At 47.6% G+C, this 57,671-nt stretch carries 53 protein-coding genes and 1 tRNA gene (2 of these 54 cut by a window edge); 40 read left to right on the top strand and 14 right to left on the bottom strand.

The window, feature by feature from the left end; all coding sequences use genetic code 11:
- The 3 genes from nudC to JK130_RS08420 form a co-directional block, all read left to right on the top strand.
- On the top strand, positions 1-374 hold the 3' portion of the coding sequence (gene nudC / locus JK130_RS08410; RefSeq protein ID WP_218353871.1) for an NAD(+) diphosphatase. The gene continues 454 nt to the left of window position 1, outside the view; the window shows 374 of its 828 coding nt (coding positions 455-828); the start codon falls outside the window, past its left edge; it ends in the stop codon at positions 372-374.
- A gap of 136 nt (positions 375-510) precedes the next feature.
- Positions 511-1,599, top strand: coding sequence for a uroporphyrinogen decarboxylase (hemE, locus tag JK130_RS08415; RefSeq protein WP_218353872.1), 1,089 nt, complete (start codon positions 511-513; stop codon positions 1,597-1,599).
- Positions 1,600-1,617: 18 nt separating this feature from the next.
- Positions 1,618-2,103, top strand: a complete 486-nt coding sequence (locus JK130_RS08420) for a hypothetical protein (protein ID WP_218353873.1) — start codon at positions 1,618-1,620, stop codon at positions 2,101-2,103.
- Positions 2,104-2,111: 8 nt separating this feature from the next.
- On the opposite strand, the gene queG is transcribed toward JK130_RS08420, so the two are convergent.
- On the bottom strand, positions 2,112-3,257 hold the full coding sequence (gene queG, locus JK130_RS08425) for a tRNA epoxyqueuosine(34) reductase QueG (protein WP_218353874.1): 1,146 nt from the start codon (positions 3,255-3,257) through the stop codon (positions 2,112-2,114).
- A gap of 6 nt (positions 3,258-3,263) precedes the next feature.
- On the opposite strand from queG, the gene JK130_RS08430 reads away from it, so the two are divergent.
- The 14 genes from JK130_RS08430 to JK130_RS08495 all read left to right on the top strand — a co-directional run bounded on the left by JK130_RS08430 (position 3,264) and on the right by JK130_RS08495 (position 20,063).
- Positions 3,264-4,763 carry an NAD(P)H-hydrate dehydratase gene (locus tag JK130_RS08430; protein WP_218353875.1) on the top strand — a complete coding sequence of 500 codons (1,500 nt, stop codon included), beginning with the start codon at positions 3,264-3,266 and terminating at the stop codon, positions 4,761-4,763.
- 73 nt (positions 4,764-4,836) lie between these two features.
- A complete protein-coding gene (gene tsaE / locus JK130_RS08435; protein ID WP_218353876.1) occupies positions 4,837-5,340 on the top strand; it encodes a tRNA (adenosine(37)-N6)-threonylcarbamoyltransferase complex ATPase subunit type 1 TsaE in 504 nt (167 codons plus the stop codon).
- Between the two features lie 41 nt (positions 5,341-5,381).
- Complete coding sequence (locus JK130_RS08440) at positions 5,382-6,716, top strand: N-acetylmuramoyl-L-alanine amidase (RefSeq protein WP_218353877.1); 1,335 nt, start codon at positions 5,382-5,384, stop codon at positions 6,714-6,716.
- A gap of 27 nt (positions 6,717-6,743) precedes the next feature.
- Positions 6,744-8,558 carry a DNA mismatch repair endonuclease MutL gene (gene mutL / locus JK130_RS08445; RefSeq protein ID WP_218353878.1) on the top strand — a complete coding sequence of 605 codons (1,815 nt, stop codon included), beginning with the start codon at positions 6,744-6,746 and terminating at the stop codon, positions 8,556-8,558.
- Positions 8,551-9,486: a tRNA (adenosine(37)-N6)-dimethylallyltransferase MiaA gene (gene miaA, locus JK130_RS08450; RefSeq protein ID WP_218353879.1), complete on the top strand. Its 936-nt coding sequence runs from the start codon at positions 8,551-8,553 to the stop codon at positions 9,484-9,486. Before mutL ends, miaA begins: the two co-directional genes overlap by 8 nt.
- Before the next feature lie 78 nt (positions 9,487-9,564).
- Positions 9,565-9,819, top strand: coding sequence for an RNA chaperone Hfq (gene hfq, locus JK130_RS08455; protein ID WP_218353880.1), 255 nt, complete (start codon positions 9,565-9,567; stop codon positions 9,817-9,819).
- Positions 9,820-9,836: 17 nt separating this feature from the next.
- The gene (hflX, locus tag JK130_RS08460; protein WP_218353881.1) at positions 9,837-11,126 is read left to right on the top strand and encodes a ribosome rescue GTPase HflX; all 1,290 of its coding nucleotides are present in this window, start codon (positions 9,837-9,839) and stop codon (positions 11,124-11,126) included.
- A 74-nt stretch (positions 11,127-11,200) separates the two neighbouring features.
- Entirely contained in the window at positions 11,201-12,358 is a 1,158-nt protein-coding gene (hflK, locus tag JK130_RS08465) for an FtsH protease activity modulator HflK (RefSeq protein WP_218353882.1), read from the top strand.
- Positions 12,359-12,361: 3 nt separating this feature from the next.
- Positions 12,362-13,252, top strand: coding sequence for a protease modulator HflC (gene hflC / locus JK130_RS08470; protein ID WP_218353883.1), 891 nt, complete (start codon positions 12,362-12,364; stop codon positions 13,250-13,252).
- A 286-nt stretch (positions 13,253-13,538) separates the two neighbouring features.
- The gene (locus tag JK130_RS08475) at positions 13,539-15,137 is read left to right on the top strand and encodes an AbgT family transporter (RefSeq protein ID WP_218353884.1); all 1,599 of its coding nucleotides are present in this window, start codon (positions 13,539-13,541) and stop codon (positions 15,135-15,137) included.
- Between the two features lie 192 nt (positions 15,138-15,329).
- On the top strand, positions 15,330-16,409 hold the full coding sequence (gene hemH / locus JK130_RS08480; RefSeq protein WP_218353885.1) for a ferrochelatase: 1,080 nt from the start codon (positions 15,330-15,332) through the stop codon (positions 16,407-16,409).
- Positions 16,406-16,825, top strand: coding sequence for a DUF4112 domain-containing protein (locus JK130_RS08485; RefSeq protein WP_343210989.1), 420 nt, complete (start codon positions 16,406-16,408; stop codon positions 16,823-16,825). The genes hemH and JK130_RS08485 overlap by 4 nt, the downstream gene beginning before the upstream one ends.
- A gap of 157 nt (positions 16,826-16,982) precedes the next feature.
- Positions 16,983-18,623 carry an acetolactate synthase large subunit gene (locus JK130_RS08490; RefSeq protein ID WP_218353886.1) on the top strand — a complete coding sequence of 547 codons (1,641 nt, stop codon included), beginning with the start codon at positions 16,983-16,985 and terminating at the stop codon, positions 18,621-18,623.
- Positions 18,624-18,635: 12 nt separating this feature from the next.
- Positions 18,636-20,063 carry an aldehyde dehydrogenase family protein gene (locus tag JK130_RS08495; RefSeq protein WP_218353887.1) on the top strand — a complete coding sequence of 476 codons (1,428 nt, stop codon included), beginning with the start codon at positions 18,636-18,638 and terminating at the stop codon, positions 20,061-20,063.
- Here JK130_RS08495 and JK130_RS08500 read toward each other — a convergent pair.
- Positions 20,060-20,425 carry a DUF2237 family protein gene (locus tag JK130_RS08500; protein ID WP_218353888.1) on the bottom strand — a complete coding sequence of 122 codons (366 nt, stop codon included), beginning with the start codon at positions 20,423-20,425 and terminating at the stop codon, positions 20,060-20,062. The two genes, JK130_RS08495 and JK130_RS08500, sit on opposite strands and share 4 nt — an antisense overlap.
- Before the next feature lie 103 nt (positions 20,426-20,528).
- Here JK130_RS08500 and ubiG point away from each other — a divergent pair, with 103 nt between their 5' ends.
- The 3 genes from ubiG (at position 20,529) to JK130_RS08515 (ending at position 22,634) form a co-directional block, all read left to right on the top strand.
- The gene (gene ubiG / locus JK130_RS08505) at positions 20,529-21,296 is read left to right on the top strand and encodes a bifunctional 2-polyprenyl-6-hydroxyphenol methylase/3-demethylubiquinol 3-O-methyltransferase UbiG (RefSeq protein ID WP_218353889.1); all 768 of its coding nucleotides are present in this window, start codon (positions 20,529-20,531) and stop codon (positions 21,294-21,296) included.
- A 79-nt stretch (positions 21,297-21,375) separates the two neighbouring features.
- On the top strand, positions 21,376-21,984 hold the full coding sequence (locus tag JK130_RS08510; protein WP_218353890.1) for a glutathione S-transferase family protein: 609 nt from the start codon (positions 21,376-21,378) through the stop codon (positions 21,982-21,984).
- Positions 21,984-22,634 carry a glutathione S-transferase family protein gene (locus JK130_RS08515; protein ID WP_218353891.1) on the top strand — a complete coding sequence of 217 codons (651 nt, stop codon included), beginning with the start codon at positions 21,984-21,986 and terminating at the stop codon, positions 22,632-22,634. The genes JK130_RS08510 and JK130_RS08515 overlap by 1 nt, the downstream gene beginning before the upstream one ends.
- 26 nt (positions 22,635-22,660) lie before the next feature.
- Here the strand turns inward: JK130_RS08515 and JK130_RS08520 are convergent, their stop codons facing one another.
- Positions 22,661-24,238, bottom strand: coding sequence for a cisplatin damage response ATP-dependent DNA ligase (locus tag JK130_RS08520; RefSeq protein WP_218353892.1), 1,578 nt, complete (start codon positions 24,236-24,238; stop codon positions 22,661-22,663).
- Entirely contained in the window at positions 24,239-25,246 is a 1,008-nt protein-coding gene (locus JK130_RS08525) for a ligase-associated DNA damage response exonuclease (RefSeq protein WP_425514598.1), read from the bottom strand.
- A 206-nt stretch (positions 25,247-25,452) separates the two neighbouring features.
- On the opposite strand from JK130_RS08525, the gene JK130_RS08530 reads away from it, so the two are divergent.
- Both JK130_RS08530 and pdeM read left to right on the top strand, forming a co-directional pair.
- Positions 25,453-27,828, top strand: coding sequence for a ligase-associated DNA damage response DEXH box helicase (locus JK130_RS08530; RefSeq protein ID WP_425514599.1), 2,376 nt, complete (start codon positions 25,453-25,455; stop codon positions 27,826-27,828).
- 42 nt (positions 27,829-27,870) lie between these two features.
- A complete protein-coding gene (gene pdeM, locus JK130_RS08535) occupies positions 27,871-28,584 on the top strand; it encodes a ligase-associated DNA damage response endonuclease PdeM (RefSeq protein ID WP_218353894.1) in 714 nt (237 codons plus the stop codon).
- A gap of 62 nt (positions 28,585-28,646) precedes the next feature.
- Here the strand turns inward: pdeM and JK130_RS08540 are convergent, their stop codons facing one another.
- Positions 28,647-29,540, bottom strand: a complete 894-nt coding sequence (locus JK130_RS08540; RefSeq protein ID WP_218353895.1) for a carbon-nitrogen hydrolase — start codon at positions 29,538-29,540, stop codon at positions 28,647-28,649.
- Positions 29,530-30,588, bottom strand: a complete 1,059-nt coding sequence (locus JK130_RS08545) for an agmatine deiminase family protein (protein WP_218353896.1) — start codon at positions 30,586-30,588, stop codon at positions 29,530-29,532. Before JK130_RS08545 ends, JK130_RS08540 begins: the two co-directional genes overlap by 11 nt.
- Before the next feature lie 510 nt (positions 30,589-31,098).
- Here JK130_RS08545 and folE point away from each other — a divergent pair.
- Positions 31,099-31,785 (top strand): GTP cyclohydrolase I FolE, encoded by a 687-nt coding sequence (folE, locus tag JK130_RS08550; RefSeq protein ID WP_218353897.1) that lies wholly within the window; start codon positions 31,099-31,101, stop codon positions 31,783-31,785.
- 17 nt (positions 31,786-31,802) lie between these two features.
- Here folE and JK130_RS08555 read toward each other — a convergent pair whose 3' ends face one another.
- Complete coding sequence (locus tag JK130_RS08555) at positions 31,803-32,105, bottom strand: hypothetical protein (RefSeq protein ID WP_343210990.1); 303 nt, start codon at positions 32,103-32,105, stop codon at positions 31,803-31,805.
- Positions 32,106-32,301: 196 nt separating this feature from the next.
- Complete coding sequence (locus JK130_RS08560) at positions 32,302-34,251, bottom strand: amylosucrase (protein ID WP_218353898.1); 1,950 nt, start codon at positions 34,249-34,251, stop codon at positions 32,302-32,304.
- A 303-nt stretch (positions 34,252-34,554) separates the two neighbouring features.
- Here JK130_RS08560 and JK130_RS08565 point away from each other — a divergent pair, with 303 nt between their 5' ends.
- A complete protein-coding gene (locus tag JK130_RS08565; RefSeq protein WP_218353928.1) occupies positions 34,555-35,784 on the top strand; it encodes an MFS transporter in 1,230 nt (409 codons plus the stop codon).
- 19 nt (positions 35,785-35,803) lie between these two features.
- Here JK130_RS08565 and gloA2 read toward each other — a convergent pair whose 3' ends face one another.
- Positions 35,804-36,196 (bottom strand): SMU1112c/YaeR family gloxylase I-like metalloprotein, encoded by a 393-nt coding sequence (gene gloA2 / locus JK130_RS08570; protein WP_218353899.1) that lies wholly within the window; start codon positions 36,194-36,196, stop codon positions 35,804-35,806.
- A gap of 203 nt (positions 36,197-36,399) precedes the next feature.
- Between gloA2 and JK130_RS08575 the strand changes: the two genes are divergently transcribed.
- From JK130_RS08575 to JK130_RS08600, 6 genes are all read left to right on the top strand, one after another.
- A complete protein-coding gene (locus JK130_RS08575; RefSeq protein WP_218353900.1) occupies positions 36,400-37,065 on the top strand; it encodes a cupin domain-containing protein in 666 nt (221 codons plus the stop codon).
- Positions 37,062-37,607, top strand: coding sequence for a lipocalin family protein (locus tag JK130_RS08580; protein ID WP_218353901.1), 546 nt, complete (start codon positions 37,062-37,064; stop codon positions 37,605-37,607). Before JK130_RS08575 ends, JK130_RS08580 begins: the two co-directional genes overlap by 4 nt.
- A 40-nt stretch (positions 37,608-37,647) precedes the next feature.
- On the top strand, positions 37,648-38,211 hold the full coding sequence (locus tag JK130_RS08585; RefSeq protein WP_218353902.1) for a PhnA domain-containing protein: 564 nt from the start codon (positions 37,648-37,650) through the stop codon (positions 38,209-38,211).
- Positions 38,212-38,301: 90 nt separating this feature from the next.
- The gene (pyrC, locus tag JK130_RS08590; protein WP_218353903.1) at positions 38,302-39,342 is read left to right on the top strand and encodes a dihydroorotase; all 1,041 of its coding nucleotides are present in this window, start codon (positions 38,302-38,304) and stop codon (positions 39,340-39,342) included.
- A gap of 276 nt (positions 39,343-39,618) precedes the next feature.
- A complete protein-coding gene (gene dbpA / locus JK130_RS08595; RefSeq protein ID WP_218353904.1) occupies positions 39,619-40,998 on the top strand; it encodes an ATP-dependent RNA helicase DbpA in 1,380 nt (459 codons plus the stop codon).
- Positions 40,991-41,434: an ACT domain-containing protein gene (locus JK130_RS08600; RefSeq protein WP_246587737.1), complete on the top strand. Its 444-nt coding sequence runs from the start codon at positions 40,991-40,993 to the stop codon at positions 41,432-41,434. Before dbpA ends, JK130_RS08600 begins: the two co-directional genes overlap by 8 nt.
- Before the next feature lie 87 nt (positions 41,435-41,521).
- Here JK130_RS08600 and JK130_RS08605 read toward each other — a convergent pair whose 3' ends face one another.
- Positions 41,522-43,579, bottom strand: a complete 2,058-nt coding sequence (locus JK130_RS08605; RefSeq protein WP_218353905.1) for a M13 family metallopeptidase — start codon at positions 43,577-43,579, stop codon at positions 41,522-41,524.
- Between the two features lie 373 nt (positions 43,580-43,952).
- On the opposite strand from JK130_RS08605, the gene JK130_RS08610 reads away from it, so the two are divergent.
- From JK130_RS08610 to nusG, 5 genes are all read left to right on the top strand, one after another.
- Positions 43,953-45,794, top strand: coding sequence for an ABC transporter ATP-binding protein (locus tag JK130_RS08610; protein WP_218353906.1), 1,842 nt, complete (start codon positions 43,953-43,955; stop codon positions 45,792-45,794).
- A 42-nt stretch (positions 45,795-45,836) separates the two neighbouring features.
- Complete coding sequence (locus tag JK130_RS08615) at positions 45,837-47,015, top strand: tetratricopeptide repeat protein (RefSeq protein ID WP_218353907.1); 1,179 nt, start codon at positions 45,837-45,839, stop codon at positions 47,013-47,015.
- Between the two features lie 180 nt (positions 47,016-47,195).
- A tRNA-Trp gene (locus JK130_RS08620) sits at positions 47,196-47,272 on the top strand.
- Positions 47,273-47,331: 59 nt separating this feature from the next.
- Positions 47,332-47,709, top strand: a complete 378-nt coding sequence (gene secE / locus JK130_RS08625) for a preprotein translocase subunit SecE (protein WP_218353908.1) — start codon at positions 47,332-47,334, stop codon at positions 47,707-47,709.
- Between the two features lie 3 nt (positions 47,710-47,712).
- Positions 47,713-48,258 carry a transcription termination/antitermination protein NusG gene (gene nusG / locus JK130_RS08630; protein ID WP_218353909.1) on the top strand — a complete coding sequence of 182 codons (546 nt, stop codon included), beginning with the start codon at positions 47,713-47,715 and terminating at the stop codon, positions 48,256-48,258.
- A gap of 127 nt (positions 48,259-48,385) precedes the next feature.
- Here the strand turns inward: nusG and JK130_RS08635 are convergent, their stop codons facing one another.
- From JK130_RS08635 to JK130_RS08650, 4 genes are read right to left on the bottom strand one after another with little or no spacing between them, the layout of a single operon-like run.
- Complete coding sequence (locus tag JK130_RS08635) at positions 48,386-49,414, bottom strand: ABC transporter ATP-binding protein (protein ID WP_218353910.1); 1,029 nt, start codon at positions 49,412-49,414, stop codon at positions 48,386-48,388.
- Between the two features lie 8 nt (positions 49,415-49,422).
- The gene (locus JK130_RS08640) at positions 49,423-50,934 is read right to left on the bottom strand and encodes an ABC transporter permease (protein ID WP_218353911.1); all 1,512 of its coding nucleotides are present in this window, start codon (positions 50,932-50,934) and stop codon (positions 49,423-49,425) included.
- Complete coding sequence (locus JK130_RS08645) at positions 50,931-51,968, bottom strand: extracellular solute-binding protein (protein ID WP_218353912.1); 1,038 nt, start codon at positions 51,966-51,968, stop codon at positions 50,931-50,933. Before JK130_RS08645 ends, JK130_RS08640 begins: the two co-directional genes overlap by 4 nt.
- A 10-nt stretch (positions 51,969-51,978) precedes the next feature.
- Positions 51,979-52,785 carry a hypothetical protein gene (locus JK130_RS08650; protein WP_218353913.1) on the bottom strand — a complete coding sequence of 269 codons (807 nt, stop codon included), beginning with the start codon at positions 52,783-52,785 and terminating at the stop codon, positions 51,979-51,981.
- Between the two features lie 384 nt (positions 52,786-53,169).
- On the opposite strand from JK130_RS08650, the gene rplK reads away from it, so the two are divergent.
- From rplK to rpoB, 5 genes are all read left to right on the top strand, one after another.
- Entirely contained in the window at positions 53,170-53,598 is a 429-nt protein-coding gene (rplK, locus tag JK130_RS08655) for a 50S ribosomal protein L11 (protein ID WP_218353914.1), read from the top strand.
- 4 nt (positions 53,599-53,602) lie between these two features.
- Entirely contained in the window at positions 53,603-54,298 is a 696-nt protein-coding gene (gene rplA / locus JK130_RS08660) for a 50S ribosomal protein L1 (RefSeq protein ID WP_218353915.1), read from the top strand.
- 296 nt (positions 54,299-54,594) lie between these two features.
- A complete protein-coding gene (gene rplJ / locus JK130_RS08665; protein ID WP_218353916.1) occupies positions 54,595-55,113 on the top strand; it encodes a 50S ribosomal protein L10 in 519 nt (172 codons plus the stop codon).
- A 56-nt stretch (positions 55,114-55,169) separates the two neighbouring features.
- Positions 55,170-55,544, top strand: a complete 375-nt coding sequence (gene rplL, locus JK130_RS08670) for a 50S ribosomal protein L7/L12 (RefSeq protein ID WP_218353917.1) — start codon at positions 55,170-55,172, stop codon at positions 55,542-55,544.
- A gap of 282 nt (positions 55,545-55,826) precedes the next feature.
- On the top strand, positions 55,827-57,671 hold the beginning of the coding sequence (rpoB, locus tag JK130_RS08675; RefSeq protein WP_218353918.1) for a DNA-directed RNA polymerase subunit beta. It continues 2,184 nt past the right edge of the window; 1,845 of the gene's 4,029 nt are visible here — the first part of the coding sequence; its start codon is at positions 55,827-55,829; its stop codon lies beyond the right edge, outside the window.

The following is a 57,671-nucleotide window of genomic DNA, read 5'->3' on the forward strand; positions in this document are numbered from 1 at the left end:
TTATCGTTGCAATTAGCCATGGCAATAAAATGTTGTTAGCCCGTGGGGTACGACATAAAGATCCCGATATGTATTCAACTTTGGCAGGGTTTGTCGAAAGTGGAGAAACACTGGAGCAGGCTGTGCATCGGGAGGTATTCGAAGAGGTTGGCATCACGGTGAAGAACATTCGGTATTTTGACAGCCAGCCCTGGCCCTTCCCGCATTCGCTGATGGTGGGGTTTGTGGCAGAGTACGCGGCCGGCGATATCTGTATTGATGAACGTGAAATTGTGGATGCTCAGTGGTTTGAATTTACCCGGCTACCCAAAACGCCCCCTAAAGAATCTATTGCCGGACGCCTTATTGATGCGGCTTTAGCCGATGCTCGATAATTTAAGGTAACTCATACGGGCGGACCCTGAATAGACGATTTGATGCGGGTACAAAAATGCTACCTGCAATAGCAAAAGTTGTTATACTTCGGGCCTTTCAGGTGCGCCACTGACCATCAAGAATTTAGAGGAAGTTATGTCACAGCAGTCCGATAAGCCAGTTTCAGAGCTGAAAAATGACCGTTATCTACGGGCTTTAATGAAGCAACCTGTCGATATGACTCCGGTATGGATGATGCGTCAGGCCGGACGCTATTTACCCGAATACAAAGCAACCCGGGCACAAGCCGGCGATTTTATGTCGCTGTGCCGAAATGCCGATCTGGCTTGCGAAGTGACAATGCAGCCATTACGTCGCTTCGAACTAGACGCGGCGATCTTGTTTTCAGACATACTGACCATTCCTGATGCCATGGGTCTGGGACTTTATTTTGAGCCCGGTGAAGGCCCAAAGTTTAGCCGCCCGTTAACCTGTGCGGCCGATGTGCGTAAAATCGGCATCCCCGACCCTGAAGGCGAACTGCAATATGTGATGAATGCAGTTCGTACTATTCGCCGCGAGCTGCGTGGGGAGGTGCCGCTTATCGGGTTCTCTGGAAGCCCCTGGACTTTGGCCACTTATATGATTGAAGGGGGAGCCAGTAAGGCATTCACCAAAATCAAAAAAATGGCCTTTGCCGAACCGGCCACGTTGCACGCGTTATTAGAAAAACTGGCCGACTCAGTCACCTCTTATCTCAATGCCCAAATTGCTGCGGGTGCTCAGTCGGTCATGATTTTTGACACCTGGGGCGGCGTATTATCGCCCCGTGATTACAACGATTTTTCGTTGCAATATATGGCTCGAATTGTAGAGGGTCTTACCCGTGAAAACGACGGGCGTAAAGTGCCGGTTACCTTGTTTACTAAAAATGGCGGGATGTGGCTTGAAGCCATTGCTGCCACCGGTTGTGATGCGGTAGGCCTTGACTGGACCATTAATATTGATGAAGCCCGCGCCCGTATTGGCGATAAAGTGGCTTTACAGGGAAATATGGACCCCTCTATGCTTTATGCTGCCCCTGAACGCATTGAGCAGGAAGTGTCACAAATTCTGGCCAGCTATGGCAAAGGGTCTGGGCATGTATTTAATTTGGGTCATGGTATTCATCTTGATGTACCCCCCGAAAATGCAGGCGTCTTTATTGATGCGGTGCATCGTTTAAGTCGCTCATATCATGAATAAAAAAGGCATAGTTACGGTATGAAAAGCTGGATCTATCTGCTCTTGTTAGGCTTTGCTGCCATAGCTGCTTATAAATTTGGCTATTATCAGGAGCAACTAGCAGATAGCGATGAAGACAAGCAGCGAATCATGGCGCGCCTGGATCATAAGCCTGCGCTTCTGGCCACGACCCTGGAGTCTTCGATAGCCCCACAAGGCGAGTCGTTTATCAGCAGCGCCCCCGATTTTGAGGATATGTTCGACAGTGAGTCAGCAAGCCGGATAAAAGATTTTTTTACGTTGCATCCCCGGGCCGGTGAATTATTGCTGCATTCGGTAAAGTGCTCACTTAAAAGCTGCGAGCTAACCGGCGAATTCCGTGGCACTGCAGCTGATCTTAATTTAATGGTTGAACAGCTTGAGCACCAGGACTGGTGGCGTTATGGTAAAGCCATTCAAAACAGTACACTACAGGGCGATACGCACCATTTTACGTTGCGTTATCGGCCCGATATTACCTCCTAAAAAAAGCCTCAGGCGTCGCGGGGCAAGCCTTTTTCTATGACGCGGGTTAGCCTTGCGGTTTTTCGACTGGCAGGTTCAGAACTATCCATTAATTTAGTTTGCTGTTGTTCAATGGCCCAATTCACGTGCGGTTTTAGTAACGGCGAAGCATCGGGCAGGCATTGCTGTAATACCTTCAGTATTATGGTGTCAGCGCGGGCATTACCTAGCGCGATAGCAATGTTACGCCGCCACTTGTCATAACCAATACGACGAATAGGCGACCCTTCGGTGTTGCTTAAAAAAGTACTCTCATCCCACTGAAAAAGCGTTAGCAGCGATTGACCATGCAATGTCTGGCGCGGATGAAAATCTGTCTCTTCAGTAAGCGCTGCGTAGCGATTCCAGGGACACACCAACTGACAGTCATCACACCCGTAAATACGATTGCCCATAAGCGGGCGCAAGTGCTCTGGAATAATTCCGTCATATTCTATGGTCAGATAAGAAATACATTTTCGGGCATCTACCTGGTAAGGCGCAACGATGGCCCCGGTAGGGCACATGGTCATACAGGCGGTACAACTGCCACACCCTTCGGCAACCGGTTCATCTACCGGCAGTGGCAAATTAATAAACAGCTCACCTAAAAAAAACCATGAGCCAGCTTCCCGGCTTAAGGTCAAAGAATGCTTACCCGTCCAGCCTAAGCCGGCTTTTTCGGCGATGGCATGCTCAAGCACCGGCGCCGAGTCAACAAAGGGTCTGAACTCAGTGTCTGATAACTCAAGGGTGATTTTTTCTCCCAACTGCTTAAGCCGCTTACGTAATACCTTGTGGTAATCGCGGCCCAGCGCATAGCGACTGATGTACGCAATATGGCTGTCTTTAAGATGGTGTGCAAAAGAGGCATCAGGGGGTAAGTAGTCCATCCGAACACTGATCACCCTAACGGTACCGGGTACCAGTTCTTCGGGGCGGGCCCGTTTCATGCCATGCTTTTGCATGTAATCCATTTCGCCGTGATAGCCGTTGTTTAACCACTGCCGCAAAGCGTCTTCATGTTGCTGCAAATTAATGTCACTGATACCAACTTGCTGAAAGCCTAGCGCCCGGCCCCAAGCCTTGATATCGTGAGTCAACTGGATTAAATCTACTGTACTGATTCTGGACATGGACATATGCTGGATACACAATTGAGCTCAAGTTTATCACACAAACTGTTTCGCGCCGATGCAGTGCGCGACAATGAACAGCAAGCGGCCAGCGAAAGCTCGGTCACATTACTTACCTTGATGGAACGCGCAGGCGAGGCTATTTTCAGGCAGTGCGATAGCGCCTACCCAAAAGCCACGCAAATATTGGTTTTAGTCGGGCAGGGCAATAATGCCGGTGACGGATATATTGCCGCACTTTGTGCCCAACAGGCGGGACGCAAGGTAACTGTTTGTGCGGTCGAACCTGAGCGTCAGTTAGAAGGCGATGCAGGAGAGGCGCAACAGCGGTGGACAAAAGCGGGTAATTCGGTCTGTGGCTTCAGCGATACCGTGCTACAAAACGCTGATTTGGTGATAGATGCATTACTAGGTACCGGCATTAATACTTATATTCGCAACGAGTTTGCGCAAATTATTGATGCACTTAATCATCATGACGTACCGGTAGTCAGTGTGGATGTGCCTTCAGGCATTGATGCTAATACTGGACACGCACTGGGTGGCTGTGTTCAGGCAGACATGACGGTGACGCTGGTCGGCATTAAACCCGGCCTGACCACCGGCGTCGGTAAGCAGTCTTGTGGCCAGCTGGTTTATGATGACTTGGGCGTAGGCGAAGCCTTTGCCAAACTGGCCAGGCCCTATGCGACCTGGTTGGATATACGTCAGTTCAGTAGCCTGGGGCCGCGTGATGTACATAGTCATAAAGGCTCATATGGGCGGTTACTGTGTGTCGGTGGCAACAAAGGCACAGCAGGCGCTATCAGGTTATCTGGTGAAGCAGCACTGCGCAGTGGCGCTGGGATGGTCCGGGCTTACGTTCACGAAAAATCGATTATTCAGGTAAGTGCCGGGCGTCCCGAGCTAATGGTGACCAGTGAAGGGTTGAGCGATGCGTTGCAGTGGGCAAGTTGTGTGGTTATTGGCCCGGGGTTAGGGCAAGATGAATGGGCGCAGCAAACCTTTACTCAGGTTCTCAAACATTGTCAAAGCGAAGATAAACCGATTGTGCTGGATGCCGATGCATTAAATTTATTAGGTCAGCAAGCCAGTGCGTATACTCTGGAACACAGTATCTTAACGCCGCACGCAGGCGAGGCTGCCAGGCTGCTTGGCGTATCAGTAGACGATGTAGAAAGCGACCGTTTTAATTATGCGAAACAGTGCGCACAGCGTTATCATGCCACGTGTGTATTGAAAGGCGCTGGGACCATTATTGACGATGAAGACTCGGTCGCGGTATGTCGTCATGGTAACCCGGGTATGGCAACCGCCGGTAGCGGTGATGTGTTAAGTGGTATACTTGGTGCTTTACTTGCACAGGGAATGAGTCTCGATATTGCCAGCCGTTATGGGGTAACCTTACACGCCAAGGCAGGGGATGATTTGGCGGGGCTTTATGGGCAACGCGGTATGTTGGCCAGCGATTTGTTTGACGCTGTGCGGGCATTGATTAATCAGTAATATAGTAGTGTATTGGTCAGCCGCGCAAACTGCTGGCCAATATCAGACAATAGCAACAGGCAGTAGCGCATTCATGTCACAGTTTTTATCACAGACACCTCTTAAGGTATCAATATCAAATGAACAACAAACCTGTGAGTTGGCTCAGCAACTGGCTGTACAGGCGCGCAGTTTTGCCCAACCAGGGTTGGTAATTTATCTTGAAGGTGATTTGGGCGCAGGCAAAACAACCTTTAGCCGTTACTTTATCCAGGCCCTGGGGCATTCAGGCAATGTGAAAAGTCCAACTTATACGCTCGTTGAACCCTATGAGTTAGAGGGGCTCGATGTGTATCATTTTGACTTGTACCGGCTAGGCGATCCTGAAGAGCTCGAATTTATGGGAATTCGTGACTACTTTGCTAAAAATACATTATGCGTAATTGAGTGGCCGGGGCAGGGTGAAGGCTGGCTCTCCCCTGCGGATTTGCATATCTCAATTGAATTGCACCGTGAAAATCGGTTATTTATATTGCACGGCGAATCATTAGCTGGCAAAGCGCTAATTAATAAGTTAAACCAGCCCCAAGACAGCTAATTTAACAACAATAACGACGATTCATCAGGCAAGGGCGAAGTATGGTGCGCTTTTTTTTATTTCTTACAGTGGTATGGCTGATAGCCACGCCCCTGCATGCGGCGCAAAGTCGTATTCAAAATGTGCGGGTGGCACCTGCGCCCGACAAAACACGGGTAGTGCTGGATTTACCCAGTGCGCCGCAATTTACGTATTTTACGTTAGCAAACCCGCATCGCGTGGTAATAGACTTAGCCAGTACCAGTGACGAGACAGCGCTGAGCATAGACGGAAAAACCGGCTCTTTGCTTAAAAGGGTCCGTTATTCAACGCCTAAAAATCCGCAATCGGCCAGGCTGGTATTAGATTTAACCCGAAAGACTGATCCTACGCTTTTTGCCGTGGCTCCTGACGGTGCTTCTGGCCATAGGTTGGTTATTGATTTACCTGATGACAACGCAAACACATCAACACGCCCATCCAATGCTGTGCGCATTGACAGTAGCAGTAACACGCGCGACCGCGACATTATTGTCGCAATTGATGCCGGGCACGGTGGTAAAGACCCGGGCTCAGTGGGCCCCTCAGGTACGTATGAAAAAAATATTACCCTGAGCATTGCAAAAAAACTGGCAGCCTTAATTGACGCTGAGCCCGGTATGCGATCCGTAATGACCCGTAGTGGTGATTACTATGTGTATCCCACCAAGCGACCAGAAATAGCCCGAGACAAAAAAGCAGATTTGCTTATCTCAATTCATGCCGATGCATTTAGTCAACCCGAGCCGCGTGGCGGTTCAGTGTGGGTGTTATCAATGCGTCGTGCCGACTCTGAGCTGGGCCGCTGGCTTGAGAAAACCGAGCGTCATTCAGAGCTACTTGGCGGTGCTGCCGAAGTAATATCAGACAATGCCAGCGAACGTTATTTAGCAGAAACCATCATTGGTTTGTCAATGGACCATTCTATGTCAGCCAGCTATGACCTGAGCAAAAAGGTCATTGGCGAGATGAAGCAAATTACCCGTTTGCACAAACGCCAGCCCCAGGCAGCCAGTTTTGCAGTACTGACCGCGCCAGATATCCCTTCCATTTTGGTTGAGGTAGGGTTTATTTCAAATCCGCAGGAAGAAAAAAACCTGTTGTGGGAAACCTTTCGGGAACGTTTGGCCCGATCAATGTTCAATGCTACTAAAGATTATTTTAAAGAGGTCCCGCCCGACGGAACCTTATGGGCGGCAAACAAAGAGCGCAACCGCACCCATAAAGTTCGAAGTGGGGAGTCACTTTCTTTATTAGCGCAACGTTACAATGTAAAAATAAGCAGCATTCGCGAAGCCAATAACTTACGCACTGATGTTGTACAGGTTGGTCAGGTTCTGACTATCCCAAGTACCTGAGATACTCGAAAAAACGGATATTCTATTTTGCCTATACAATTGCTGCCACCACAACTGGCGAACCAGATTGCCGCGGGAGAGGTGGTCGAACGCCCAGCCTCGGTCGTTAAAGAGCTGGTAGAAAACAGTCTGGATGCCGGCGCTACGCGAATTGAGCTGGAAATTGAGCGCGGCGGGCATAAGCGCATCAAATTGAAAGACAATGGAAATGGCATTGCCAAAGATGAGCTACAGTTGGCGTTAAGTCGCCACGCCACCAGCAAAATTGCCACGTTGGACGATCTTGAGAAAATTCTATCATTAGGGTTTCGGGGCGAAGCTCTGGCCAGTATCAGCTCGGTAAGCCGGCTGACCCTAACCTCTAAGCCTAAAGCCCAGCCTGAAGCGTGGCAGGCGTGTTGTGAAGGACGTGAAATGCAGGTGTCGGTCACCCCGGCCGCGCACCCCGATGGTACCACCATTGATGTTGCCGATTTGTTTTACAATACCCCCGCGCGGCGCAAATTTTTACGAACCGAAAAAACCGAATTTCAACATATCGAGGATGTATTACGGCGTATTGCGTTAAGTCATCCAACCGTGAGTTTTACGCTAAAGCACAATGGTAAAACCATAAAACGCTATACAGTGTCAGGTCACCAACCGCACCGTCAGCGTATCGCCCAGGTGGTAGGGCAAAAATTTGTGGATAACGCCATCCATGTTGAGCTTGATTACCAGGGAATGGCGGTTGAAGCCTATCTGGGGAACGACCAGGTAATGCGCAGCAGTAACGACTGTCAGTTTTCGTTTGTTAACGGCCGGGGCATGCGTGACAAGCTAATTTTACATGCTATTCGACAGGCTTATGAAACGGTTTATGCGTCTCATGAACAACCTGCTTTTGTGTTTTATCTTACGGTTGAGCCCAAGGAGGTCGATGTTAATGTGCATCCGGCAAAACATGAGGTCCGCTTTCAGCAAAGTCGGTTAGTTCATGACTTTATCGTGAAAACGGTAGCCGATGCATTGATGCCTTCCGAGCAGGGCCATTATAGCGAAGAGCCTGAGCATGATTATATTCGGCCTTTATCTTCAACGGCCAATGAACCGTCTTTTCGCCGCGACACTTTCACCGAACCACATACGGCAGCGCAGCCCGAACCGTCTAATTTCGGGTCACGTGACTTTAAAGTGGGACATAACCCCGGGGCGGGTAGCGGGTTGTCGGGTTCTTTTGGCCGAAGTAGGGGCGCTGGAAGGATGTCATCACGTAAGCCGGCGGTTAGCGAAACCTATCAGGCTCAGTATAACCAGTTGATGAATACGCCCAATGCTGATGAGAATGACCCGTCGTTTCAGTTTTCTATGCTTTCAGTGTCCCCACACCATCGACTGATTAGCCAGTGTGAGCAGGTCTGGCTGTTAAGTGTCGATGATCTTTTAATGCCATGGTGGCAATCTCTGCTAAACGTTGAAAGCACTTCACAACCGTTACTTATGCCGGTCGCCATCGAAAACAGGCAGGTTTTCGAGTCTACGATTAGCTTGCTTAACGAACTTGGGTTTGTGATTAACCGGGCGGCGGGCAAAGTACGGTTACAGCAGGTACCGGCGGGTAGCCGTCATTTGCCCTGGGTGGCGTTGTTTCCGGCAATAATGTCAGTCGATGCTACCCAAAAAGAAGCCTTAGCCCGAAAGTTGGCTAACCTGTCGATAGATTGGCCCGCGTCTGTTTTTGAATTAATCTGGCAATGGTTTGATGTTCAGGCGCAGGCAAAACGCTGGGCTTGGATTCAGGAGTTTGGTAAAGTGCGCACGCTGGAAAGTTTGGTACAACAGTGGGACAACCCTGATGTCTGAGAACAACACACAAGCTTTGCCCGTGGTGGCCATTATGGGGCCAACAGCGTCAGGTAAAACCGGGCTGGCTTTAGAGCTTGCAGCCGCAAGACCCTGTGAAATTATCAGTGTCGATTCGGCGTTAGTCTATACTGGTATGAATATCGGAACCGCTAAGCCTACAAAAGCCGAGCAAGCTATCGCGAAGCATTGGCTTATTGATATACTTGACCCGACCCAAAGCTATTCTGTTGCCCAGTTTTGTCGCGATACGATTGTACTTATTGAACAAATTCATCAACGCGGTCACATACCCATTTTGGTGGGTGGCACAATGATGTATTTTAATGCCTTGATAAACGGAATTTCGCCCTTACCTAAGTCTGACGAAACAATTCGGGCCGATATAGCACAACAGGCACAGACTCACGGGTGGGAAGCATTGCACAGGGAGTTGTCAGACATTGACCCCGTTAGTGCAAAGCGCATTCATCCTAATGATCCACAGCGTCTTAGCCGGGCCCTTGAAGTGTATCGTAGCTCGGGTAAATCACTGACTGACTGGCAGCAGCAAAAGGGTCCGGCATGTCCGTATGCGATAACCCAGTTTGCTATTGCGCCGGCCGAACGTTCGCAATTACACGCCCGTATCGCCGAGCGTTTCGATATTATGCTAAAAAATGGTCTTGTAAGCGAAGTAGAAAAATTGCATAAGCGAGGTGATCTTCATGAAGATTTACCCGCTATACGATCAGTAGGATACCGACAAGTTTGGCAGTATCTGGAAGGCGAGTTGTCTTTTGCGCAAATGCGCGAAAAAGGCATTATTGCAACCCGACAGCTGGCCAAACGTCAAATGACCTGGCTTAGAGGTTGGCCAGAAGTTATTTGGCTAGACACATTTGCTAACGATAATTTGGCCAAAATATTGGCAAAAATCACACCCTGATTAAGGAGTGTGGTATACATTAAGCATAGTGACCGTATTATGCGTGTCACATCAATAATAAAAAATTAAGGATTTCAGATGGCTAAAGGGCAATCTCTACAAGACCCGTTTTTGAATGCGTTACGTAAAGAACGTATTCCGGTATCAATTTATCTGGTTAATGGTATTAAGCTTCAGGGCCAGGTTGAGTCATTTGACCAGTTCGTGATTTTACTTAAAAACACCGTGAGCCAGATGGTATACAAACATGCTATTTCAACCGTAGTACCGGCACGGGCCATTACTATGCCTAGTGCAACCCAAGGAGATGCAGACAATACTAACACTGACTAATTTAAAAGGTAATTCGCTTGTTTGACCGTTATGAAGCCGGTGAACGGGCTGTCCTTGTTCATATCAATTTTACTGACGAGAATACCAAAGAAGAACTTGCAGAACTTGAACTGTTGGTAAATTCTGCAGGTGTGGATGCGGTTGAAGTCCTTACCACATCTCGGAATTCTCCCCATGCAAAATACTTTGTGGGTTCAGGAAAAGCCGAAGAAATTGCTGCTGCAGTCAATGCGCACGAAGCGAATGTGGTTATCTTTAATCATTCGCTGTCACCGTCGCAAGAGCGCAATTTAGAGGCAATCTGCAAGTGCCGGGTGCTAGACAGAACCGGCCTGATACTGGATATTTTTGCGCAGCGCGCCCGTACCCATGAAGGGAAACTACAGGTAGAGCTAGCGCAGCTTCGTCACATTTCAACCCGACTTATCCGGGGCTGGACTCACCTTGAGCGCCAAAAAGGCGGCATAGGCCTGCGTGGGCCGGGTGAAACACAACTAGAAACTGACCGTCGTTTGTTGCGCGGACGCATCAAAACAATATTAAAACGGTTAGAAAAAGTTCAGAAACAGCGTGAGCAGGGTCGCCGGTCACGCAAACGTGCTGAGATTCCTACGGTTTCGCTGGTGGGGTATACCAATGCGGGTAAGTCGACCTTATTTAACCAAATTACCGACTCGCATGTATACGCTGCTGACCAGTTGTTTGCTACCCTGGACCCAACATTGCGAAAAATAGAATTGCAAGATGTAGGCGAAGCTATTTTAGCCGACACGGTTGGGTTTATACGACACCTTCCACACGACCTGGTGGCGGCATTTAAGGCAACACTTCAGGAAACTCAGGAAGCAGATATTTTGCTACATGTTGTCGATGTATCAGACGCTCGTTACCGTGAAACGATGGATGAGGTCAACGATGTGCTTGATGAGATTGATGCGAGTGATATTCCTCAGTTAATCATCTGTAATAAGATAGATAATCTTGAGGGTGTTGAACCTCGTATTGAACGCAATGACGAAGGACGGCCGTTACGGGTTTGGCTTTCTGCGCATACCGGGCAGGGCGCTGAATTACTTAGTGAGGCACTGACCGATTGTCTGGCAAAAAATATGGTAAGTTATACTTTGCGCATTCCTCCCGCGCAAAGTCAGCTTCGTGGTGTATTATTTGACCTTAATTGCATCTCACAAGAATCGTATGCTGAAGATGGCGATTGGGTGGTAGATGTAAAAATGCCGGCAGCCGACTGGAATCGTCTTGAAAAACGACTCGATAATGGTCTATCTGAATTTGTAGTGCACCACTGAACTTGTGGTACAAGGTAGTTCAGCACGCAAATTTTAAGTACACTAAATTAATAACCACTTTACGGAGTATTAGCATGGCTTGGAATGAGCCGGGTGGCAACAAGAACGATGACCCCTGGAAAAACCGTGACAAACGTGACCAGGGACCACCTGATCTGGACGATGTGTTTAAAAACCTGTTCGGCAAATTCAGTAAGATGGGCGGCGGCAATGGCGGCGGCTCAGGAAAAAGCATGGGCAAACTGGGCGTAGGCCTGCTGGTTGGCTTATTGGTTGTTATCTGGTTTGTTAGCGGATTTTATACAATTAAAGAAGCAGAACGTGGCGTGGTATTACGCTTTGGTGAACTTTATACCGAGGTTGACCCTGGTTTGCGCTGGAAGCCCACTTTTATTGATACGGTAATCCCGGTCGATGTTCAGTCTATTCGCGACCTGGACACCTCGGGCTCAATGCTGACCGAAGACGAAAATGTGGTGCGGGTGCAAATGGAGATGCAGTATCGCGTCTTTGACCCATATCGCTGGAATTTTTCGGTGATTAATCCTGAGTCAACGTTAAGCCAGGCCTTAGACAGCGCGATACGTTATGTTGTTGGCCATTCAGAAATGGATGATGTGCTAACAGACGGTCGTGAAGTCACCCGACAACGTGTATGGGAAGAGCTTCAATCTATTTTAGAACCTTACGACATGGGCGTATCTATTATTGATATGAACTTTCGTGATGCGCGTCCTCCTGAGGAAGTTAAAGATGCGTTTGATGATGCCATTTCTGCTCAGGAAGATGAACAGCGTTTTATTCGTGAAGCTGAAGCCTATGCGCGAGAAATTGAACCCCGTGCCCGAGGCCGTGCAAATCGTCTGAACGAAGAAGCCCAGGCGTATAAAGAGCAGGTAATTCTGGAAGCACAGGGTGAAATTGCCCGCTTTGAAGAATTATTACCTCAATATGAAAGTGCACCTGAGGTTACCCGCGACCGAATCTATATTGAAACCATGGAAACTGTATTTGGTAATACCAGTAAAATTCTGGTGGATACCAAAAATGGTAACAACATGATGTATCTGCCGCTGGATAAAATTATGGAGCGCCGTAATTCGTCAACGCGTAACGCAAAAGATATGTTGCCTGATTTACGTTCACTTGACTCTTCAAACAATCAACAAAATTCAAACACCGGTAATAACCCTAGGGTTCGTGATAGCCGCTTTAACAATGGAGGACAATAACGCATGAAGAATTTGCTGGTAATTGTGCTTATTCTAATCGTCGCGCTAGCGTCAGGTTCGTTGTTTGTAGTGCGCGAAGGCGAACGTTCGATTGTTATTCAGTTTGGTAAAGTGCAGCGTGATGATGCGACGGGCGATACCAAAGTATTTGAACCTGGCTTACATTTTAAACTGCCTTTTATCGACTCGGTAAAAACGTTGGATGCACGCATTCAAACTTTAGATGATGCGCCAGATCGGTTTGTAACCTCTGAGAAAAAAGACTTAATTGTTGATTCTTATGTGAAGTGGAAAATTGATGATTTTGCCCGTTACTATCTTTCTACAGGTGGTAATAAAATGCAGGCCGAGGCGCTGCTTAAGCAAAAAGTTAATAATGGATTACGGTCTGAGTTTGGTACCCGTACTATACGTCAAATTGTTTCGGGTGAGCGTTCTGCGCTTATGAATCAGGCCATGGAACAAGCTTCAACGTCGTCTGATGAGTTGGGTATTGAGATTGTTGATGTACGCGTTAAACAGATCAATCTTCCAACTGAGGTGAGTAACTCTATTTTCCAACGGATGCGCGCAGAACGTGCCGCAGTGGCACGTGAACACCGCTCTGAGGGTCAGGAACAAGCTGAGGTTATTCGCGCCGATATTGATGCAAAGGTCACAGTAATGCTGGCCGATGCTAAGCGTAATGCGCGTCAGGTACGCGGTGAAGGGGATGCATCGGCAGCTCAGATTTATGCCTCTGCTTACTCTCAAAACGCAGATTTTTATCGCTTCTTACGCAGTATGGATGCTTATCGGACAAGCTTCGATAGCAAACAAGACATATTGGTGGTAGAACCCGATTCTGAGTTCTTCCGTTATATGAACGATAAAACAGGCAATAGTGGTAATTAAACAACTATAGCGTGTTGCATAAGCCAGCCTACGGGCTGGCTTTTTTATGCCTTTAAAAGATAAAACGCAGTGATGCTCAAGGTGGAGCTTGTCCGAATAAACCCAATAACGTACGGCTTTATGCCGCTACCTGGTTGAAAAGTAATCGTTTGATAACGTTTTATTCACAATGTGTGCGTTAAGGACCGGCTTAGGCTACAATCGCTGCCGTTAAAAGATCAACTTAGCTAGGCAAAAGCTGCATTCAGGCTGCCAGCATTATGAATTATTAGTTAGAGGTATTAGTTTGTCTTCCAATCAATCTCCAAGCCAGACGTCGTATGAAGACCAGGCTCAAACCGGAATTTTTGCCAGATTTCTGGCTACTGTAGAGTGGCTTGGTAATCTTTTGCCACACCCGGTTACGTTATTTGCTCTGCTTTCTTTGTTTATTGTGTTGCTCAGCGGAATTCTTGGCTACTTTGATATATCGGTTATGGACCCGCGGCCAGAGGGAGCGAGTGGACGTAGCGCCGATGGCGTTATTAGCGTCATATCGTTGATGAGCGCCGAAGGGTTACAAAGAATTGTCACCGGCCTGGTGACCAACTTTACCGGCTTTGCCCCATTGGGTACCGTGTTGGTGGCACTTTTGGGGGTAGCTGTAGCTGAACATTCAGGCCTGCTGTCAGCGGCAATGCGCGGACTGGTTATGAATGCACCAAAGCAGGTGGTCACTTTTGCCATTGTATTTGCGGGCATTATATCTAACACCGCTTCAGAGCTTGGCTATGTTGTTCTTATTCCCCTTGCCGCGATGATTTTTCACTCGTTAGGACGTCATCCACTGGCGGGCTTGGCCGCTGCCTTTGCAGGTGTATCGGCCGGGTACAGCGCGAATTTACTTTTAGGTACTGTTGATCCACTGCTTTCGGGCATTACCGAAGCGGCCGCACAAATGATTGACCCCGGTTATTCGGTAGGGCCGGAGGTCAATTGGTACTTCATGTTCATCAGCACTTTTGTGATTGCGATTATGGGCGCGGTGGTTACTGAAAAAATCGTTGAACCCCGACTAGGCCAGTTTGACGAAACTCAGGCCCCTGAAGGTCTTGAAAAACAGCAGATGAATGCACCCACAGCTCAAGAGAAAAAAGCCCTGAAATGGGCAGGCGTTTCTTTTGCTTTAACTTGCGCTGTGCTGGCTCTGACTATCGTACCTGACTGGGGTATTTTGCGTCATCCAGAAACCGGTGAAGTAGTCGGTAGTCCATTTTTAAAAGGTATTGTCGCTTTTATCTTTATCACCTTTGCAATTCCGGGGTTTGTGTACGGCAAAGTAGTGGGCACCATGAAAAATGATAAAGACGTCATTGATGCCATGGCTAAAAGCATGGGGTCAATGGGTCTGTACATTACGCTGGTGTTTTTTGCCGCGCAGTTTGTAGCATTCTTCAAATGGACAAATTTGGGCACGGTGTTGGCGATTAAAGGCGCCGCCATGCTGCAGTCTGTGGGTTTAGATGGGCCGTCAGTGTTTATTTTATTTATCATGATGTGCGGCCTGGTGAATCTGTCTTTAGGCAGCGCCTCTGCACAATGGGCAGTTACCGCACCCATATTTGTGCCTATGCTAATGTTGGTGGGTTATGCTCCAGAGGTTATTCAGGCAGCGTACCGGGTAGGCGACTCGGTGACTAATGTTATCTCACCCATGATGAGCTATTTTGGCTTGATATTGGCCATGGCCGCCCGCTATCGAAAAGACATCGGAATGGGCACGCTCATCGCGATGATGTTGCCATACTCAATGATTTTCTTTGTCGGCTGGACCGTGCTGTTCTTTATCTGGGTTTTTGTGCTGGGAATGCCGGTGGGGCCTGGCGCCGCTACCTATTATCAGTAGCCAGACCTAAACTAAAAAGGCAGTTTTTCAACTGCCTTTTTTTATGGGGTATTGTTATTGAGTAAACTACCTTAAAAGGTATATTCGATTACCTCAATCAAATTTTCATTACGTTGTTTTAAACGATCGAATCTTCATATCATTTGGTATACATAGTAAAGTTTCTTTACACACCTCACTGGAACACGGTTAATGAAGTTTAAAGGCACAAAGGATTATTCACATCGTCAACAAGACAGGCTGGGAGTACTGATCACCAATCTGGGCACCCCGCAAAGCCCGACGGCCGCTGCGCTTAAGCCTTACCTTAAACAATTTTTGTCGGATCCCAGGGTGGTTGAAGTTCCACGCTTTATCTGGTGGTTTGTGCTAAATGGTGTGATTTTGAATATTCGGCCTAAGCGCTCTGCAAAAGCTTATGCTTCGGTATGGACCGAAGACGGGTCGCCCCTTATGGCCATAACTAAACAGCAACACGCGGCGCTTGAAAAACGATGTCAGGACCATTACGGCGATGATGTAGTGGTCGATTTTGCCATGCGCTACGGAGACCCTTCTATTAGCAGCGCGCTTGACCGGCTGAACGCGAAGGGAGTTCGAAAAATTGTGGTATTACCGTTGTATCCGCAATATTGCGCCTCTACAACCGCCTCGACTTTTGACGCGGTGGCCGAAGATTTTCGTACGCGTCGCTGGATTCCTGAATTACGCTTTGTAACGCAATATCATGACAAACCGGCATACATAGAAGCATTAGCCAATAAAATCCGGGCCCACTGGAAACAACATGGCCGCGCCGATAAATTATTAATGTCTTATCACGGTATCCCTAAGCGGTATCTGCTAAACGGCGATCCGTATCACTGCCAGTGCTATAAAACCTCGCGTCTGTTGGCTGAAGCATTACAACTTACTGATAACGAGTATATGACTACCTTTCAATCCCGCTTTGGCCGTGAAGAATGGCTTAAGCCGTACACCGACGAAACCATGAAGCGTTTACCCGGTGAGGGAGTTAAGTCGTTGCAGGTGGTGTGTCCGGGCTTTTCGTCTGATTGCCTGGAAACAATTGAAGAAATTGGTGAAGAAAACAAAGAATATTTTATGGAAGCCGGAGGACAACGCTATGAATACATCGAAGCGTTGAACGCAGATAAAGCGCATATTGATGTTTTATTTGAACTGGTAGAAAACAATTTACACGGTTGGCGGTTAGAGCATGATAATGATGCTCGCGCACGTCGTGCCCAGGCATTAGGAGCAAGTCAGTGAGTGTAGATATACCCCGCGCACCAAAGTCATTAGCCGAAGCTCAAAAATTGGCGAACTTAATGGATACCGCATTTCGTATCCCGATCATTGGTTATCGTATTGGTTTAGATGGCCTGTTAGGGTTTATCCCTGTGGTTGGTGACGTAATTTCTCTGGTACTGGCGGCACGTATTGTAAGGCTGGCCAAAAAAATGGGTGTGCCCGAAGATATGCAAAAAAAGATGGTAAAGAATGTGGCTCTTGATTTTGTCATAGGTCTTGTTCCTTTTATCGGCGATGTGGCCGACTTCTTTTTTAAAGCAAATAAAGCGAATGTGAAAATGATGGAAAAATGGTGGCTGGCTCAGCATGACCATGACATTAAACAGGCGACCAAGGAAAATCTGACCCGGTGGGCTTCAGAACCTTCGTCTTAACATCATACCCAGGGGGGCCAAACAAGCGCTTTCTTTATTTGCATCCTCCTGTTTCTGCTTAACACCAACATTGATTATTAATCGCTTTCATCCTTGTCTGCGTAGCCATTAACACCCTGGTATAAACGCACTTTCAATAAAGGAGCAACAACACCGGATGAAAGCCTCTGACCTATTTGTGAAAGCCTTGGAAGCTGAGGGTGTTGAATACATCTTTGGCATTCCCGGTGAAGAAAACCTCGATCTTCTCGAATCCCTTAGAACGTCAAGTATTAAACTGGTATTAACCCGTCACGAACAAGGCGCGGGCTTTATGGCAGCAACTTATGGACGTCTGACCGGTAAAGTGGGTGTATGTCTATCTACCCTGGGCCCCGGGGCAACGAATCTGATGACCCCTGCAGCTTATGCACAGTTAGGTGCAATGCCAATGTTGATGATCACCGGACAAAAGCCAATCAAAACCTCTAAGCAAGGCCGGTTTCAGGTTATTGATGTGGTCGATATGCTTCGCTCGGTAACTAAATATACTACGCAGGTAGTCAGCGGTGAACGCATTCCCTCGATAGTGCGTGAAGCGTTCAGGGTGGCGCATGAAGAACGTCCCGGCGCGGTACATATTGAGTTGCCTGAGGATATTGCCGCCGAAAATACCGAAGCTCCGCTATTAAAACCCAGTATGACCCGCCGTCCTATCGCTGAATATAAAGCCATCGCCCATGCGGTAGAGATGATTGAGCAGGCGACCTCTCCGTTACTATTGATTGGCGCGGGAGCGAATCGTAAATTAACGGCTAAGATGTTACGTGAGTTTGTAGATGCCACAGGTATTCCTTTTGTCACGACGCAAATGGGCAAAGGTGTACTTAATGAAAGCGATCCGTTATTTGCAGGAAATACGGCGTTGTCAGATGGCGACTTTGTTCATCGAGCCATAGAGCGTGCAGACCTAATCATCAATGTGGGCCATGACGTAGTCGAAAAACCGCCCTTTTTTATGCATCACGATGGTCAGCAGGTTATTCACATAAACTTTGATTCGGCGACCGTAGACCCGGTCTATTTTCCGCAACTTGAAGTTGTGGGCGACATTGCCAATAGTATCTGGCAGATAAAACAAGATCTGACGCCGCAAGACAGTTGGAAACTCAACTTTTACAAAGACGTCCACGAAGCTTACGTGCAGCATCGGGGAGAAGCCGAAGGCGATGAGCGCTTTCCGGTATTACCTGAACGCTTTGTACGCGATGTCAGAAAAGTCATGCCTGAAAATGGCATTGTGACACTGGATAACGGGGTCTACAAAATCTGGTTTGCCCGAAATTATCCCGCATACGGCCCCAATACATTATTGCTGGATAATGCGCTGGCCAGCATGGGCGCGGGGTTACCTTCAGCGATTGGCGCTAAGTTGGTACATCCGGAGGTACCGGTAGTAAGCGTCTGTGGTGATGGCGGTTTTATGATGAACAGCCAGGAGCTGGAAACGGCGGTTCGTCTGAAATTAGATTTGGTGGTCATTGTGCTGCGCGACGATGCCTACGGCATGATCAAGTGGAAACAATCTCATATGAACCTGGGCAACTTCGGTCTTGATTACGGCAATCCTGATTTAGTTAAGTATGCCGAAAGCTACGGCGCTAAAGGCTGGCGTATTCATAATACTGCCGAAATCGCCACGACCCTGCAACAGTGTCTTGATACACCTGGGGTGCATGTTATTGATTGTCCGGTAGATTACAGTCTTAATGATGAAACACTTAACCGTACCATTAAAAAACTCAGTCAGAAACTTTAAGGAGCCACCGCCATGTTAAACAACAGCTATCCCTATTATCTGGCAAGCGAACCCGTATTTGCCAACGAAGACCTTGAAGTAACCAATAAATACACCGGCGAGGTGGCGACCAAAGTTGCCAAAGCCGATGCTGCAACAATTGATAAGGCGATTGCCGCCGCGCAAGATGCGCAACCCGCTATGACTAAAATGGCCCCGTATCAGCGCAAAGCCGTATTAGATCATTGTGTAAAACGGTTTGAAGAACGTTTTGATGAGCTTGCTCAGGCTTTGTGTATAGAAGCAGGAAAGCCTATTAAAGATTCAAAGGGCGAAGTAACCCGTCTTATCGATACCTTTCGAATTGCGGCGGAAGAAAGTGTACGTATTAATGGTGAAGTCATTAACCTTGAGATCTCTGAGCGCACACAGGGTTATCAGGGAATGACCAAAAAAGTACCTATTGGTCCTTGCTCGTTTATTTCACCGTTTAATTTTCCATTAAATTTAGCGGCGCACAAAGTCGCGCCTGCCATTGCCGCAGGTTGTACATTTGTTCTCAAGCCTGCCTCGCGTACCCCCATCGGCGCGCTTATTATTGGTGAGGTACTGGCCGAAACAGACTTACCCAAAGGCGCATTTTCAATTTTGCCATGCAGTCGCGATGGAGCAGAGCTATTTACCACCGACGAACGATTAAAATTGTTAAGCTTTACCGGCTCGCCAGATGTGGGCTGGGCCCTGAAAGCCAAGGCCGGTAAAAAGCCGGTGGTGCTTGAATTGGGCGGCAATGCAGCGTGTATTGTCGATGAGGACGCCGACCTTGAAGACGCCATCAATCGTATTATAGTGGGGGCTTATTATCAGTCGGGCCAGAGCTGTATAAGTGTGCAGCGTTTACTCGTTCATGAACGTATTTACGATGAATTCAAAGAACGTTACGTGGCCCGGGTAAAAGATTTGGTAAGTGGTGACCCTAGTGACGAAGATACCTTCATTGGCCCTATGATCGCCGATTCCGAGGCCGAGCGTCTTGAAAACTGGATAAATGCAGCAAAAGACAGTGGCGCCAGTATTTTGTGCGGGGGTTCGCGTCAGGGCCCCATGCTTGAAGCAACCGTACTGGAAAATGTACCTAAAGACTGTGATGTCAGTGCCGAAGAAGCATTTGGCCCTGTTTCTGTATTAGAAAAATTCTCGAGCTACGAGGAGGCGCTGAAAGAGGCGAACAACAGCCGTTACGGGCTTCAGGCTGGGGTTTTCACCCGGGATATTTATAAAATTCAGCAAGCCTGGGATGAACTTGAGGTAGGCGGCGTTATTATTGGTGATGTACCAAGTTGGAGAGTCGACAATATGCCCTATGGGGGCGTTAAAGATTCGGGTCTGGGTCGCGAAGGCTTACGCTATGCCATCGAAGATATGACCGAAACCCGATTGCTGGTCATTCGTCGGCCCTAAGCCGGCTCGCTGGTAAACATTTCTAAAATGGGCAGTGGAATAATCTCCAGTGCCCGAATATTGGTGGCGTTCAAATTTACTTTGGGCGCGACCCCTGCTTTATAGGCTTCTAGCCAGCGCGAAGCACAAAGACACCAACGATCGCCTGGCTTTAAACCCGAAAACGACAGGTCGGGTCGTGGAGTCATTAAATCGTTACCGTATGAGGCCGTGAATTCTAAAAATTCACGATCAACAATGGCGCATACGCTGTGGTTTCCCTTATCTGCTATCGGAGTGTAGCAAAACCCTTCGCGCGTAAAACCCGTATTGCCACAACACAGCTGTAAGGGTTTGCCATACACATTCTTTGCATTTCCCACAGGCCTTTTCCCTTGTCCTGAACACTATTGTTACGATCAGAGTATTAAATAGCCAGTTCAATAGCAATACGTTGCCCTACAAATAAGGTAGTGAGAATCTAATATGTTAGATAAGAGTGAACTTAGTAACTCAGTAAAAAACGACAATATGTCCGACGAAGAAGTGGCACGTTTTGATAAAATGGCCGAAGCCTGGTGGGACCCCAACGGCGCCTATAAGACAGCGCTGGCCTTTAATGCAGCCCGGGTAAAGGTAATGCAACAACAAATTTGTGCCACCCTTAACTGTGATGAACAAAGTCACCAGCCGCTGGCCGATATTAGGTTATTAGATGTTGGGTGTGGTGGTGGTCTTATCAGTGAATATATGGCAAAAGCGGGTGCTCAGGTGACCGGCATTGATGCCAGTGCGACCAGCATTGAAGTAGCAAAGCGACATGCGCAACAATCTGGGGTAAAGATTAACTATCAGCATATGTTGTCATCGCAGCTTGATAGCGAGCAACGTTACGATGTAGTGATTAATGCTGAGGTGGTAGAGCATGTTCCCGATCAAGCCGCGCTTATTAAAGATTGCGCCCGATTAGTTAAGCCCGGTGGAGTATTAATTCTGGCTACGCTGAATCGTACGGTGCTTAGTTACCTGATTGCGATAGTAGGGGCCGAGTATGTGATGAGGTACCTGCCCAAAGGGACGCACAGCTGGCGAAAATTTGTAAAGCCTGATGAGCTTGACCATTGGACCGGACCTGCGTTTACGCGTACTTATGCTACCGGTATGCGGTTAAATCCACTTAGCCAGCAATGGAAAACAACAAGCAGCCTGGCGGTTAATTATGTGTTGGTTTATCAACGTCATTCATCAAACTAATAGCTCAGGCTATGCGAAGATAATTTGACAGAAAAAGTTACCCGGGTAGGCTAAAGCAATAACACCAGGAGGCCCTGCTATGAAAATATACGAAACCAAGTCAGCACCGAATCCACGCCGTGTCAGAATGTTTTTAGCAGAAAAAAATATAGAGATGGATTTTGTGCAGCTTGATCTGCAAAAAGGTGAGAATCTTACTGCTGAAATGCGCGCTAAAAATCCGTTGGGCAAAGTACCGGTTTTGGAGCTGGATGATGGCACCTGTATTGCCGAAACCGACGCTATTTGTACCTATTTTGAAAACACACACCCTGAACCCCCGCTAATGGGCGTAGATGCCAAAGATAAAGCGGTGGTGGCAATGTGGCAGCGCCAGGTAGAGCTGGCTTTAATGATGCAGGTAGGGATGTGTTTTCAGCATACTACCGGCTATTTTAAAGACCGTATGGTACCGGTGGCCGAATTTGGACACGAAGCCGGAATTAATGCCAGCAAGTATCTGAATATTCTTGAACATCGACTTGAAAACAATGCCTACATTGCAGGCGAACGGTTTACTATTGCTGATATTACAGCCGTCTGCGCTATAGATTTTGCCCGGGTGGTCAAAATTCGTCTAGCCGATAAACACAAAAATTTACAGGCCTGGTACGAACGTATTAGCGCACGCGATAGCGCTAAAGCCTGATGATTACCCTCTACACTGCGGCCACCCCAAACGGCTGGAAGGCATCGGTTGCTTTGGAAGAGATGCAGCTGCCCTACGAGGTTCATAATGTTGATCTGCGCGGGGGCGAGCAGCATACCGAGGCGTTTCGAAAGTTAAACCCTAACGGACGCATTCCGGTTATTGTCGATCACGACGCTGCTCATACGGTCTTTGAGTCTGGGGCTATTATGCATTATCTGGCCGAAAAAACCGGGCTGTTTTTACCTCAGCATGCGCTTAAACGAAGTCAGGTGATGCAGTGGCTAATGTTTCAAATGGGGGGAGTCGGTCCTATGATGGGCCAGGCTAACGTATTTTACCGTTATTTGGACGAGACCATTCCTGTTGCCATAAAGCGGTATCAGAGCGAAGCCAGACGCTTATTTGAAGTATTAGACACACATTTGGCCAGCCATGAATATCTGGTCGATGAGTATAGCATTGCAGATATGGCAAACTGGTGCTGGGTACGAACCTACAAATGGTCGGGCGTGTCTATTGACGGCCTTGAGCATTTACGCCGCTGGAAAAACAGCATTGAAGCGCGGCCCGCTGCCCGACGGGGCGTTGAAGTACCCCACAAAATTGTACCTGAAGAAATCGCCAAAGCAGGAAAACGCCTGATATGACGCTGCCCGGAGCTTTGTCCCCTGATTTAGCTTTCGATTAATGCTTTCACATTGTCTAAGGTGTCGGCTTCGTTGGCAGGTTTGTCCCAGCGAATACGGTGAAAACGCGGGAAACGCAAGGCCACCCCTGACTTGTGTCGCCCTGAAGGGTGCGCCGCATCAAAAGCCACTTCAATCACCAGTTCTTTAGCAACTTCCCGCACTGGCCCGAAACGTCCCACGGTATGCCGGCGAACCCAGTTATCCAGTTTTTTAAGCTCTTCATCGGTAAAACCTGAATAGGCCTTGCCAATAGGCAACAACACATCATCCTGCCAGGCGCCAAATGTAAAGTCGGAATAAAAACTAGAGCGTTTCCCATGACCACGCTGGGCATACATAATAACCGCATCGACCAGTTTGGGCTGACGTTTCCATTTAAACCATAATCCCTTTGGGCGGCCCGGGACATACAGGCTGTCTTTGCGCTTTAACATTAGCCCTTCTACTGCGGTATCGTCACTGGCACGGGCGTAAAGCTGTTGCAAACTATCTCGGTCTTTTGCCTGTAAAGGTTGTGATAAATGCAGACGGTCACTCCGGCTTCGTTCAATAAACCGGACTAACAGTTGATGCCGTTCATCTAAGGTGCGATCGGTCAGCATCTGCTTTTCGTCGGCGATAATGTCGTACACCATCAGACCAGCAGGCAGGCTTTCTATTAACTTCTTCGGTGGTTTCTTTTTGTTAAGTCGTTGCTGCAGCTGATTAAAGGTATCCACATTATCGCCGTGCATTATCAGCAGCTCACCATCAAGTACGCAGTGTTCGGTGATGCTTTGTAATAAATCGGGGAAAGACGGGCTAATATCATCGCCAGTACGGCTGAACAAGGCTTTACCATTGGCGGTGCTAACCAGTTGTACCCGAATACCATCGTATTTGTGTTCAATCTGCCAGTCTTTGGGCTGCAATTCTTCCAGGTTCTTTTCATCAATAGGGTGAGACAGCATAACCGGATGAAAAGTGACTTCTTCAGAAATATCGGGTTTGTCGGCTTTGCCTTCTAACCATGCAAGCATGTCGCTATACGGGGGCGCGACACCGTGCCACAGAGTTTCAATTTCAGCCACGTCTGTGTCGCCAAATTTTGCCAGAATCTGCTTCATGGTGCGTGCTGAAACCCCAATACGTAATCCCCGGGTGCCTAATTTAATCAGGGCCCAACGTTGTGCAGCGGTCATGGCGTCGAGATACTTTGTGAGAAGCGGCTTAACGTCAGTGCGTTTGGCTTCGGCAAATTGGGTCACTATTTCACCTAGCGACGGCAACCCTTCAGCGCCGGGTGATGCTGATGCAGGCCATAAGTGCGCTACCGTTTCGCTCATTTCACCAACATAGTCATAGCTCATTTCGAACAACACCGGGTCGATGCGCTCAAGCATCAGTTGCTTTACCGCATTGCGCTTAAAAAAATCAAAGCGTAATGCTCCGGCCATCGCGGCAATGGCCCAGCCCCGGTCTGGGTCGGGGGTGCGCTGTAAATAATCGATAATAAGTGCTGATTTGGCATTATGGCTACCGGTAAAATACAGCTGTTCCAATAAATCACTAAAGTCTTCCATTTATCCGGTTTCCTGCTCATCTTCATAGCCTAATAAAGACAAGGCCCTGGCTTTAAACCCCATTTGTGTGGCCTGGTACACCAGCGCATTTTCGCGGCCGTGGGTCACCCACACTTCCTTTGCCCCCACCTCTTCAATGGTTTGAATCAGTTCCGGCCAGTCGCAATGATCAGAGATTATCATAGGTAGTTCGACCTGCTTTTGCCGGGCCCGGGCCCGAATCTGCATCCAGCCTGAGGCCATAACCGTGCGTACGTCAGGAAACGCCCGTGACCAGCGATCAGCCAACGCCGAAGGCGGGGCAATAACAATCTCGCCGGCCAATGTACTTTTGTCTTCTATTTCACTGACCGGTACCAGCTTGCCCAAATCAATACCATGTTGTTGATACAACTCGCATAAGCGAATTAATGCCCCATGTAAATAAATAGGTTTGTGATAACCGGCCTGGCGCAAAGCCAGAATAACCCGCTGACACTTTCCCAGTGCATATGATCCGACCAGGTGACAACGGTGTTTGAACACCTGCAAAGAATTGATGAGCTTATCGACCTCACGCTCTATAGGCGGGTGCGTGAAAACCGGTAAGCCGAAGGTGGCCTCGGTAATAAATACATCACAGGGCACCACTTCAAAGGGCAGGCAGGTTGGGTCGGGACGCCGTTTATAATCGCCGGAGACCACCAGCCGACTGCCTCGATATTCCAACAATACCTGCGCCGAACCCATAATATGTCCGGCGGGGTACAATGTCATGCGTACCGGATCATCAGCCTCGCCTAACATAACACTTTCGCCATACCGCATAGGTTGAGTAGACTCAGCCATTTCCTCGCCATAACGGGTGGTCATTATTGCCATGGTTTTATCTGTAGCGTACACATGCGAATGCCCGGCCATTGCATGATCAGTATGACCATGGGTTACCACGGCCAGCGCGACAGGTTTCATCGGGTCTATGTATAGGTCGGCAGGACGACAGTACAAGCCGGGCGATTCTACGCTCATCCAATGTTGGGGGTGCAAGGGTTCCTCCTTATGCTGGAACAAAAATATACGCATAAGAACAGGCTTTGGTTGCCTGCCGGTAAACTTAGCAAGGCAGTACTGCGTAATAACTGGCAAAAAACACGGCAGGAACACTCATTTTATCTGATAAGTTTTCACGGTGGTTTGCATCCCGGGGCTGGCAATTGCGTGATTATCAGCAGCAGATGCTTACCCAGGTTCCTCAGCAGGCAGCAACGTTATTAATTGCCCCCACCGGTGCGGGCAAAACTTTATCGGGTTTTTTGCCTAGCTTGCAGCACCTTGACGAATTTCCCATGGAAGGACTGCATACCCTGTATCTGTCACCGTTAAAAGCATTAACTCAGGACATCCATCGTAATTTATTAGAGCCGGTTGAAGAGATGGGTTTAGCAATATCTATTGAAACCCGTACCGGCGATACCCCTTCGCATAAGCGTCAACGCCAGCGCCGTAAGCCACCAAATATTTTACTGACCACGCCAGAGTCGTTAATGCTTATGCTGTCATACGCTGATGCAGATAAAATCTTTGGAAAACTAAATACGGTCATTATTGATGAAGCACATTCATTGGTAGCGAATAAGAGGGGCGACTTTACTACATTGGCGCTGGCCCGGTTACAGGCTTATGCGCCTACAATGCGCAGAATCGGTTTATCGGCGACGGTGGCCGAGCCGCCTTTGTTGGCAGGTTGGTTAGGGGAAACCGGTGAACCGGCCCATGTATTACAGGTAGATACGCCAGTGAAGCCTGATGTCAGAATGCTGCATAGCGAAGCCAGAATGCCCTTCGGCGGGTTTATGGCACGCTATGCTATTGCCGATATATATCGCGAAATCAGTAAAGCCGGAACTACTTTGGTCTTCGTAAATACCCGCGCTCAGGCAGAGCTGGTGTTTCAAATGCTATGGGAAGAAAATCACAAAGGCCTGCCTATTGCGTTGTATCACGGCTCATTAAGTAAAGAACAACGCCGCAAAACTGAAAATCTGATGGCTACCGGCAAACTTACGGCTATTGTATGTACATCTGCACTGGAGTTGGGCATAGACTGGGGAAATGTTGATTTAGTGGTTCAGGTCGGTGCGCCTAAGGGCGTAAGCCGGTTATTGCAACGTATTGGCCGGGCTAATCACCGATTAGATGAGCCTAGCAAAGCGTTACTGGTGCCGGCCAATCGCTTTGAGGCCCTAGAGTGTCAGGCGGCCATTGAAGCCATCAGCAATAATGAGCTTGATGGAGAGCGTCCGCAGCCCGGGGCTTTGGATATTCTCCCCCAGTTTATTATGAACTGTGCCTGTAGTGCTCCGGCCAATCCACAAATTATCTATCAGCAGGTATTAAATGCGCCGCCCTATCAGGGGGTTGATAGGCTGACCTTTGATAAGCTTTGGCAATTTACCGTGGATGGCGGCTATGCATTACAAGCCTACGATCGGTATCAGCGGCTGATTAAAAGCGATGATCAATGCTGGGAGCCAGCGTCAAAACGGGTTATTCAGCGTCACCGACAAAACATCGGCACTATAGTTGAGGCCGGACGGCTTAAAGTAAAACGTATACGCCGGGCTAACCAGGGCAAAATTATTGGTGAAGTTGAAGAACATTTTGCCCAGCAGTTAGTGCAGGGCGACACATTTTATTTTGCCGGTGAAGTGCTGCGCTATGAAGCAATACGCGATATGCAGGTTCACGCTAAGCCGGCAAAAGGCGGCGAACCAAAAATTCCGAGTTTTTCGGGTGGTCAGCTGCCTCTGTCCAGCTTTTTGGCTGACCGGGTAAGGGCTTTATTAGAAAATCCCGACCGCTGGCGGACATTGCCCGAACAGGTTCAGCAATGGCTGGCGTTGCAGCAGCAGTTTTCGGTCATACCGACCCAGCAGCAGGTATTAATTGAACAATTTGAATACCGTAAAATGCAGGTCAGTCTTTATTACACTTTTGAAGGACGCAAAGCCAATCAAACCCTGGGAATGCTTTTAACTAAGCGAATGGAAAAAATGGGCCTCAAACCCATGTCTTTCAGTGTGACCGATTATGGCCTATCCATCAGCGCATTGCGGCGTATAGACGAAACTCAGGTCGCGCAGTTGTTTGCCCCAGATATTTTAGGCGATGAGTTAGAAGACTGGATGCTGCAGGCGCCCATGCTTAAACGCTCGTTCAGGCAAGTGGCAGTGGTAAGCGGTTTAACCGAACAGCGCTACCACAGCAATCAAAAATCCATGAAGCAGGTCACCTTTTCTACCGACCTGATTTACGACACGCTACGTGAATACGACCCCGATCATGTATTGCTGGCGGTGACCCGGGCCGATGCAGAGCGCGAGTTACTCGACTTATCACGTCTGGCTGACTTGCTTATTCGATTTGTGGGTAAAACCCGGCTGATCAATCTCGACAAACCCTCTCCTATGTCGATTCCGATTGTATTAAATGTGCGCTCAGAACAGGTTAAAGGAGCGGGCGCTCATGCACTTATGGAGCAAGCAGATCTTTACGCCGAAGCAGACGCTATGCTCGATGAGGTCAGAGCGTTGCTGGCGGGTAAGCAATAACAGCCCGGCTATTATTTTTTCTTTGTAAAATAAGAGGTTTTTTTGGCAGTAAGTAACAGTGAATGGCTAAGTGAAAAGCTACGGCAAGCTCAAATTGTTGCCATGCGGTTCGCAGATAAAACCTGGCTTTTGGATGCCCGGGGAGTGGCTTATTTACCGCATAAGGATTTGCTGGTGGTATCAGATTTACATTTTGAAAAGGGCAGCTATTTAGGCCACTACGGGAACCCTATACCCCATTTAGATACACGGGCGACATTAAGCCGTTTAAACCGCATTGTAGAAGATTACAACCCCGGTACATTGATGTGTTTAGGCGATAGCTTTCATGACGCCCGTGGGGTAGAGCGGATGGCTCGCGATGACCTCAATACCCTGACTCAGCTGATTAGTCGAATAGATTGCTGGCAGTGGATATTAGGCAATCACGATCCACAGATTCCAGAACAACTGGCGGGTGAACGTCTGCACCGGACCCAGATTGATAGTATTGGCTTTTGTCATGAGCCCGAACCAGACTGGCCACAATGTCAGTATCAGGTTATCGGACATTTTCATCCCAAGGTAAAGTGTCGGGTAGGGCGTTATCCGGTTAAAGGCCGGTGTTTTGTTATGGGCGATAAGTATTTTGTGATGCCTGCTTTTGGCCAATATACAGGGGGGCTGTGGATAGATCATGAGGTTATGCAGCCCTTAGTGCCAAAAGCTTCACGCCGTTGTTTTGTGATGCAGGACGAGCGCATATTTGCCGTGTAATACTGTAGTGGCAGCACCGTTTATAAAAAAAGCGATGATAAATCATCGCTTTTAAGTTTAGCCTAATCGCGCCAGCGTTTGGTCAGGTCGCCATACGCATCAATGCGGCGGTCTCGAAAATAGGGCCAGATTCGTTTGACCTTTTCGGTACGGGCCATATCAAGCTCAACCATAAGTACCTCTTCTTTATCAGCACTGGCCTGGGCCAACACTTCACCCTGCGGCCCGGCAATAAAGCTTTGGCCCCAAAACTGAATACCAGGATCATTGTCTACCGGCGACGCTTCAAAACCGGTACGGTTGGCTACCACCACCGGAACTGAATTAGCTACCGCATGGGCACGCTGAATTGTTTGCCATGCGCCAAACTGGCGTTGCTGTTCATCGTCGGTATCGGTTTTGTCCCAGCCAATAGCCGTGGGATAAAATAAAATATCGGCGCCGCGCATGGCCATCAGACGTGCAGCCTCGGGATACCACTGGTCCCAGCATACCAGCACACCCAGCTTACCTACACTGGTTTCAATAGGTTCAAAACCCATATCGCCCGGCGTAAAATAAAACTTTTCGTAAAAACCCGGGTCATCCGGAATATGCATTTTGCGGTATTTTCCGGCAATTTCGCGACTTCGGTCAAACACTACCGCAGTATTGTGATACAAACCCGAACCACGTTTTTCAAAGAGCGAGGTAATGAGTACCACATTGTATTTTTCGGCCAGCTCTCCAAAAAAATCGGTAGCCGCACCAGGGATAGGCTCTGCCAGGTCAAAGGCGTCGGTATCTTCCTGCTGACAAAAGTACAAAGTGCTGTGCAGCTCCTGTAATAAAATACATTCGCAACCGTCGGCGGCCAGCTGGGCAACTTTATCGGCGCTATTTTGCCAGTTTGTGGCTTTGTCGTTATCTGCCACAGATTGTTGAACTAAACCTATCTTCAATGTATTAGCCGGCATAGACAGACACTCCTGCTTGAAGTTGAGAAATTACCGCATCTTTGAGGGTATGTTGTGGCACCTGCATTGAAATACAATGTAAACTGCCAAATTGTTGAACCAATGCCGAGCAATCAATTCCGGTAACCGTGAACTGCGGGTAAGCCTGACGCAGCACCGCCAGTGCTTCAGCGTCTTCGGGCTGATTATACACCGGGGCCAGAATAGCTTGATTACAGATTAAAAAATTTGCGTAAGAAGCTGGCAGGCGTTCGTTGTCATTATTGAACATAGCCGGTAAGGGCAGACGGTACTGATGATGTTCAGGTAAACGCTGGGCCAATTCCTCACATAACGCCGACAGACTTTTGAAGTGGTCATCATCAGGACGATTATCGCAGGCCTGAATTACCAGTGCTTGTTGTGGAGTAAAACGTACCAAGGTGTCAATATGCCCATCGGTGTCATCGCCTTGCAGATGGCCTTGCTGCAAAATGGTAACTTTATGGGCGCCTAACGCATCGTTGAATCCTTGCTCATACGCATCCAGAGTCATTTGTCCGTTACGCTTTGGATTGAGCAAGCATTGTGCAGTTGAAAGCAAATGGCCTTGAGCATCAATTTCAAGCGCGCCGCCTTCGGCAACCCATTCAATACTGGTCAGCTGCTGACGACAAAGCTTAGCCAGATACCGACGATTTACCTGGTTGTCTTGCCGGGCATCAAATTTTTCACCCCAGCCATTAAATGCAAACTCTACCGGCTGCGGACCATCAGGTCCTTCACAAGTTAAAAAGCCATAATCGCGAACCCAGGTATCATTATAATGAGCAGGGATCAGCAACACCCTGGAGTCTGTAGGAAGCTGCTCGCTGATGGTGTCAGCCTGAGTAGGCGGACACAATAGAATAACGCCGGCGCCAGCCTTATTTATATGCTTAATAATATTGCAATACGTACTGCGCACCGTTTGTAACCAAGGCGCCCAGTCGGTTTGCTCATGCGGCCAGGCCAGTATTACCGCATCCGCGCTGGCCCATTCGGGAAAAAGAGTTGAACCTGTGGTCATTAAGCAGTGTCCATAGTGTCGGCAAAAAATCGAAGGGTATAATAGCAGCCCTGTCTGGTTGACTAAATTGATTCGTCATAATTTTTATACCGCAAAGCCCGGTTTTTTCCTTAAGTACTTTGGGGTCTTAAGTAACCGATAGCAGAATGTAAAGTTTGCGCAACAGGGCGTTAGTGGGCCAGCCGCCCTAAGCCATTACAAACCTTGGCGTGAGCCCAGGCAAAGTGGGTAAAAAAAAGAGGCTAAATCGGCCGCTTATCCAGTCAGGACTTATAATTTTCAGTGCAGATTTTGTGCTTCAATATGTTACAATTGTCTGGCTGGTGGGGGAGCTCACTGATTTTTTTGACCCCTGGGTAAGCAAAGTGAAAGCGCCGGTGTGGTTAGAATTGATTTTTTATAGGCGTAACCAACCAATACATAATTAATAATTTTTGTATTGAGTATCCTGCAAAAGGACAGCGTTGGTTCAGCGTAAACTCTACCTAAGTTGTTGAATTGGATATAAGCATGTTAGCGAAAGACTCGGTGGTGGTGTGCGATGCACTAGAAGCAGCCATTTCTGAAGAAGCCCGAATTGTGCGTCAGGCCTTAGTAGATAAAGGTCTGGAAACACCTATGGTGGAAACCCGCTTGTCTGATGAAGACAAGCGCGAGCGTATTGCCGGAGCAATGGCTGACATCATGGACACATTGGGACTGGATAGAACCGACGATAGTCTGGCCGATACCCCGCAGCGTATCGCCAAAATGTACGTGAACGAAATTTTCGGTGGATTAGACTACGCCAGATTCCCTAAAATTACGCAGATTGAAAATAAAATGCGGTTAGATCAGCCGGTTCAGGTTAGCGATATAAATCTAACCAGTACCTGTGAACATCACTTTATCACTATTGATGGTACTGCCACGGTGGCTTATATCCCCAAAGACACCGTTTTGGGCCTATCAAAGATTAATCGTCTGGTGGGTTTTTTTGCTCAGCGCCCTCAGGTGCAAGAGCGCCTGACTCAGCAGGTAATGGTGGCGATTCAGGCATTGACCGGCACGCAGGATGTCGCAGTGAGTATTAATGCGACGCATTACTGTGTAAAAGCGCGGGGTATTCGTGATACTAATTCGTTTACCCGGACCAGTGCCCTTGGTGGTCGCTTTAATAGCGACTCGGATCTTCGTCGCGAGTTTTTCAGTCATTAATTGTATATAAAGAAACGTTAACGGATTAACGTTTCTTCTGCTACTTCTGATACCACCAGATTAATGTTGTCGCCAATTCCGTCAGCCGGAACAATTTCTAATTTGCACTTACAATTATCGCAATGTTCAAATTGCGCGGTGTACATATTGCGAATTTCATAGTGAGAAAGGCTGTTTTCGGCGCCGCAATGGGGGCATAGATATTCGTACTCAGAAGATGTTTGCATTCCTTCACCTTGACTGTTCATCGCTTGGGTAACTGTTTTACAAACAATAATCAGGCCAGCCTGACAGCCTTGCCCGTTAATTTTTCTGCTCACAAAACAATACCATTATTAAATAAGCCTTTTACACAATTAAGTAATGCTGTGGGGCGTAATAGTAAACTATAGTCTAAATTTGAAAGCAGACAGAAAAATTGAAAGTTTTTGCTTTTAATCAAGCGGGGGCGGGTGTTGATCAAACTGGGGTAAAGCCCATCTGTGAAAATAACACAGATGGGCTGGTTAAATTTGCCTAGTTAACTAGCCACCACTGCAGCTGGTATCCGTCCACGTTAATTTCAGTTTCGTTACCCGTGAGTTGTGAATCACTCAGCAAGTCCCGGGCAGCGGCACGTTGGACCACGGTTAATATGTCGCCATTAACAGACTGTGGCTGCTCACTGAAGTTGGCTATTATCATAAGTTGTTGACCGGTATTGCTGACACGTAAACAGGCAAAGGTATGTTCATTGTAAGTATCAAGTATTTGTGTGGAAGCATCGCCAAAAACCGGTTGTGATTTGCGAATTTTCAGCATTTTTTTGAGGCTTGAATAGACCTCTTTTTGACGATGTTCGATGATGTTTTTAGGGGGGCGCTTGCCCAGGGCCAAATCTATCTGCCGATTGGTAACCGCGACCCGGTTAACCCAACGGTCATCGTGTCGGCGTGAGGCATCGTCAAGGTAACTGTGGTCATTTAATAAGCCCAGCTCGTCACTTGAATACAGCAATGGTATGCCGCCGATACTAAAGACAATGCCGTACAGCAGGCGAATACGAGCTAATGCTGTATCCATTTGCTGTTTATCCTGAGAGGCCAGCGCGTTTTCTAATCCACACAAAGACGCCAGGGTGCCACAAACCCGACAATCACCATTAGACGGATTTTCGGCAAAAGGCACACCACTGGCAAACGAGCCTTCAAACCGACCCGTATAAAACTGATTCAAAAAGTAACGGTGGTCGTGGGGATTGACGCCAATCTCATGCGCGATATTATCGTCAAATGTCCAGCCAATATCATCATGACAACGAATGTAGTTCACCCAGGTAGTATCGTTGGCAATGGTAAAGCTTTTCTTCATAGAGTGGGTCAGCAAATTGGTTTTGCGGGTGGCCAGACTATCCCACAACAACGCCATTAATAGCGGGTTATACGACAACTGACATTCCTGCTTATCAATATATTTGACCACTTCGTCAGGGTGGACTATTGCTTCTGATTTAAACACCACTGCCGGCGCAACAATTTGTAAACACGCATTGAAAGCCTGTATAAGAATATGCGCAAAAGGCTGATTTTCGCAGTCTGTGCCCATCTCCTTCCAAATGAACGCCAGAGCATCCAGGCGCAGCGCGGAACAACCGATATTGGCTAAAAATAACATTTCTGCGGTGATAGCATTAAAGACCGCAGGGTTGCTGTAATTCAGGTCCCACTGAAAGCTGTTAAAGGTAGTCCAAACCCATTTATTCACAGTGTCATTGTAGGTAAAGCTGCCTCGACGAACCTGCGGAAAAATTTCGCGTAAAGTCGATTCGTACTTTTGTACCTCATCATGTTCGTCAAACATATAGTAAAAACTTTGATAGTGTGGGTCGCCGGCAAGGGCGCTTTGAGCCCAGCTATGTTCGTCTGAGGTATGATTAAATACAAAGTCGAGCACCAGTCGAATTCCCGCTTTATGTAATGCACTTGCAAGCACTTCGAGTTGTTTCATAGTGCCAAGTTGCGGGTTCACTTTTCGGTAATCTGATACGGCATAGCCGCCGTCGCTATCTCCATCAGGTGAATCATATAGCGGCATCAAATGCAGGTAGGTAATTCCTAAGTCTTTAAAGTAGGGTATTTTCTGGTGTAAATCAGTAATTGTCGGGCCGATTAAATCGACATAACACGCCATCCCGGTTTCTTTTTCGCTGCGATACCATAGCGGCTCTTCAAGACTCTGGACGTCCTGGTCGCGTAACCGATTTTTGCGCTGATGAAATCCCTGAGCCAGGGTTTTTACCAATTGCTGAAGATGAAAGTAACAGTCGTACTGATGCCCGTATACCATCACATAACGGGTAAACAGCGTCTCAAAATGATTGTGTAAACGCTGGGTAAAAAGCCTGGCATCCTCTGGGGTCAACACGCTCAGCGCACCTGAGGTCAAAATTCGTTCTAAGCAGGTATGGCTGTTTGCAGCATGATTCATCAGATTTCTTCCTTCAATAGCGTTGCGGCCATTGCATCATACGCCGGCTGCTTTAATGTTGTTACAAAGTGTTCACATAAATGTTTACACAAATGCAAACACTTGGTACTTTATCTTAAACGATTAAGTTAAAACTTCAAATTAAATGTCAGAGCATTAAAATCTCGTTTTGATGACTGTCATTTGTAGGTACAACACCGCTGCGTGACTTCATGACGTGCAGCTTATAACAGACTTGTGTCAAAAGAGGCAATACTCATGCATCAACCTCAGGGGTATCTTATACGCTGGCTTACTTACTTCATGTTTATGATGTTCGCGATGACGTCGGATTCTGTGGGGGAGATAATCAAAGAAGTAAAAATAGCGTTTGATATTACCAATGCCCAAGCTAGTTTAATGCATTCGCTTCCCATGTTGGGTATTGCGCTATCGGGGCTGTTTTTAGGATTTTTAGCCGATAAACTCGGCCGTAAAACCACTATTATTCTGGGCCTAAGTTTGTTTGGACTGGCCTGCTACAGTTTTTTACTGGCGAACGACTTTGTTTTTATTGTGGCATTAATGAGCTTATCGGGCATTGCGGTAGGCATATTTAAAACCGGCGCGCTGGCGTTAATTGGCGATATTTCTTCTTCCACAAAACAACATACGGCGACCATGAATGGCGCAGAAGCTTTTTTTGGGGTAGGGGCCATAGTTGGACCACTGTTAGTGGCCTGGTTAATTCACCAGGGCGTGGCGTGGCAATACCTGTATGTTATTGCTGGCGCTATGTGCACGTTGTTGATTGTCATTGCCGCTTTTGTGCAGTATCCGGCAAACCCAAAACCAAATGTTTCAACTACAGAAAAGGTATCGCTGCTTAAAAGCTTAAAGCTGGTTAAAAACCCGTATGCTCTGGGGTTTTCATTAGGGGCTTTTTTGTATGTGGCGGCCGAAAGCGCTATTTATGTATGGATGCCCAGTTATTTGGTGTGTGACGCCACCACGTTGAAAGCCACCTATGACTGTTATTCGAATGATGGGGCGCGTCAGTTGGCCATATACTCGGTGACGGCCTTTTTTATCTTGCGCGCGTTGGGCCGTTTTATCGGTATCTGGATGATGGCCCGACTGAACTGGACATTGGTGTTGATGCTTTTTTCCGGCGCCATTGTTTTGTGTTTTGGGGCGGGGCTGGCCGGCGGTAAACAGGTAGCGTTATATTTGTTTCCGTTAACGGGTATCTTTATGTCAGTTATCTATCCCACGTTTAACTCAAAAGGGATCAGCTGTTTTGAGCGTCATCAGCACGGCAGTGTAGCCGGGGTCATATTATTTTTCACCGCTGCGGGGGCTGCGTTTGGTCCTTTGGTCATGGGACTGGTGAGCGATGCAATGGGCGGTGACGCCAAATATGGATTTATGGTCGCAACCGGTTTCGCGGGCGCGTTATTTGCTGGCTTGCTATACAATTATTTGTACGATCCTACCAGCAAACGTTTACACGACATTGAAGCTCGTGACTATGGAGTCTCGACCCAATCCTGATGCGTTTAAAACATGTCTGTTATTCGCCACCTGTTTCATACAGCTCTAAGGGCAGGTTATCGGGGTCGCTGAAAAAGGTAAACCGTTTGTGTGTGTAGGGATCGGTGCGAACAGGTTCTACCTCAACCCCCGCGGCCTGCAGGTGGGCAATGGCCGCGTCCAGGTCAGATACAGCAAATGCTAAGTGGCGTAACCCCTGCGCTTCGGGTCGGCTAGGCCGGGCTGGCGCTCCTTCGAACGAAAAGAGCTCAATTTGCGCACCATCGGGTAGGGCCAGATCGCATTTATACGAGTGTCTGGCCGCGCGATAGTTTTCATCAATAATGCGTAATCCTAATGTTTGGCTGTAAAAGGCTTTAGAAGCCGCGTAGTCGCTGCAAATTATGGCTGCATGATGGATGCCGTTTAACATACTATTGTGGTGTTGAAATAAAATGATGCGGCAACATAACAAAAATTGTTGCCGGATACACCTGCCCGCACACCTTAAAATGCATCACGACAAGGGCGCTCATCTGGTCTTTAGTTCTCTATTTAGCGTATGGTATTGCTATGAAATGACGGTGGTTTTTAGCTATCGGACATGGTTTCTACAATCTTTTGGATACCCCTATCATGCTGAATCAGAATTACAGTCTGCCGGTTACTATCGATACCGGTACTCAACCCTGGGAAGCGTCCCCCGCATCAAAAGTCTGGCGTAAAAAACTTGAGCGTGAAAGTGCCGAGTCGGGCCGGGCTACGTCTCTGGTTAGGTATGACGCGGGTGCTTCATTTAAAACACATCAGCACCCTGACGGCGAGGAAATACTGGTGCTATCAGGCGTATTTAGTGATGAGTCGGGCGACTATCAGGCCGGCAGCTACTTACGTAACCCGGCCGGAACTGAGCATGCGCCCTGGTCTGAAGATGGCTGCGAGTTGCTGGTAAAGTTGTGCTATTTTCGTACCGGAGATTTACAGAATGTACGTATTGATACTCAAAAAGCCGGCTGGCACCAGGGCAACACTGCAGGACAAAAGCTGATCCCCCTGCATCAGTTTGATGAAGAAATAACGCAACTGATATGGCTTGAAGAAGACCAGACGTGGCGACCGGTAGTGCCTGAGGGCGGGCTTGAGTTATTCATCATCGAAGGCAGCCTGGAACTCGATGGAAATATACTAAACGCCCAGACCTGGCTGCGCCGGCCTGGATTCAACCGTTGCGAATTTACAGTAAACCAGGGCCCGGTACGGGTACTGATTAAAACCGGGCATCTGCCTACGGAGCCAGTATGAAAATTGTTTCTTTAGTCATCAGCTGTTTGTGTTTATTAGTGGGCTGCTCGGCCTCTAAACCTGACAATGTGAAGCCAGTTTCAGACTTTGAAGTCGACCGCTACCTGGGCAAATGGTATGAAATTGCCCGATTAAACCACAGCTTTGAGGAAGGACTAAGCGATGTCACTGCCACATACGGTGAGCGCGACGATGGGGGCATTAGCGTAACCAACAAAGGCTACAATGCCGAAGAGGGACAGTGGGATGAAGCCCAGGGTAAAGCTTACTTTGTAAAAGATCGACAAACAGGATGGCTCAAAGTCTCTTTTTTCGGTCCGTTTTATGCCAGCTATGTTATTACCCGTTTAGATAAAGAGTATCAATGGGCTCTGGTGACCGGTCCCGATAAAGAATATTTATGGTTACTGGCTCGCACACCTCATCTAGCAAAATCAGTGACAGATGACCTGCTAAGTTATGCTGAACAATTAGGTTACGACACGGATAAGCTGATATTTGTCGACCATAGCAAGACCCGGTCTGCCGCGGCTGATAAATAAGGTATACTGCGGTTTTAGTGTTATTGAGGAACAATGTGCTGTGAGCGAACAACAAGTACGAGAGCGGGCCGGGCAATGCTGCGAGCTATGCAAAAGTGAAGTATCGCTGAGCCTTTACGAGGTACCGGACTCGGCGGTAAAAGGTTTTGATAGCACTCTTTTGGTTTGCCAGACATGTACCAACCAGCTGACTGGTCAATCTACGCCCGAAGCAAACCACTGGCGGTGCCTGAATGATGCCATCTGGTCACCTACCCCCGCGGTTCAGGTTGTCGCGTGGCGTATGCTGCATCACTTTAGTAGTGAAATGTGGGCGCAGGATTTGTTAGACATGATGTACTTAGATGACGCCACGCAGCAATGGGCTGAAGCCAGTGGCGTTGCCAGTAATAATGAACCCACCCTTGACAGTAATGGGGTAGTATTAAACGCCGGAGACACAGTTCATCTTATTAAAGATCTGAACGTAAAAGGGGTTAGTTTTACCGCCAAACGAGGCACGGCAGTACGTAATATCGGTTTAAGTGATAACCCGGCGCACATTGAAGGCCGGGTGAACGGTACACGCATAGTAATAATAGCCGCTTACACAAAAAAAGCCTGAAAATGCCCTCTCATATTGAGCCGAAGATGCGCCAGGAAAGAAATTCGGGCATAATATCGCCCTATAATTTTTGTGGCGATAAGGCTCCTTATGCAATCTATTACACTACGGACTCCTGACGACTGGCATTTGCATTTTCGAGACAACGAAATGCTGGCTGAAACAGTACCAGCTACGGCCCGATGTTTTGCGCGCGCCATTGTTATGCCGAACCTGGTGCCCCCGGTCGTTAATGCCAGGCAGGCCGTGGCTTATCGTGAGCGTATTGAAGCGGCCCGCCCGGTCAATAGCCAGTTTACGCCGTTGATGACATTGTATCTGACCAATCAGACCACGCCCGAAGATATTGCTGAAGCTCACTCGGCCGGAGTTACTGCCTGCAAACTGTATCCGGCTGGCGCTACGACTAATTCTGATGCCGCAGTAACGGGTATAGAAGCTCTTTATCCGGTGTTTGAGGCAATGCAAAAAGTAGCAATGCCGCTATTGATTCATGGTGAAGTTACCGACAGTCACATTGATATTTTTGACCGGGAGAAGGTGTTTATTGAAACTCACCTTGCACCTATTGTGGCGGCTTTTCCCGAGCTCAAAGTGGTGTTTGAACACATTACCACCTCAGAAGCGGTGCAGTTTGTTAGTCAGGCCAGCGATTTTGTGGGCGCTACTATTACCCCCCAGCACTTACTGCTCAATCGTAATGACTTACTGGTAGGTGGGGTACGGCCCCATAATTATTGTCTGCCCGTTTTAAAACGAAACACGCACCAACAAGCATTGCGTGACATTGTTGCCTCGGGCTCACCAAAGTTCTTCCTGGGCACCGACTCTGCGCCTCACGCCCGGCACAAAAAAGAAAACGCGTGTGGGTGTGCTGGCTGTTACAGCGCCTGGAGCGCAATTGAACTGTACGCCGAAGTATTTGAACAGCTAGGTGATATCGGTAAGCTTGAAGGCTTTGCCAGCGAATTTGGCGCCGACTTTTACGGATTACCGCGCAATACCGGAACCATCACCTTAGAAAGGTCTGCCTGGCAGGTACCTGAACAAATAAAGCTGGCTGATGGTACAGATATGGTCCCGTTTTTTGCAGGCCAGACGCTAAGCTGGAAGCTACAAAACAATGTGTAAAATAACGCTGTAGTGCTGATTGTTAGGCTATTGTCTATTATAAGCGGCATATTATAGCCTGCCCGGTCTTTGATTTGCCCGACTCAGCAACGACACCTACAAGCCTGTTGATGATGCCAGCTTACTAATAAAGCGTTTAAACGGGTTACAGAGCAAATTAACAACAGTGCGGCGTTTACATAATGTTTGCACGTAAAATAAACCTATGGCTTTGTTAGAGGCGCCAATGCAAGCGGCGCGCAGCGTAGTCAGATAATGGCCGTCCAAGGACACCCAATGACCCAATTTAATACACTTAATCTTTCAGATAATATCGCGAACGCATTGTCATCTGCCGGGTTTGATACCATGACCCAGGTCCAATCTGCTACCTTACCCGATACGTTGTCTGGCCGGGATGTGTTGGTTCAGGCAAGTACCGGCTCAGGCAAAACAATTGCCTTTGCGGTGGCAGGTTTAAGTCAGATAGATGTTAGCGATTTTCGTACGCAGCTATTGGTGCTATGCCCTACACGCGAGCTGGCAGCGCAGGTAGGCGAGCAAATTCGGTTGGTAGGGCGTCAGATGGCCAATCTTAAAGTACTGACCTTATGCGGCGGTGAGCCTATGGGACCGCAAATACAATCGTTAAAGCATGGGGCCTCGGTCGTGGTGGGCACCCCCGGCCGGCTGGTTGATCATATAAGCCGCCGTACGTTGTCGTTAGCTCACGTTAAAGTGCGGGTACTGGACGAGGCCGACCGTATGCTGGATATGGGTTTTGCAGATGACTTGGCGAAACTGTTTTCGCTCACCCCTAAAAAAGTGCAAACCCTGTTTTTCTCGGCTACTTACACCGAGCAGGTTGAACATGAAGCCCAACGTTATCTGACTCAACCTATAGAGCATCGTCAGGTAAACGAAGATCTGCAAAAACCAGATATTGACCAATTGGTGTTTCGGGTAGATGACACTAATCGTATGCAGGTATTACAAGGGGTGTTGTCAGAGTACCAACCTGCAAAGGCGGTAGTGTTTTGTAACCGGCGTGAACAGGTGACTCAGGTTCACGAGATTCTGGAGAACGCTGGATTTGCAACCCGACCCTTGCAGGGCGAAATGACGCAGCCTCAACGTAATGAAGTGTTGGTACAGTTTGCCAGTGACAGTTTACAGGTACTGGTTGCGACGGATGTAGCCGCACGTGGCCTGGATGTCAAAGACATTGATTGTGTGATCAACTTTGCGGTTAGCGAAGAAGCCGAAGTGCATATTCACCGCATTGGACGCACCGGCAGGGCGGGAGCGAAAGGCACAGCTTATACCCTTTGTAGCGAAGCTGAAGAACCGGCCCTGGGCCGTATCGAGGCGCTATTAGACACCGCCTTACCACGTAAAGGCGGACAAAGTCTGCGCTTTCACGCCAATCGAATTAAAGCCCCTGAATTTCAATGCATTGCGGTAGGCGCAGGCAAAAAGCAAAAGTTACGCCCCACCGATTTTCTTGGGTCACTGACCCAGGAGGCAGGAATAGAAGGCAGTGATATTGGCAAAATTACCGTGCAAAGTCAGGTGAGTTTTGTTGCGGTTAAACAGCGAAGTGTTAAACGTGCCATGAAGCAATTTCGTGAAGGGCGTATTAAGGGCAAAAAAGTCAGGGCCAGAAAACTTGGATAGCCTCTTTCCGGAAAAAACACACGGAGAAACCGATTTAGCCACGTTGTTAAAAGGGCTATCGCCTGTCGTTATTGCGACTGACTTTTGGTATTGCCTGGTAACCGAAGCACAATTAAAGATGCTTTCGCTTGACGATATTTATGGTTTATTTCGTGAAGCAGAAGGCATTACAGTTATTTTAAATGAGCCTGCAACCGGACCCGCCGGATTGGCAGAAAAAGTATCAAAAATGCAAGGCCCGTTTGCGGCCATTACCTGTCAGGTACACTCAAGTTTAGCGGCGGTAGGACTTACCGCAACAATAGCCAGGGCGCTGACTCAGCATAATATCAGTGCCAATGTGGTGGCTGGGTTTTACCATGACCATATATTTGTCGCTACTGAGCATGCTGATAAAGCGTGTCGCGTTATGCAGCAACTGGGCTTGCAAAGTTAATCAGCTGTTTTGGGTTTGATGAATACTGCACACAATAAAAAAGGGCCCTAAAGGCCCTTTGTGTTTATTAAAACTGATAACCTGTGCTTACCAAATTTTAACGCGTTTGGCAGGGGGTAGGTACAACTCATCCTCTTGGGTCACATCAAAGGCTTCATAAAACTCAGGAACATTGCGCACTGCGCCATTTGCTCTGAATACAGCAGGCGAATGCGGGTCGGTTTGTACTTGGGTACGTAAAGCCTCGTCACGGTATTTGCTGGCCCAAACCTGGGCATAACCAATAAATACCCGCTGCTGACCGGTAAAGCCATCCATTATAGGGGCGGTTTCACCATCTAGCGACATTTCGTAAGCTTTAAGCGCAATACTGATACCGCCCAAATCGCCGATGTTCTCGCCTAGGGTAAATTCGCCGTTGACGTTTAACCCTGGCAGGGCTTCAAACTCGTTGTACTGTTCGACCAACATATTTGTACGGTTTTCAAATTCTTTTTTGTCGGTGTCGGTCCACCAGTTACGCAGCGCGCCATCACCATCAAAGGTCGCTCCAGAGTCATCAAAGCCATGGCCAATTTCGTGACCAATTACGGCCCCGATACCACCATAGTTAACAGCATCGTCGGCTTCCATATCAAAAAATGGGGGTTGCAGAATAGCGGCAGGAAACACAATCTCGTTCAAGGCCGGGCTGTAGTAAGCGTTAACGGTTTGCGGCGTGATACCCCATTCGTAATCTCTTACCGGACCTCCTTGTTTTTCAAGCATCTCTTCGTAAGCAACTTCTGCCGAACGCTTCAAATTACCCACCAGATCGTCGGGCTCAACCTCTAGCGCTGAGTAGTCTTTCCACTGGTCGGGGTAGCCAATTTTCACGGTAAACTTAGACAGTTTATCTAAGGCTTCTTTGCGGGTCTCATCGGTCATCCAGTCAAGATTCTGAATACTGGTTTTATAGGCTGCCAGTAAATTATCGACCAGTTTTTTCATGCGTTCTTTAGCTGCAGGCGGAAAGTGTTTTTCTACGTACACTTTGCCTATGACTTCGCCCACAGTGCCATTAAGTAATGACACCGCCCGACGCCATTGGGGACGCTGCTCTTCAACACCGCTTAATGCTTTTCCGTAGAAGGCAAAGCTTTCTTCATCAATGTCGGTACTTAACCGTGTAGCATTGGCATGCAACAAATGCCACTTAAGGTAAGTTTGCCAGGTTTGTAGATCGGTCTGGGTAATAAGGCTATCTAGTTGAGCCAGATAGTCATTTTGCATAATAACCAGGCCATCTAAATCGTTGAGTTTTAATTCTGATAAAAACAAATCCCAGTCAAACTCGTTCATGACGCTATCGAGGTTGTCCACGGCCACTTTGTCGTAGTTGGCAGCCCAGTCTCGGGTCAGTTCTTTTTTCATGTGCAATTCAGCGATAGAGGTTTCTAGCGCCATGATGGTTTCGGCTTTTTTCTGGCTGTCTTTTATGCCAGCCAAATTGAGCATATTCGCAATATGCGTCTGATATTTTTCGCGAAGCTCAACCGACTTTTCATCATCGTTGAAGTAGTATTCACGATCAGGAAGGCCCAGACCACTTTGATACGCATAAATCATATATGTGTCTGGTGATTTAAAGTCGGCGTACTGACCTAGTACAAAAGGAGCCCCGAAATTGTATTTATTAGCGTAAGCAAAATATTGGGTTAATGCTTTATAAGAATCAATGTTGTTAATCATCTCCATTTCATCTTTTATTGGCGATAGACCCAGTTTGTTGCGGGTTTCTGTATCCATGTAGCTTTTGTAAAAATCACCGACTTTTTGTTCGTTACTGCCTTTAGCAAACTCACCTTCAGCTGAGCTCTTTATGATTTTTATAACATCATCTTGTGCGGCATCACGTAAAATCTGAAAGCTGCCATATGAAGACTTATCGGCGGGAATTTCTACCGTATCCAGCCAACTGCCATTAACGTACTGGTAAAAGTTGTCGCCCGGATCGACCGAGGTGTCCATATTTTCTTTCATCACCCCAGAGGTTAACTGTTGTTGTGACTGACTTACGTTAGGTTCTGTCTGAACATTGTTTGAAGGTGTGCCGCACGCGGTCAGGGCCATGAGTACGGACAAGCTCAGAAGGGTTTTTTTCATTGTTATTCCTGTTGTAGTTATCGTGTGAAAAATATGCATTTTATTTATTAACATGGGTGAGCTATAAAAATCTTCTTTTTGGGGTAAAAAACATAAGTTGTAACATCTTAGTGTTCACAAGAAGTGTAAAGGTGGCACTGCAGTATGCAGACACCACTTATTTTTATGTTTACTTTATGGAGCCATGTGGGTTTATAACGTTCGGTGGTATCATTGCGCCCATTTTGCGTTGCTTACTCAGTATTTTGTCAAACAGTAACCGAATATTTCCGGCGGAATGCCAACAGGGGATTGTCGGAATAATAATTTTGTATCGCAAACCGTATCATAGGGCCCCGGTGGGCGCTCATCACGTATTTAAAAAAGAGTCGCTATGTTTTCATTTTTTGAACGACTAACTCAGCCGTTTCCTGATCAGTCACCTACCCAGCCCCCTAAGGGCATCGTCGCGTTTTGTCGGCATTACAGCCATGGCATGTGGAAAATTATTGCCATGGTGTCTTTGCTTAGCGCAGTAGTAGCGGTTTTAGAGGTCACCCTGTTTGGTTTTTTGGGCCAAATGGTCGACTGGTTTTCTGAACATGATCGCGAAACATTTCTAGCGAATGAAAAATGGACGCTGGTGGGGATGGGGTTCACCGTCCTGGTGCTTATTCCCGGGTTTATTTTGCTAAGGTCGCTGTTTAGTCGCCAGGCACTTATGGCGAACTATCCTATGCGAATTCGCTGGCAGGCGCACCGTTACTTACTGGGCCAAAGTTTAAGTTTTTTTCACGATGAATTTGCCGGACGGGTCGCCACCAAGGTAATGCAAACGGCGTTGTCAGTGCGTGAAACAGTAATGAAAGTGCTGGATCTGCTGGTCTACATCAGTGTGTACTTTATCTCTATGGTAGTGCTGGTATTTGCCACCGACTGGCGGCTGGCCGTGCCGCTGATTATTTGGTTCTTTGTGTATATAGCCATACTGCGGGCCCTGGTACCCAAACTCAAAACGGTATCTCAGCGGCAGGCTGACGCCAGGTCAATTATGACCGGGCGCATAGTAGACAGCTACACCAATATTACTACGGTAAAGCTGTTTTCACATAGTCGTCGCGAAGCGGACTATGCCAAGCAGAGTATGGACGGCTTCTTACATACGGTTTACCCGCAAATGCGGTTGGTTACCATTTTGGAAAGCTGTGTTGAGATGGCAAATGCCATTTTAATTTTTGCAGTGGGGGCGTTATCTATTTACCTGTGGTTGCACGAGGCTGTGTCGCCCGGCGATATCGCGATAGCAGTAAGTTTATGTTTGCGCCTAAACGGAATGTCGCACTGGATCATGTGGGAAGTATCAGGTTTATTTGAAAATCTGGGTACGGTGCAAGATGGCATTAATACCCTGTCACAGCCTGTGGCAGTAAAAGATAAACCCGATGCCAGCGCGCTCAAAGTAAACGGCGGCAAAATCGAATTCGACAAGGTTAATTTTGGATATATGGGGGCTAACAATACACCCATAGAAGTATTTAAAAACCTTAATATCGATATACGTGCTGGTGAGAAGGTAGGGCTGGTAGGGCGCTCTGGCGCGGGTAAATCGACCCTGGTAAACCTGCTTATGCGGTTCTACGATACCCAGTCTGGTGCCATCCGGATTGACGGTAAAGCCATTGATGAAGTACCTCAGGAAAGTTTACGCTCCTTGATTAGCATGGTGACGCAGGATACCTCGCTGATGCACCGTTCGGTACGCGACAATATCTTGTATGGGCGCACCGATGCTACCGATGAGCAGGTGATTGCTGCGGCTAAACAAGCCGAAGCGCATGAGTTCATCCTTAGCCTGACCGACAGTGCCGGGCGCACCGGCTACGATGCCCACGTGGGCGAGCGCGGTGTGAAGCTGTCTGGCGGCCAGCGTCAGCGTATTGCTATCGCCCGGGTGCTGTTAAAAGACGCGCCTATTTTGATTCTGGACGAAGCGACCTCAGCGCTGGACTCTGAAGTGGAAGCGGCCATTCAGGAATGCCTGAACTCGGTGATGCAAAATAAAACTGTTCTGGCCATCGCGCACCGGCTATCGACCATCGCCCAGATGGACCGGCTGTTGGTATTAGATAATGGTCAGGTCGTAGAGTCGGGCACCCACAGTGAACTGGTGGCCCAAAAAGGCATTTATGCAAAATTGTGGGCGCATCAGACCGGAGGCTTTATCGGCGTTGAATAACCGTGTATTAATATAGGTACAGCGTTTAAAGGGAAGTAAGCAGTGCGGCCAGAACAAATTATTTTTATTATACTGATGGTATTACTTGGGGTTAGCGCCTGCGCAACCCCGGTAACGCCCATTGAAAAGGCACCTGACCCACTAAACTGGCAACAGTATTATTCGACACAGGGCGTCCCTGTGGTACCGGTGCTAAATGAACATAATGTGTACGCTTTATCTGAAACCCAGCGTAAAAGGTTTTTGACATGGTTCGAGGCACCGGCGCAGCAGCACTTACTGCCCCATAAGCGACTGGCTGCTTATCTGGAAAATACCTTACACGGTTTTTCTTTTAGTGGTAGCACCCATACGGCGCAAGAAGCGGCGCGTGAGGCAGAAGGAAACTGTCTGAGTCTGGCAATTCTTACTGCCGCTTATGCCCGTCTGGCCAATCTTGAAATTAAATTCCAGGCCGTCAATAGCCCTCCCTTGTATAAAAAATACGGCGATCTGATGCTTATTTCGTCGCATGTAAGGACCAAGATTTTAAAGCCCGCTGTCAAGGATGATTCGACGAGCGAAAATACCCTGAAAATCAGCCAGGGCGGGATCATTATTGATTACTTTCCACAGTTCGATAATGTGACCGGCGGGGATGTCTCCGGGAATGGGGTAACGGCCATGTTTTATCGTAACCACGTAGCACAGGCATTGATCGAAAGCCGCTACGCTGAAGCGTTCTGGCTGGCTGATAAAGCCTTAACACTGGCGCCGGATGATCCTGAAAATATTGCCGCAATGGCGCTGACGTTAAGGCGCTTAGGCAGGGGTGAGGAGGCAGACAAGTTGTACCAGCGAAGCGTCGAAGCGGGGATAAATAATGTCACTTTGTTAAGTAACTATGGTAAACACCTGCAAATAACCGGTAAATATGCGCAAGCCGATGAGATAGACAAACTGATATTGGATAACGAAGACGACAATCCCTATGCCTGGGTGGTTCTGGGCCATGAGCGACTCGCCGCAAAGCAACCACGAAGGGCAGAAGCATTGTTCAAAAAAGCGTTGCGCCTGGCGCCTTATCTGGATGATATTTATATGGGCCTGGCCAGTAGCTATTTTTTACAGGGAAAGCGTCTGCTGGCGGAAGAAGCGCTAACACGTGCTTATGAACTGGCATGGGATGAAAAGTCAAAATTGCAGTATGAAAAAAAACTCAGCGTATTAGAAACTTTTTAACTGAAGTTGTAACCATAGACACGCAGCGATTACAGGGTGGTTTAAACCGATAAAACCCTTGTATCTGCGACGATCATCAGTATAATTCGCATCCCTCCTTGCGAATCCGCACTTTCCTTAAGATAAGACGCAAAATTCACAAGGACAATGTTAGTAGAATGCCGTATTTATCGGTACTAAAGGGGTGTAGTTCGAATTGGTAGAACAGCGGTCTCCAAAACCGATGGTTGGGGGTTCGAGTCCCTCCACCCCTGCCAGATTGATTGTTCTGTGAATATGTCACAGAGAAACAACGCAGTATTGCTAGGATCGTATCATGAGCGAAAAAACGGAAAGTTCGTCCAACCCTTTGGACATGTTTAAATGGGTGGTCGTATTCGCCTTATTAGCTGGCGTTATCACTGCCAACTACATGTATGGTGAAATGTCCGTACTTTATCGTGCGATTGCTGCCGTAGTAATTGTAGCGATTGCAGGTTTTATTGCTGCGACGACCGAAAAGGGCAGTGCGTTTATTACCTTCGCGAAAGAATCGCGAATGGAAGTACGTAAAGTGGTTTGGCCGACCCGTCAAGAAACCAATCAAACTACGTTGATTGTTATGGTAGCCACGTTGGTAATGGCACTGATCCTTTGGGGTCTGGATGGCATTATCGTTCGTGTAGTTGGATTTATTACTGGAATTGGAGCGTAACGTATGTCTGAAGAAGCAAAGAAAAGATGGTACGTAGTACAAGCTTATTCTCAGTACGAAGCCCGGGTTAAAAAGACCCTGCTTGAATACATTAAAATGCATGAAATGGAACAGTACTTTGGGCAGGTTTTGGTACCTACCGAAGAAGTTGTTGAAATGCGTGCTGGCCAGAAACGCAAATCAGAGCGTAAGTTTTACCCTGGTTATGTGCTGGTTGAAATGGAAATGAACGAAGATTCCTGGCACCTTGTGAAAAGCGTGCCTCGGGTACTTGGTTTTATTGGTGGCTCTTCTGACCGCCCTATGCCTATTTCACAGCGCGAAGCAGATGCTATTTTGAATCGGCTTGAAGAGTCGGTTGATAAACCTAAGCCGAAAACATTGTTTGAGCCAGGTGAAGTGGTACGGGTTACTGACGGTCCTTTTGCAGACTTTAACGGTGTCGTTGAAGAAGTCGATTATGAAAAGAGCCGCGTAAAAGTATCGGTTCTTATTTTTGGCCGTTCGACCCCCGTTGACCTTGAATTCGGTCAGGTTGAAAAAGGCTAGATAATTATTCGCCACGCTGTCGTTCGAGAGCGTGGCCACTTTCCTTTTGTTCAGTTAGCGTTTGTTAACGAAGCTCCTATCAAACTCAGCCCCTATCAAACAACTTAATCTGTGTGAATATTAATTATTAGGTGCGTGCAAACGTGGCCAGTGGATGCGTTGTGTCTATTTGCAACTGTACGCGCTCATTGGGCTGCACGGCATTTTCGTGAGACACCCGTATTTTTAACTGTATCGGCGATTCGTTTTCAATAGGATCAAGGGTTACCGCACACAATCGTGTACCGCCTTCAAAACGTACCCAATCTACACTGCCATTACAATGTTCGCCATTTACCGTGAGTGCTATATCGTCAGGGCGAAGCAATAAATCTACATGTTCTGCGCGTGTATCTGTAGTATTGCCGGGGGCCTGACCAATGCGGGTACTGACAATATTCTGCTTGCGTTGCCCCGGCATAAAGCTGGCGTCCCCTAAAAAACGGGCTACAAACCGACTTGTGGGTTCTGAAAAACATTTTTCCGGTGTGTCTAATTGTGCAATAACGCCTTTGTTTAAAACGCCTACACGGTCGCCTACCGACAATGCTTCGTCCTGATCATGGGTTACCCAGATAGCCGGAACTCCTGCGGCTTTTAAGGCCTGACGAATCTCCCAGCGAAGACTGTCTTTAAACGCTGCATCCAGGTTAGACAGAGGCTCATCAAGCAACACAAAGTCCGGTTCGTGAGCAAGGGTACGGGCCAGTGCAACGCGCTGCTTTTGCCCGCCTGAAAGCCGGTCGGGCTTGGCGTCACGAAAATTATCGAGTCTTAGCAGTTCAATCCAATAATCAGCCATTGCCGTATTTTTAAGCCTGAAACACACATTTTGCTGAACAGTCAAATGTGGAAATAACGCAAAATCCTGAAATACCATGCCGACATTTCGTTTTTCAGGTGGTACATTTTTATCCGCAGTAGCCTGCCAGTGGCCAAGTTCAATAGATCCACTGCTTATAGGAACCAAACCGGCAAGGGCTTGTAAAATAGTTGTTTTACCGCAGCCCGTAGGCCCGACTAGCATCAGAATTTCATCATCGCCCAGCGCTAAGTTAATATTATTAACTACCGGGGTGTTACCGTATTTTACCGACAAATCGGTTACAGTGAGCATACTTCGCCTCACTCCTCTTTCATTGCATAACCAGAACGGCCTTCGCCGGTGAGCATTATTGCTAATCCCAGACCCGATAATAAAACAAGCAACAAGCCGGGAATCGCCGCCATACCAAAGTAACCGGCTTCATAAACCCGCCACATATACGTAGCCAGCGTCTCAAACCCGGTGGGTCCAAGCATCAGTGTGGCCGGTAATTCGCGCATCGCTTCTAAAAATACCAGCGCGGCACCTGCCACCATGCCCCGATAGGTTAAAGGCAGGGTAATGCGTCGAAACGCTTCGCGCGGCGACGCTCCCAGTACTCGGGCAGCCTTCACCAAAGAGGGGTCAAGCCGTTCGGCGGTGGTACGAACCGAACCTACCGCCAGCGGTAAAAACCGTAGAACATAAGCAATAACCAGCAAGCCCAGAGTTTGATAAAGTACCGGTAACTGCAAGCCTACATAAACCAGGGCGGTGCCCATCACAATACCCGGTACACCGAAGCCAAAGTAGGTAACCCGCTCCATAAGCCGGCCTGCTTTACCACTAATGGCGGCATGAGCCACCGGCACTGCCAAAATGACCGCGGCTAAGGCCGCAAGTAGCGAAGCATAAGCAGAGTTCCAGGCGTAGCTGATATCAAAGTTGCCCACACCTTCACGTATTAACCACACCACAAAGATAGCCAGCGGCAATACGATAGCAAGGATAATAATAGGAAGGGTAGCCCCGAGCATAAGCACTTTTTGCCAGCGGGCTGGCCACAAACAAAGCGGGCGTCCCGGCCGTTCAGTATTGCCCTTAATGGTGGACTCCACAAACAGCACCAGCCCCACAATAACTAATAGCTGGATAGACAACATGGCCGCCTGGCTTAATCCAAATGCGTTATATTCGACAAAAATTACCCGGGTAAAAGTATCCAGCCGCAAAATGGCGGGCGTACCAAAATCAGACAACGCATAAAGCGCTGCCAGCAATGCTCCTGCCGCAATACTTCGTAACACCCGAGGTAATACAACATGCAGTAAACTGGCAGGCAATGACATGCCCAGCGTCCGGGCGGCGTTAATCAGGCTTCCGTCTAAACTAAGGAGCGAGGCCCGCGTGGTCATCATAACAAACGGATAAGTGTACAACGACATTACCAGTGCTGATCCCCACAAGCCTTCAATTGATGGCGTAGGAATGCCTAACAACGATTCAATTTCTCCGCCGGGACCTAATGCAAAGTACAGAGTAAACGCACCAATATATGAAGGCATCGCTAATGGGGCTGCTAATAAAATTAACCACAACTTACGCCAGGGAAGATGAACATATGTTGTCAAAATAGCCAAAGGGACGCCTAACAGCGTAGCGCCGACAATGGTAAGTGTTACCAGCGCCAGTGTATTTCCCAATACCCGTAGATTATGGGTATCAAAAAATTCCGCGCTATCCCCCGCAAGTACAAATAAAACACTTAACGGTAATATGGCAAGTGCGGCGATTAAAAAAGCGAAGGGATAAGATTTGGGCAGTCGCCTCACAATACGCCTACTTCACGCATAAGCTTAAGTGTGGGGCGCATATCAGCCAGTTTGCGCAAATCGATTTCTGGCGGCGACAGGTCTGCCAAAGCAGGCAGGGCAGAAGGCGCTGCTACTCCATCGACCAACGGAATTTCATAGGCTTCTGAGGCCAGATAAGACTGTACTTCATGTGACAATAAGTAACGCATAAAATTGGTGGTCAGGTCAGTGTCGCTTAACGAGATTATACCCGAAGCATTAACTAAACAACCCGCATCATTTTTAGTAAACGCAAGATCTACGTCTGCATTCGGTTTACCAGCCTTTAAGCGTAAAGTGTAGTAATGGTTGGCTAACCCTACATCAACCTCGCCACGCTCTACGCCCATTACCACACCCAGTTCACCGGCATAGCTTTTTGCGTGCCGACTGACACCGCGAAGCCAGTTAGTGGTGGCCTTTTCACCTTCTAAAATACGCATCGCTGTGACAAATGACTGAAAAGAGGCATAAGCCGGAGCCCAGCCAATTGACAGATCGCTGTCTGCTAACGCCATAATATCGTCGGGTATCTGATTAGCCTGTAGCTTTTGGGTATTAAACGGTAAGGTACGAACCCGGCCGGTAACCGGAACCCATTGGGGGTATTGAAACCCCGGCGTAAGTTGGCCAATAAGATCTTTTGGCAGAGGTTTCGCCAAACCGGCATCAGTAACCATACCAATAGAGCCGGTATCCACGGCCCAGAATAAATCTGCCCGTTTAACGCCGGCCTGTGCTTCGGCAACCAGGGTATTAGCCAGCGCCGCCGAGGCGCCTCTTCGAATTTGTAGATTTAAACCAGGATTGCGCTTGGTAATCGCGTTCAGAACATTTTCATATAACCCGCCTTCACCGCGCCCCAGGTACAAGGTTAAATCGCCTTTTAACGGCGGTAATTGTTCGACCGACATGGCCTGAACAGTTTGCGCCATACTGCGATGAATACTCAGCGGTAAGGCGGCTAATAAACCGACCCCGGCTAATGACTGTAAAAATGCTCTGCGTTGCATAAAGGTTCCTTTAAAACACGTCCTTGCGGTTTTTCTCTGCTTCTTCAAGCAATGACTTAGCACGCGCTAATTTACGCTGCATATCTTTTATTACCGCACGCACATCATCTACGCTTCCTTTATTTTTCAGTGCCTGAGGTAAGGTTACATTGAAGTCTTTTTCCAGATCTTCAACCAGCTCTGCATCTTGTTCTATCAAAGCGCCTTCTATGCCTTCAAAACGCTGTAGGTAAGTATCGTGAACCAGTGACATGGCAACTTCGGTAAGTTGTTCTGCGTACTTGGCGACAACCTTATTCAGACGCTTATCGATATCGTCAATAACTTCGGGAGCAGTAGTGGGTTCTTTTTCGGTTGTACGCACCTTATCTAACAAACCTTTCTGTTGATAATGCGCAGCCAGTTTTACCGCACCTAAAGCCTGCCATAAAGAGGCATGCAGCTTTTGCTGCTCGGCCATTACCACATCGGTACCTGCATCTTTATCAATAGCATTTTTAACGCCATAAATACCTTGCCAGATTAAGGCATAAACAGGAACATATTGAGTTTCTATGGCTTCGTGAAAATTCACTTCTTCCCAGTGGTCCACTAATGCCTGGGTACGTACGTCTTTGTCACCTTGTTGATACTGGTTCACTACGCCTGAATATTTGTTTATTAACCAGCGTACTTCTTCTTCATAAGTTGAAATATGTTCATTAAGGTTATTGACCTGAGCGGTAATTTCACCATTGGCCATCACTGGTAAGCTAACCGAACCTGCAGATATACCTAAGGCCAAAGCCAATGCAGCTGAAACTATACGTACCTTCATAACTGTTCCTTAATAAGAGTAGACTTGAAAATGATACTTATTATCATCTTCAAAGTAAAATTATCTACGCGATTGCACAAAATCCAAACAGTTTAGTTAAAGGGCCACCAACGGTTTGAGAAAATGGGCTTAGCCCAACCCACTAAAGTTATTGCTAAACTGCCTGACGAGAAAAATCGAAATAACCTAACACATTAATGGGGCAGCATTTTGTGACCTATTAACGAATTTTTGTCGCAAAAGGTTTATAGAATAGTACAACTGGGCTTGTGCATTATGCTTATTTGTTGTACATTACGCGCCCTTTAAACGGAAACGGGAAGCCTACCACGCAAATATTCTCGATATTTGCCAGGCGATTGACCCACAAACGAGAGCATTAAAATGGCTAAGAAAGTATCAGGCTTAATTAAGCTACAGGTTGCAGCCGGCGCTGCAAACCCAAGTCCACCGGTTGGTCCTGCACTAGGTCAGCACGGCGTAAACATCATGGAATTCTGTAAAGCGTTTAACGCCAAAACAGAAAGTCTTGAAAAAGGCGCTCCGGTACCAGTAGAGATTACGGTATACGAAGACCGCTCGTTCACTTTCGTAACGAAAACGCCTCCTGCTTCATTCCTGCTAAGAAAAGCTGCTGGAATCAAGAAAGGTTCAGGCCGTCCTAACACTGAAAAAGTGGGTACAGTAAGCCGCGCTCAGTTGGAAGAAATTGCCAAGACTAAAGAGCCGGACTTAACCGCAGCTGACGTTGATGCAGCTGTTCGTACTATCGCGGGTTCTGCTCGTGCAATGGGCTTGAACGTAGAGGACTAATCAGATGGCTAAATTAACAAAACGCGCTCGTTTGATTCGCGACAAAGTAGACGCGACAAAAGAATATGAAATTTCAGAAGCCGTTAGCCTTTTAAAAGAGCTGGCCACTGCAAATTTCCCAGAAAGTATTGATGTTGCAGTAAATCTGGGTATTGATGCGAAGAAATCTGACCAAAACGTACGTGGTGCGACAGTGCTACCAAACGGTACTGGTAAAGATGTTCGTGTTGCTGTATTCACTCAGGGTGCAAACGCTGATGCCGCTAAAGAAGCGGGTGCTGATATTGTAGGCATGGAAGACCTGGCAGAACAGGTTAAGAAAGGCGAAATGAATTTTGACGTGGTTGTAGCCAGCCCTGACGCAATGCGCGTTGTTGGTCAGCTTGGTCAAATCTTAGGTCCACGCGGCCTGATGCCAAACCCTAAAACGGGTACGGTTACGCCAGACGTAGCGACTGCTGTTAAAAATGCAAAAGCAGGACAGGTTCGCTATCGCAATGATAAGAACGGTATCATTCATGCCAGCATTGGTAAGATTGCGTTCGAAACTGCACAGATTCAAGAAAATTTAGAAGCATTACTGGAAGCCCTGAAGAAAGCAAAACCTTCTTCAGCAAAAGGTGCTTATATCCAGAAAGTTAGCCTAAGCACCACAATGGGTGCTGGCGTTGCTGTTGATAAAGCAAGCGTAGGCCAGTAATTGCTTTCTTCAGGCTATGATGTCATAGCCTGGTTCTCTTAAGGTTTTGGGTTGGAGCTGTACATTGCAGCTCCCGTCCTAGACCGCAGGTGCGGCGCAGTGAAAGAAGTAAGAGACCTTTCACTTTAATGCTCCGCTTAATACATCAACCTGCGCAGACGGTGGTTTGGCTCAGACTCTCTGGGAAAACAAACACCGTAGAGCGGTATTTTCAGCCTTGGCTGTCAATATCAATCTGTGAACCCTGACGCAGCTAATCATACGATTAGTACGTCAGATACAAAGAGGTGAACTCAGTGGCACTAGGTTTAGCAGCAAAAAAAGAGATCGTAGCAGAGGTATCCGAAGTTGCATCTCAGGCTCTATCCGTTGCCGTCGCTGAATACCGTGGGATAGAAGTTAGCGATCTGACTGACCTGCGCGTTAAAGCCCGTGAGCAAGGCGTCTACGTTAAAGTAGTACGTAATACTCTGGCAAAGCGTGCATTAGCAGATAGCAAATTTTCTGACATGGACAGTGCGTTAACTGGTCCTCTTATCTATGGTTTTTCAATGGATGCACCTGGTGGTGCGGCCCGTCTTTTCAAAGACTTTGGAAAATCTAACGATAAGTTGAAAGTAACGGCACTTTCTTTAGGCAGTGGTTTGTTGGGTCCAGAAAAACTGGATGCAGTAGCATCACTACCTACCCGCGACGAAGCGCTTGCAAAACTTCTTGCAACCTTCAAAGCACCGGTTGGCAAATTCGTTCAAACACTTAACGAAGTACCTACCAAATTTGTGCGCGTATTGGCGGCGATCAAAGACGAAAAGTAAGTTTCGTTTTTGGCATATTGATTTTTTTAACATTTTAAACCCAGGAGTTTAGAGAAATGGCTCTAACCAAAGAAGATATCTTGAACGCGATTGCTGAAATGCCAGTTATGGAACTGGTTGAGCTAATCGAAGCTGCCGAAGAAAAGTTCGGTGTTGAAGCGACTGCTGCTGTTGCAGCTGCTCCAGCTGCTGGCGGCGACGCTGCTGCTGCAGAAGAAAAGACTGAGTTTGACGTTGTAATGACTTCATTCGGCGCAAACAAAGTATCTGTAATCAAAGCAGTACGTGGCGCAACTGGTCTTGGCCTTAAAGAAGCAAAAGAAGTAGTTGAATCTGCTCCTAAAGCTATCAAAGAAGGCGTAAGCAAAGACGAAGCTGAAGCACTGAAAAAAGAGCTTGAAGAAGCCGGCGCTGAAGTTGAAGTTAAGTAATCTGCTTTAAATCAGATTACCTGCCTTAAACGGCTAGGCTGGTGGTTTTTTAACCACCAGCCTTTTTGCGCTGTAGGGTAGACAATTTTTTTTACCCTTTATTGTCTCTCGTAATGCGCATCCGGCTCACTGCATAAGAAGCAGCAAACCAATAAGTTAACTAATAATTGGTTAATTTTTGTTGTATGCTGGTGAGAACACCCGGGAAAAGGGTTTTGGAAGTTTGTTGTCTGAGTGTATCAGACAGCAGGTTGGGTCAAAAATCAGCAGGCTGAGGAACCCATGGTTTACTCTTATAGCGAAAAGAAACGTATCCGTAAGGATTTTGGCAAACGCCCACAGGTATTGGAAATTCCATACCTTCTTTCAATTCAGCTAGATTCTTTCAAAAAATTTATTGAGACGGATCCTAACGCACAACATGGCTTAGAAGCCGCATTTCGTTCCGTATTTCCAATTAAAAGTTACTCAGGTAATTCCGAACTTCAGTTCGTAAGCTATCGCCTGGGCGAACCCGTATTTGATGTAAAAGAATGTCAGATTCGCGGTGTCACTTTTTCTGCTCCGTTAAGAGTAAAACTTCGTTTAGTATTGTTTGATAAAGAAGCCGCTCCAGGTACTGTAAAAGATATTAAAGAACAAGAAGTGTACATGGGCGAAATTCCGTTGATGACTGATAACGGAACCTTCGTAATCAATGGTACTGAGCGGGTTATCGTTTCTCAGTTACACCGTTCACCTGGTGTATTCTTTGACCACGATAAAGGAAAGACTCACTCATCAGGTAAGGTATTGTATAACGCTCGTGTTATTCCATACCGTGGTTCGTGGTTAGACTTTGAGTTTGACCCGAAAGATAACCTGTTTGTACGTATTGACCGTCGTCGTAAGTTACCGGCTACTATCATTTTGCGTGCGTTGGAAATGTCGACAGAAGAAATTCTTGAAATGTTCTTCGACAAAGTCCAGGTTCGCATCGAAAAAGATAAGCTGATGATGGAAGTTGTGCCCGATCGCCTGCGTGGCGAGACAGCTCAATTTGATATCCTGGATGGCGAAGGTAATGTACTGGTAGAAAGCGGTCGTCGTATTTCTGCACGTCATACCCGTGCGCTGGACAAAGCCGGTGTTAACGAGTTGGCGGTACCCGCAGAATACATGATTGGTCGTGTATCTGCGCGTAGCTATATAAACGAAGACACGGGTGAAATTATCGTTAATGCTAACGATGAGCTGACCCTGGAGTCTCTGGCTGAACTAAGTCAGGCCGGCATTAAAGAGTTTGAAACCCTGTATATCAATGACCTTGATCATGGTTCTTACATCTCTGACACGCTGCGGATTGACGGTTCAACAAATCGCTTAGAAGCATTAGTAGAAATTTATCGAATGATGCGTCCTGGCGAGCCACCGACCAAAGATGCTGCCGAAACACTGTTCCAGAATCTGTTCTTTGCCGAAGAACGTTATGACCTGTCTTCTGTTGGTCGTATGAAGTTCAATCGTCGTTTAGGTCGCGAAGAACTGATCGGTTCTGGTACCCTTGATAAAGACGATATTGTTGCGGTAATGAAGCGTCTGATTCTTATCCGTGATGGTAAAGATGAAGTTGATGATATCGATCACCTGGGCAACCGTCGTATCCGTTCAGTGGGCGAGATGGCCGAAAACCAGTTCCGTGTAGGTCTGGTAAGGGTTGAACGTGCAGTTAAAGAACGCTTAAGTTTAGGCGATCTTGACAGCATAATGCCGCAGGATTTGATCAACGCTAAGCCTATTTCTGCAGCGGTAAAAGAATTCTTTGGTTCATCACAGCTGTCTCAGTTTATGGACCAAAACAATCCGCTTTCAGAAGTGACACACAAACGTCGTATATCGGCGCTGGGTCCGGGCGGTTTGACGCGAGAGCGTGCAGGCTTTGAGGTTCGAGACGTACATCCGACGCACTATGGTCGTCTGTGTCCAATCGAAACTCCGGAAGGTCCAAACATTGGTCTAATCAACTCATTAGCAAGCTTTGCGCGTACTAATGATTTTGGTTTCCTGGAAACGCCGTTCCGTCGTATCGTAAATGGTGTGGTAACCGAAGAAATTGATTATCTGTCTGCTATTGAAGAAGGTCAGTAT

The organism is Alteromonas lipotrueiana (assembly GCF_019249245.1).
GTDB lineage: Bacteria > Pseudomonadota > Gammaproteobacteria > Enterobacterales > Alteromonadaceae > Alteromonas > Alteromonas lipotrueiana.

Bases quoted from the DNA above. Each gene is read 5' to 3' on its own strand.
- JK130_RS08440 (WP_218353877.1), top strand. From the start codon at position 5,382: ATGGTGCGCTTTTTTTTATTTCTTACAGTGGTATGGCTGATAGCCACG.
- ubiG (WP_218353889.1), top strand. From the start codon at position 20,529: ATGTTAGATAAGAGTGAACTTAGTAACTCAGTAAAAAACGACAATATG.
- JK130_RS08545 (WP_218353896.1), bottom strand. From the start codon at position 30,588: ATGACCACAGGTTCAACTCTTTTTCCCGAATGGGCCAGCGCGGATGCG.
- JK130_RS08605 (WP_218353905.1), bottom strand. From the start codon at position 43,579: ATGAAAAAAACCCTTCTGAGCTTGTCCGTACTCATGGCCCTGACCGCG.
- nusG (WP_218353909.1), top strand. From the start codon at position 47,713: ATGTCTGAAGAAGCAAAGAAAAGATGGTACGTAGTACAAGCTTATTCT.
- miaA (WP_218353879.1), top strand. From the start codon at position 8,551: ATGTCTGAGAACAACACACAAGCTTTGCCCGTGGTGGCCATTATGGGG.
- JK130_RS08430 (WP_218353875.1), top strand. From the start codon at position 3,264: ATGCTGGATACACAATTGAGCTCAAGTTTATCACACAAACTGTTTCGC.
- dbpA (WP_218353904.1), top strand. From the start codon at position 39,619: ATGACCCAATTTAATACACTTAATCTTTCAGATAATATCGCGAACGCA.
- JK130_RS08645 (WP_218353912.1), bottom strand. From the start codon at position 51,968: ATGCAACGCAGAGCATTTTTACAGTCATTAGCCGGGGTCGGTTTATTA.
- JK130_RS08525 (WP_425514598.1), bottom strand. From the start codon at position 25,246: ATGAGCGTAGAATCGCCCGGCTTGTACTGTCGTCCTGCCGACCTATAC.
- hfq (WP_218353880.1), top strand. From the start codon at position 9,565: ATGGCTAAAGGGCAATCTCTACAAGACCCGTTTTTGAATGCGTTACGT.
- tsaE (WP_218353876.1), top strand. From the start codon at position 4,837: ATGTCACAGTTTTTATCACAGACACCTCTTAAGGTATCAATATCAAAT.
- JK130_RS08580 (WP_218353901.1), top strand. From the start codon at position 37,062: ATGAAAATTGTTTCTTTAGTCATCAGCTGTTTGTGTTTATTAGTGGGC.
- JK130_RS08495 (WP_218353887.1), top strand. From the start codon at position 18,636: ATGTTAAACAACAGCTATCCCTATTATCTGGCAAGCGAACCCGTATTT.
- JK130_RS08575 (WP_218353900.1), top strand. From the start codon at position 36,400: ATGCTGAATCAGAATTACAGTCTGCCGGTTACTATCGATACCGGTACT.
- JK130_RS08565 (WP_218353928.1), top strand. From the start codon at position 34,555: ATGTTTATGATGTTCGCGATGACGTCGGATTCTGTGGGGGAGATAATC.
- JK130_RS08510 (WP_218353890.1), top strand. From the start codon at position 21,376: ATGAAAATATACGAAACCAAGTCAGCACCGAATCCACGCCGTGTCAGA.
- JK130_RS08420 (WP_218353873.1), top strand. From the start codon at position 1,618: ATGAAAAGCTGGATCTATCTGCTCTTGTTAGGCTTTGCTGCCATAGCT.
- JK130_RS08560 (WP_218353898.1), bottom strand. From the start codon at position 34,251: ATGAATCATGCTGCAAACAGCCATACCTGCTTAGAACGAATTTTGACC.
- hemE (WP_218353872.1), top strand. From the start codon at position 511: ATGTCACAGCAGTCCGATAAGCCAGTTTCAGAGCTGAAAAATGACCGT.
- JK130_RS08530 (WP_425514599.1), top strand. From the start codon at position 25,453: ATGCTTACCCAGGTTCCTCAGCAGGCAGCAACGTTATTAATTGCCCCC.
- folE (WP_218353897.1), top strand. From the start codon at position 31,099: ATGTTAGCGAAAGACTCGGTGGTGGTGTGCGATGCACTAGAAGCAGCC.
- JK130_RS08635 (WP_218353910.1), bottom strand. From the start codon at position 49,414: ATGCTCACTGTAACCGATTTGTCGGTAAAATACGGTAACACCCCGGTA.
- JK130_RS08540 (WP_218353895.1), bottom strand. From the start codon at position 29,540: ATGCCGGCTAATACATTGAAGATAGGTTTAGTTCAACAATCTGTGGCA.
- JK130_RS08610 (WP_218353906.1), top strand. From the start codon at position 43,953: ATGTTTTCATTTTTTGAACGACTAACTCAGCCGTTTCCTGATCAGTCA.
- rplL (WP_218353917.1), top strand. From the start codon at position 55,170: ATGGCTCTAACCAAAGAAGATATCTTGAACGCGATTGCTGAAATGCCA.
- hflK (WP_218353882.1), top strand. From the start codon at position 11,201: ATGGCTTGGAATGAGCCGGGTGGCAACAAGAACGATGACCCCTGGAAA.
- gloA2 (WP_218353899.1), bottom strand. From the start codon at position 36,196: ATGTTAAACGGCATCCATCATGCAGCCATAATTTGCAGCGACTACGCG.
- queG (WP_218353874.1), bottom strand. From the start codon at position 3,257: ATGTCCAGAATCAGTACAGTAGATTTAATCCAGTTGACTCACGATATC.
- JK130_RS08490 (WP_218353886.1), top strand. From the start codon at position 16,983: ATGAAAGCCTCTGACCTATTTGTGAAAGCCTTGGAAGCTGAGGGTGTT.
- JK130_RS08650 (WP_218353913.1), bottom strand. From the start codon at position 52,785: ATGAAGGTACGTATAGTTTCAGCTGCATTGGCTTTGGCCTTAGGTATA.
- hflC (WP_218353883.1), top strand. From the start codon at position 12,362: ATGAAGAATTTGCTGGTAATTGTGCTTATTCTAATCGTCGCGCTAGCG.
- rplK (WP_218353914.1), top strand. From the start codon at position 53,170: ATGGCTAAGAAAGTATCAGGCTTAATTAAGCTACAGGTTGCAGCCGGC.
- rplA (WP_218353915.1), top strand. From the start codon at position 53,603: ATGGCTAAATTAACAAAACGCGCTCGTTTGATTCGCGACAAAGTAGAC.
- JK130_RS08515 (WP_218353891.1), top strand. From the start codon at position 21,984: ATGATTACCCTCTACACTGCGGCCACCCCAAACGGCTGGAAGGCATCG.
- JK130_RS08520 (WP_218353892.1), bottom strand. From the start codon at position 24,238: ATGGAAGACTTTAGTGATTTATTGGAACAGCTGTATTTTACCGGTAGC.
- pyrC (WP_218353903.1), top strand. From the start codon at position 38,302: ATGCAATCTATTACACTACGGACTCCTGACGACTGGCATTTGCATTTT.
- secE (WP_218353908.1), top strand. From the start codon at position 47,332: ATGAGCGAAAAAACGGAAAGTTCGTCCAACCCTTTGGACATGTTTAAA.
- hemH (WP_218353885.1), top strand. From the start codon at position 15,330: ATGAAGTTTAAAGGCACAAAGGATTATTCACATCGTCAACAAGACAGG.